The sequence below is a fragment of the Aquabacterium sp. genome (genome assembly GCF_035476535.1).
In the GTDB taxonomy this organism is placed as follows: Bacteria; Pseudomonadota; Gammaproteobacteria; order Burkholderiales; family Burkholderiaceae_C; genus Pseudaquabacterium.
This window is the reverse complement of record NZ_DATILJ010000014.1, coordinates 1-57671: the sequence shown is the minus strand read 5'-3', so window position 1 is coordinate 57671 and position 57671 is coordinate 1. Positions and strand designations below refer to the sequence as shown.

General features: G+C 68.2%; 45 protein-coding genes and 1 pseudogene (1 of these 46 running past the window's edge). 26 read left to right on the top strand and 20 right to left on the bottom strand.

Features of this window, described 5'->3' with window-relative positions; translation table 11 throughout:
- On the bottom strand, nt 1-1512 hold the 5' portion of the coding sequence (locus tag VLK61_RS01480; protein WP_325417551.1) for a chemotaxis protein CheW. 1029 nt of this gene lie to the left of the window's left edge; the window shows 1512 of its 2541 coding nt (coding positions 1-1512); its start codon is at nt 1510-1512; the stop codon falls past the left edge of the window.
- 229 nt (nt 1513-1741) lie between these two features.
- On the opposite strand from VLK61_RS01480, the gene VLK61_RS01475 reads away from it, so the two are divergent.
- Entirely contained in the window at nt 1742-2512 is a 771-nt protein-coding gene (locus VLK61_RS01475) for a UPF0149 family protein (protein WP_325417549.1), read from the top strand.
- 76 nt (nt 2513-2588) lie between these two features.
- Complete coding sequence (gene lepB / locus VLK61_RS01470; RefSeq protein ID WP_325417547.1) at nt 2589-3371, top strand: signal peptidase I; 783 nt, start codon at nt 2589-2591, stop codon at nt 3369-3371.
- A 6-nt stretch (nt 3372-3377) separates the two neighbouring features.
- Here the strand turns inward: lepB and VLK61_RS01465 are convergent, their stop codons facing one another.
- From VLK61_RS01465 to VLK61_RS01455, 3 genes are read right to left on the bottom strand one after another with little or no spacing between them, the layout of a single operon-like run.
- Complete coding sequence (locus tag VLK61_RS01465; RefSeq protein WP_325417545.1) at nt 3378-4391, bottom strand: cytochrome d ubiquinol oxidase subunit II; 1014 nt, start codon at nt 4389-4391, stop codon at nt 3378-3380.
- An 11-nt stretch (nt 4392-4402) separates the two neighbouring features.
- Complete coding sequence (locus VLK61_RS01460) at nt 4403-5755, bottom strand: cytochrome ubiquinol oxidase subunit I (protein WP_325417543.1); 1353 nt, start codon at nt 5753-5755, stop codon at nt 4403-4405.
- 9 nt (nt 5756-5764) lie between these two features.
- On the bottom strand, nt 5765-6319 hold the full coding sequence (locus VLK61_RS01455) for a GbsR/MarR family transcriptional regulator (protein ID WP_325417541.1): 555 nt from the start codon (nt 6317-6319) through the stop codon (nt 5765-5767).
- Nucleotides 6320-6486: 167 nt separating this feature from the next.
- Between VLK61_RS01455 and coaBC the strand changes: the two genes are divergently transcribed.
- Together coaBC and dut are read left to right on the top strand one after the other, a co-directional pair.
- Nucleotides 6487-7701: a bifunctional phosphopantothenoylcysteine decarboxylase/phosphopantothenate--cysteine ligase CoaBC gene (gene coaBC / locus VLK61_RS01450; RefSeq protein ID WP_325417539.1), complete on the top strand. Its 1215-nt coding sequence runs from the start codon at nt 6487-6489 to the stop codon at nt 7699-7701.
- Complete coding sequence (gene dut, locus VLK61_RS01445) at nt 7698-8147, top strand: dUTP diphosphatase (RefSeq protein WP_325417537.1); 450 nt, start codon at nt 7698-7700, stop codon at nt 8145-8147. Before coaBC ends, dut begins: the two co-directional genes overlap by 4 nt.
- Here the strand turns inward: dut and VLK61_RS01440 are convergent, their stop codons facing one another.
- Nucleotides 8148-8669, bottom strand: coding sequence for an FKBP-type peptidyl-prolyl cis-trans isomerase (locus VLK61_RS01440; protein ID WP_325417536.1), 522 nt, complete (start codon nt 8667-8669; stop codon nt 8148-8150).
- Between the two features lie 38 nt (nt 8670-8707).
- Here VLK61_RS01440 and VLK61_RS01435 point away from each other — a divergent pair, with 38 nt between their 5' ends.
- Together VLK61_RS01435 and VLK61_RS01430 are read left to right on the top strand one after the other, a co-directional pair.
- Nucleotides 8708-9844, top strand: coding sequence for a JmjC domain-containing protein (locus tag VLK61_RS01435; RefSeq protein ID WP_325417534.1), 1137 nt, complete (start codon nt 8708-8710; stop codon nt 9842-9844).
- Entirely contained in the window at nt 9837-10325 is a 489-nt protein-coding gene (locus tag VLK61_RS01430; RefSeq protein ID WP_325417532.1) for a hypothetical protein, read from the top strand. The genes VLK61_RS01435 and VLK61_RS01430 overlap by 8 nt, the downstream gene beginning before the upstream one ends.
- A 441-nt stretch (nt 10326-10766) precedes the next feature.
- On the opposite strand, the gene bamC is transcribed toward VLK61_RS01430, so the two are convergent.
- The 5 genes from bamC to VLK61_RS01405 form a co-directional block, all read right to left on the bottom strand.
- Entirely contained in the window at nt 10767-11852 is a 1086-nt protein-coding gene (gene bamC, locus VLK61_RS01425; protein WP_325417530.1) for an outer membrane protein assembly factor BamC, read from the bottom strand.
- Between the two features lie 177 nt (nt 11853-12029).
- Entirely contained in the window at nt 12030-12911 is an 882-nt protein-coding gene (dapA, locus tag VLK61_RS01420) for a 4-hydroxy-tetrahydrodipicolinate synthase (protein WP_325417528.1), read from the bottom strand.
- 25 nt (nt 12912-12936) lie between these two features.
- The gene (locus VLK61_RS01415; RefSeq protein ID WP_325417526.1) at nt 12937-13500 is read right to left on the bottom strand and encodes a class I SAM-dependent methyltransferase; all 564 of its coding nucleotides are present in this window, start codon (nt 13498-13500) and stop codon (nt 12937-12939) included.
- Entirely contained in the window at nt 13500-13634 is a 135-nt protein-coding gene (locus VLK61_RS01410) for a hypothetical protein (protein ID WP_325417524.1), read from the bottom strand. The genes VLK61_RS01415 and VLK61_RS01410 overlap by 1 nt, the downstream gene beginning before the upstream one ends.
- A complete protein-coding gene (locus tag VLK61_RS01405) occupies nt 13634-14857 on the bottom strand; it encodes an MFS transporter (RefSeq protein WP_325417522.1) in 1224 nt (407 codons plus the stop codon). The genes VLK61_RS01410 and VLK61_RS01405 overlap by 1 nt, the downstream gene beginning before the upstream one ends.
- A gap of 64 nt (nt 14858-14921) precedes the next feature.
- On the opposite strand from VLK61_RS01405, the gene VLK61_RS01400 reads away from it, so the two are divergent.
- From VLK61_RS01400 to VLK61_RS01355, 10 genes are all read left to right on the top strand, one after another.
- Nucleotides 14922-16901 carry a DNA topoisomerase IV subunit B gene (locus tag VLK61_RS01400; RefSeq protein ID WP_325417520.1) on the top strand — a complete coding sequence of 660 codons (1980 nt, stop codon included), beginning with the start codon at nt 14922-14924 and terminating at the stop codon, nt 16899-16901.
- Nucleotides 16902-17080: 179 nt separating this feature from the next.
- Nucleotides 17081-18595, top strand: coding sequence for a S8 family serine peptidase (locus VLK61_RS01395; protein ID WP_325417518.1), 1515 nt, complete (start codon nt 17081-17083; stop codon nt 18593-18595).
- A gap of 84 nt (nt 18596-18679) precedes the next feature.
- Nucleotides 18680-19255 (top strand): GNAT family N-acetyltransferase, encoded by a 576-nt coding sequence (locus tag VLK61_RS01390; protein ID WP_325417516.1) that lies wholly within the window; start codon nt 18680-18682, stop codon nt 19253-19255.
- Between the two features lie 78 nt (nt 19256-19333).
- Nucleotides 19334-20071 (top strand): hypothetical protein, encoded by a 738-nt coding sequence (locus VLK61_RS01385; protein WP_325417514.1) that lies wholly within the window; start codon nt 19334-19336, stop codon nt 20069-20071.
- A 103-nt stretch (nt 20072-20174) separates the two neighbouring features.
- Nucleotides 20175-22505 carry a DNA topoisomerase IV subunit A gene (parC, locus tag VLK61_RS01380; RefSeq protein ID WP_325417512.1) on the top strand — a complete coding sequence of 777 codons (2331 nt, stop codon included), beginning with the start codon at nt 20175-20177 and terminating at the stop codon, nt 22503-22505.
- A complete protein-coding gene (locus VLK61_RS01375; RefSeq protein WP_325417509.1) occupies nt 22502-23737 on the top strand; it encodes an MFS transporter in 1236 nt (411 codons plus the stop codon). Before parC ends, VLK61_RS01375 begins: the two co-directional genes overlap by 4 nt.
- Nucleotides 23738-24053: 316 nt before the next feature.
- Entirely contained in the window at nt 24054-25904 is a 1851-nt protein-coding gene (locus tag VLK61_RS01370; RefSeq protein ID WP_325417507.1) for a calcium-binding protein, read from the top strand.
- A 165-nt stretch (nt 25905-26069) separates the two neighbouring features.
- Complete coding sequence (locus VLK61_RS01365) at nt 26070-27908, top strand: FAD-dependent oxidoreductase (RefSeq protein ID WP_325417505.1); 1839 nt, start codon at nt 26070-26072, stop codon at nt 27906-27908.
- Complete coding sequence (locus VLK61_RS01360) at nt 27905-29755, top strand: 2-oxoacid:acceptor oxidoreductase subunit alpha (RefSeq protein WP_325417503.1); 1851 nt, start codon at nt 27905-27907, stop codon at nt 29753-29755. The genes VLK61_RS01365 and VLK61_RS01360 overlap by 4 nt, the downstream gene beginning before the upstream one ends.
- Nucleotides 29752-30807 carry a 2-oxoacid:ferredoxin oxidoreductase subunit beta gene (locus tag VLK61_RS01355; RefSeq protein ID WP_325417501.1) on the top strand — a complete coding sequence of 352 codons (1056 nt, stop codon included), beginning with the start codon at nt 29752-29754 and terminating at the stop codon, nt 30805-30807. The genes VLK61_RS01360 and VLK61_RS01355 overlap by 4 nt, the downstream gene beginning before the upstream one ends.
- Here the strand turns inward: VLK61_RS01355 and VLK61_RS01350 are convergent.
- From VLK61_RS01350 to VLK61_RS01340, 3 genes are read right to left on the bottom strand one after another with little or no spacing between them, the layout of a single operon-like run.
- Nucleotides 30788-31309 carry a disulfide bond formation protein B gene (locus tag VLK61_RS01350; RefSeq protein WP_325417499.1) on the bottom strand — a complete coding sequence of 174 codons (522 nt, stop codon included), beginning with the start codon at nt 31307-31309 and terminating at the stop codon, nt 30788-30790. The genes VLK61_RS01355 and VLK61_RS01350 overlap by 20 nt on opposite strands.
- A complete protein-coding gene (locus VLK61_RS01345) occupies nt 31306-31761 on the bottom strand; it encodes a RidA family protein (RefSeq protein ID WP_325417497.1) in 456 nt (151 codons plus the stop codon). Before VLK61_RS01345 ends, VLK61_RS01350 begins: the two co-directional genes overlap by 4 nt.
- Nucleotides 31762-31804: 43 nt before the next feature.
- Nucleotides 31805-33151, bottom strand: coding sequence for a PQQ-dependent sugar dehydrogenase (locus VLK61_RS01340; protein ID WP_325417495.1), 1347 nt, complete (start codon nt 33149-33151; stop codon nt 31805-31807).
- A 127-nt stretch (nt 33152-33278) separates the two neighbouring features.
- On the opposite strand from VLK61_RS01340, the gene VLK61_RS01335 reads away from it, so the two are divergent.
- Nucleotides 33279-34031 carry an aldolase gene (locus VLK61_RS01335; RefSeq protein ID WP_325417493.1) on the top strand — a complete coding sequence of 251 codons (753 nt, stop codon included), beginning with the start codon at nt 33279-33281 and terminating at the stop codon, nt 34029-34031.
- Nucleotides 34032-34068: 37 nt separating this feature from the next.
- Here VLK61_RS01335 and VLK61_RS01330 read toward each other — a convergent pair whose 3' ends face one another.
- The 3 genes from VLK61_RS01330 to VLK61_RS01320 form a co-directional block, all read right to left on the bottom strand.
- Nucleotides 34069-34566, bottom strand: coding sequence for a ribosomal protein L7/L12 (locus tag VLK61_RS01330; protein ID WP_325417491.1), 498 nt, complete (start codon nt 34564-34566; stop codon nt 34069-34071).
- 130 nt (nt 34567-34696) lie between these two features.
- Nucleotides 34697-35962: a sensor histidine kinase gene (locus tag VLK61_RS01325; RefSeq protein WP_325417489.1), complete on the bottom strand. Its 1266-nt coding sequence runs from the start codon at nt 35960-35962 to the stop codon at nt 34697-34699.
- A gap of 50 nt (nt 35963-36012) precedes the next feature.
- A complete protein-coding gene (locus VLK61_RS01320; RefSeq protein ID WP_325417487.1) occupies nt 36013-36720 on the bottom strand; it encodes a response regulator transcription factor in 708 nt (235 codons plus the stop codon).
- A 235-nt stretch (nt 36721-36955) separates the two neighbouring features.
- On the opposite strand from VLK61_RS01320, the gene VLK61_RS01315 reads away from it, so the two are divergent.
- The 9 genes from VLK61_RS01315 (at nt 36956) to VLK61_RS01275 (ending at nt 51831) form a co-directional block, all read left to right on the top strand.
- A complete protein-coding gene (locus VLK61_RS01315) occupies nt 36956-37849 on the top strand; it encodes a DMT family transporter (RefSeq protein ID WP_325417485.1) in 894 nt (297 codons plus the stop codon).
- Between the two features lie 22 nt (nt 37850-37871).
- Nucleotides 37872-40313, top strand: a complete 2442-nt coding sequence (locus VLK61_RS01310; RefSeq protein WP_325417483.1) for a DNA internalization-related competence protein ComEC/Rec2 — start codon at nt 37872-37874, stop codon at nt 40311-40313.
- Nucleotides 40310-41821 carry a circularly permuted type 2 ATP-grasp protein gene (locus tag VLK61_RS01305; RefSeq protein ID WP_325417481.1) on the top strand — a complete coding sequence of 504 codons (1512 nt, stop codon included), beginning with the start codon at nt 40310-40312 and terminating at the stop codon, nt 41819-41821. Before VLK61_RS01310 ends, VLK61_RS01305 begins: the two co-directional genes overlap by 4 nt.
- A 17-nt stretch (nt 41822-41838) precedes the next feature.
- The gene (locus VLK61_RS01300; protein ID WP_325417479.1) at nt 41839-42795 is read left to right on the top strand and encodes an alpha-E domain-containing protein; all 957 of its coding nucleotides are present in this window, start codon (nt 41839-41841) and stop codon (nt 42793-42795) included.
- A gap of 17 nt (nt 42796-42812) precedes the next feature.
- Nucleotides 42813-46388, top strand: a complete 3576-nt coding sequence (locus VLK61_RS01295) for a DUF2126 domain-containing protein (protein ID WP_325417477.1) — start codon at nt 42813-42815, stop codon at nt 46386-46388.
- A 154-nt stretch (nt 46389-46542) separates the two neighbouring features.
- Nucleotides 46543-49113: a circularly permuted type 2 ATP-grasp protein gene (locus tag VLK61_RS01290; protein WP_325417475.1), complete on the top strand. Its 2571-nt coding sequence runs from the start codon at nt 46543-46545 to the stop codon at nt 49111-49113.
- Between the two features lie 77 nt (nt 49114-49190).
- Complete coding sequence (locus tag VLK61_RS01285; protein WP_325417473.1) at nt 49191-50090, top strand: transglutaminase family protein; 900 nt, start codon at nt 49191-49193, stop codon at nt 50088-50090.
- A gap of 98 nt (nt 50091-50188) precedes the next feature.
- Complete coding sequence (locus tag VLK61_RS01280; RefSeq protein WP_325417471.1) at nt 50189-51106, top strand: DUF808 domain-containing protein; 918 nt, start codon at nt 50189-50191, stop codon at nt 51104-51106.
- Between the two features lie 164 nt (nt 51107-51270).
- Nucleotides 51271-51831: a Uma2 family endonuclease gene (locus VLK61_RS01275; RefSeq protein ID WP_325417469.1), complete on the top strand. Its 561-nt coding sequence runs from the start codon at nt 51271-51273 to the stop codon at nt 51829-51831.
- A gap of 23 nt (nt 51832-51854) precedes the next feature.
- Here the strand turns inward: VLK61_RS01275 and VLK61_RS01270 are convergent, their stop codons facing one another.
- The 4 genes and pseudogenes from VLK61_RS01270 to VLK61_RS01255 form a co-directional block, all read right to left on the bottom strand.
- Nucleotides 51855-53009: an amylo-alpha-1,6-glucosidase gene (locus tag VLK61_RS01270; RefSeq protein WP_325417467.1), complete on the bottom strand. Its 1155-nt coding sequence runs from the start codon at nt 53007-53009 to the stop codon at nt 51855-51857.
- Nucleotides 53006-53707: a mechanosensitive ion channel family protein gene (locus tag VLK61_RS01265; RefSeq protein WP_325417465.1), complete on the bottom strand. Its 702-nt coding sequence runs from the start codon at nt 53705-53707 to the stop codon at nt 53006-53008. The genes VLK61_RS01270 and VLK61_RS01265 overlap by 4 nt, the downstream gene beginning before the upstream one ends.
- Before the next feature lie 63 nt (nt 53708-53770).
- Entirely contained in the window at nt 53771-57106 is a 3336-nt protein-coding gene (treS, locus tag VLK61_RS01260) for a maltose alpha-D-glucosyltransferase (RefSeq protein ID WP_325417463.1), read from the bottom strand.
- 34 nt (nt 57107-57140) lie between these two features.
- Nucleotides 57141-57671 (bottom strand): annotated as a pseudogene (locus VLK61_RS01255) (alpha-1,4-glucan--maltose-1-phosphate maltosyltransferase); the annotation flags it as partial.

The window sequence follows — 57671 nt, the reverse complement described above, 5'->3', positions numbered from 1 at the left end:
CTGCGACACCGCCACGACCTGGCCCTGTGCATCGAACAGCAGCAGCAGCGAATACACCGTGTACAGCCGGTTGATGTTCTGCAGCACGGCGGCCGCGCGGCCGGCATCGCGCTGATCGGGCGGCAGCGCCAGCTGCTGGCGCAGATCGCCGTTCAGCGCCCACCAGCGGCAATCGTTGGCGCGCTCGTAGAGGTTGCGGTCCATGATGTCGACGGCCAGCCGCGCGCGGGCGCGGGCGATGTCGAACACCGCGCCCAGGGCTGAGCGGTGCAGGTTGCCGGTGGCCTGCGCGAACAGCAGGCGGATCTGCTCGCCGGTGTTGCCCACTTCGCGCAGCAGCGTGCCGGCGAAGTCGTTGCCACCGCCGTTGCCGGCGCCCTGGGCCGCCGGACGCAGCCGGCCGTTCCACAGCACGCGCGACAGGTCACGCTGGATGCGTGCGGCATGGCGCGGGATGCGGTGCAGCTCCTCGGCGAACAACTCGTGCGTGTCCAGCGCGCCGACCAGGCCGTCGATCGCCTGGTCGCGCTGGCCGGGCTCGCTGTCGTGCGCCCCTTCGAAGGCCAGCTCGGTGGACACCAGCACGCAGGCGCGCCAGCCCGGGCCGAGATAACCCTCATAACCGGTGGCCGCGGTGTTCACGCTGAGGTAGTCGCGGCCGGCAAAGCGCAGGCGCTGGTGCTCAGCCCCGCCCGGCTTGCCAGGCAGTTGCGCGCCCAGCGGCAGTTGCCAGGGGTCGGAGCTGGCGACCACGCGACGATCGGCGTCGATCAAGGTGATCACGCTGCGGCCGGCCGGATCGCGCAGCTGCGAGAAGATGCCGTGCATCTCGTCGTCGAAGCGGAACGACAGGCACAGCACGCCGGCCACGCCGCGTTCGTTGCGGATGGCCTGCGCAAACAGCAGCGCGGTGCGGCCATCCATCAGCGTGCTGGGACCGAAGCGTTCGACATAACTGCTGGCCTGTGCGGCCTGGGCCAGCCAGGGCTCGTGGCAGGTCGTGGCCTGCACCTGGCGGTCCAGTCGCGCCAGCACCTGGCCCTGCGGGTTCAGCACCACGATGTCGTCGTAGACCGAGTACTTGGCCACGTAGTCGCGAAAGCGGGATTCGATGGCCTCGCGGCCGGTCGCGCTGCCGTCGGCCGCGGCGGTGAAGCCCACCAGATCGCTGTCCGACGACAGGAAGCCGACGTCGGCCGTGCGCTCGAACAGGTTGCGCACCAGGATGTCGATGGCCACCTGGGCCTGGCCGCGCATCTGCTGCACGGCGTTGGCCAGCAGGCTGCGCGCCAGGCTGTCGAGCAGGGTTTCGGTCAGTGACTGGAATTCGCTGCGCGTGCCGCCGATGTCGGGCACGGTGCCGCTCATCTGGCCCAGCATGGCCAGGCTGTCCCACAGGCCCTGCAGCCGCAGCATCGATTCGCGGTACTCATCGACGGCCGGCATGCGGCTGACCAGATCAGCCACTTCGGGTGAAAACGGTACTCCGCGGCGCGTGATCTTGGTTTTCAAGGCGTCCTCGTTCCCTGTTGAGCAAGCCCATGGGTCGGGCTCGCCGAGCACGGTAGGCGCAGCACGCGGCCGCAAAGGGCCGATAAGCAGGTGTTTGCCTCGCCAGTCCCGCTCCAGGTGCGTCCGTGCCGTAAACGGGTGCGTGATTGCGCTGCGGTGGTGCGCATTTCGGCGCCCGGCGAGGGCGGCGACAATGCGGCCTGCCTTGGCCACCCGAAGAGATCCCCGCATGAGTTCCGTCGTCAAACACAGCAGCGAAGCCGACATCGAGAACCTGGAAAAACTGTGCGAACGCCTGGCCGGCTTTGGTGTCGATGTCTCGCTGGAATGGGTCGACGGCTTCATGACCGCGCTGCTGGCCAGCCGCCGCGCGATTGCCGAGCATGAATGGCTGCCGGCGATGTTCGGCGATGCTTTCGGGCGTGCCTTTGCCGACCCCGACGATGTGCAGCAGGCCATGGCCACGCTGAGCGCACGCTGGGCCGTGCTGGCGAACCAGCTGGATCCGGAAGCCTTGCTCGAGGCGCCGGACGAGCTGCGCATATCGCCGATGATGATTGCCTACGACGAGGAGGCGCGGCGCGAAGTGGTGGCGGGCGGCCACATGACGGCCGAGGAGGCCGATGAACTGCTGCAGACCGGCGCGCTGTGGGCCGAAGGCTTCCGTGCCGCCACCGAGGCCTTTGCTGCCGACTGGGTGGAACCCGACATGGACAGCGAAGAGGGCCGCTGGTACGACGACTGCCTGATGCGCGTGATGGCGCTGATGCTGCCGCCCACCGACCTGGCGGCCTACACCAGCGAGGCCTATCCCGGCGAAACGATCAGCCGCGAAGAGTTGATCGACGATGCCTGCTTCGGCGTGCAGGACCTGCGGGTGTACTGGCTGGACCACGCGCCGAAACCCGAGACGCGCCGCGTCGAGCCGACGCCCGGGCGCAACGACATCTGCCCTTGCGGCAGCGGCAAGAAATACAAGAAGTGCCACGGGGCCGCATGAACGGTCGATCCGGCTGTCTGAAGGGCGGCGCGGCGCGCCGACAATTTCGCATCGCTGCCCATGGATTCACACCGCCATGAAGATCGGATTTGCGTTCAACGAAGTGCTGGCCCTGCTGCTGCTGGCCACTGGCGCCTTGAGCCTGGCCTGGGCGCTGCTGCGGCGGCGTGGCCGGCAGCACAAGCCTTGGTGGGTGCATTGGGGCGCGGATTTCTTTGCCGTCATCGCGCTGGTCTTCACCTGCCGCGTGGCGCTGGCCGACTGGCAGCGTGTGCCCAGCGGTTCGATGGAGCCGACGCTGCGGGTCGGCGACATGCTGCTGATCAACCACCTGGCCTACGGGCCGCGGCTGCCCTTCACCAACACGGCCATTCCGATGGGCGCGCCGCAGCGCGGCGACATTGCGGTATTCCGCTTCCCGCCGGATGTGTCGGTGTTCTATGTCAAGCGCATCGTCGCGCTGCCCGGCGACACGGTGGTGTTCCGCGACGGCGTGGTGGCCGTGAACGGCCAGGCCTTGCAGGCGCAGGACCAGGGCTGGGGCCAGCGGCCGGATGACAAGGGCGAGCGCCTGCTGACCGAGACGCTGGCCGGCCGCGAACACCCGATCAAGCTGAACCCCTTCGTGCAGGGCCGCATGCCGATGAGCATCAGTGCGCCTGACTGCCAAAATGAGCGGCCAGGTTCCTGGAGTTGCACCGTGCCCGCCGGTCACCTGCTGGCGCTGGGCGACAACCGCGACAACTCCTCCGATTCACGTGCCTGGGGCTTCGTGCCTGAGGGCGAGATCTATGGCCGCGTCGACCGCGTGCTGTTCAACTACCTCGAAGCGTCCCGTTTCTGGCACAAACCCATCTGATGCTGCTCAGGCATACGAGGGCACGGTGGCCTTGCCGCGGAACACGCGGTACGAGTAGATCGTGTAGCCGCCGATCGCCGGCACGGTGACCGCGCAGCCGAACAGGATCACGGCCAGCGATTCGGGCGAACTGGCGGCCTGCCAGATCGTCATGCGGTCCATCACGACAAAGGGGTAGAGGCTGTAGGCCAGGCCCAGCGCGCCGAACAGGAACACGCCGAGCATCAAGGTGAACGGCAGCCAGCACAGCTTGCCGAGCACGCGCTGCGAGTTCAGCAGCGCACGCAGACCCAGCAGCGCGGCGGCGGTGGACAGCGGAATCGGCAGCAGTGCGATGAAGGCCGGCAATGTGAACCAGCGGTCCCGCACCGTGGCACTGACCACCGGCGTGGCAACCGACACCAGCGCCAGGCCCAGCACCATCGCCGGCCAGGCCAGCTTGGCCCAGTGGACCGCGCGGCGCTGCAGTTCCCCTTCGGTCTTCAGGATCAGCCAGCAGGCGCCCAGCAGCACGTAGGTCGCGGGCAAGGTGACGGCAATGGCCGCTGCGAACAGCGTGTAGCCCCAGCCTTCGGCAAAGCCGGTGATGTAGCGGCCGAGCATCCAGCCCTGGGCCAGCGACGCCAACGTCGAGCCGGCGAAGAACAGCTGGTTCCACAAGGCCTTGTGGCCGGTCGGCGCCTTGACGCGGAAGTCGAAGGCCACGCCGCGCACGATCAGCCCGATCAGCATGAAGGCCACCGGCAGGTACAGCGCGCCCATCACCACGCCATGGGCCTTGGGGAAGGCGATCAGCAGGATGCCCACCCCCAGCACCAGCCAGGTCTCGTTGGCGTCCCAGAAGGGGCCCAGGCTGCCGATCATCAGGTCCTTGTCGGCCTCGTCGGCGCGGTGCAGCAACATGCCCACGCCCAGGTCGTAGCCGTCCAGCGCCACGTAGACCAGCATGGACAGGCCCATCAGGCCCATGAAGGCGATCGGCAACCAGCCGGCGGCGTTCGAAACATCGGTGGCGTTCACGGTCTGCTCCTTCAAACGAACGCACGGCTCTGCACTGGCGCATGCGGGTCGAGCAGCACGCTCTCTGGCTTCTCGGCCAGGTAGCGCAGCACGCCGACATAGGCCAGCAGCAGCAGCGAGTAGACGGTGAGGTACATCGCCAGCGTCAGGCCGATCATCGGCGAGGGCACGGCGGCGACGACGTCGACGGTGCGCAGCAGGCCGTGAACGATCCAGGGTTGGCGGCCGATTTCGGTGACGTACCAGCCGGCCAGCGTGGCCACCCAGCCCGAGAAGCTCATCGCTGCCAGCGGCCACAGCAGCCAACGCGGCAGGCGATCGGCCACCCAGCCGCGGCGCCAGAGCAGCCACACGCCCAGCCAGCTGAAACCCAGCATCAGCACGCCGGTGCCGACCATCACGCGGAAGCCGAAGAACAGCGGCTTCACCGGTGGATGGGCATTCGGGAATTCATCGAGGCCGCGGATCGTGGCGTTCGCATCGTGTTTCAGGATCAGGCTGGCGCCCTTGGGGATGCCGATCGCGAAGTCGTTGCGGCGCTTCTGCTCGTCCGGCCAGGCGAACAGCAGCAGCGGCGCGCCGGCCTCGGTCTGCCACACGCCTTCCATCGCGGCGATCTTCTGCGGCTGGTGCTGCAGTGTGTTCAGGCCATGCAGGTCGCCGACGAAGATCTGCAGCGGCACCAGCAGCGCGGCCAGCGTCAGGCCAGTGCGCAAGGCCTTGCCCGTTGATCGATTGGTGGTGTGGCGCAGCAGCTGCCAGGCCGACAGGCCGGCCAGCAGGAAGCTCACCGTCAGCGCTGAGGCCAGCAGCATGTGCGTCAGCCGGTAGGGGAAGGAGGGGTTGAAGATCACCGCCAGCCAGGAGCGCACATGGAACTGGCCGTCGATGATCTCGTGGCCGCTGGGCGTCTGCATCCAGGAGTTGAGGCTGAGGATCCAGAACGCGCTCAAGGTGGTGCCGAAGGCCACCAGGAAGGTCGCGATCAGGTGCATGCGTTCGCCAACACGTTCGTGGCCGAACAGCATCACGCCCAGGAAGGTGGCCTCGAGGAAGAAGGCCGTCAGCACCTCGTAGCCCAGCAGCGGCCCGGCGATGTTGCCGGCCTTTTCCATGAAGCCCGGCCAGTTGGTGCCGAACTGGAAGCTCATCGTCAGCCCGCTGACGACACCCAGTGCGAAGGTCAGCGCAAACACCTTGGTCCAGAAGCGGTAGGCCAGCAGCCAGGGCGTCTGGTGCGTCGTCAACCAGCGCCAGCGGAAGAACAGCAGCACCCAGCCGAGCGCGATGCTGATGGTCGGGAACAGGATGTGGAAACTGATGTTGGCGGCGAACTGCAGCCGGGCCAGCAGGAAGGCGTCCATGGGGTGCTTTCAGGTGCGGGGGGTGCCGCGGGCTTTTCCGGTGAATTCGAGAAAGCGCTGGACCTTGGAGCCCATGCGCATCAACTGCGACAGCGTCTGCGCGTCCATGCGCCGCACGTCGTCGAACCAGGTGGTCAGCATCTCGATCAGGTCGTGCATGCCGCGCATGCGTTCCTGCGCGATGCGGTCTTCTTCGCTGGTCGGTGTGTCGAGCAGCGCGTTGCGCAGCATCGACAGCGTCGGTTCGATCTCGCGGCGGCGGCGCTCTTCGGCTAGCGTCAGGAAGATCTCCCAGGCGTCGTGCGGCGCCTCGAAGTATTCGCGCCGGTCGCCGGGCAGATGGCGCAGTTGCACCAGGCGCCAGGCCTGCAGCTCTTTCAGCCCCATGCTGACGTTGGAGCGGCTGAACTCCAGGTGCATCGCGATGTCGTCGGCATTCACCGGCTGCGGTGCAACGAAGATCAGCGCGTAGATCTGGCCGACCGTGCGGTTGATGCCCCAGCGGCTGCCCATCTCGCCGAAATGGCCGATGAAGCTGCGCACGAGCGGTGTCAGGGCGTTCATGGGGTGAGCGCGGGCCTGCGGGCGCTGCGCTTCCAGGTGTCTTGATCTGTGTCAGAGTTTGCCTGAATTTCAGTAAATACTGAAAACTCAGAATGTATTGACCGAGCCGGACGCACGGGCATCCCTGTCGGCCGTGGGCGGCCGGGGCGTGCGCTACATTGCGCGCCATGTCGAAACCTGATGAAGGCTTGGCCGGGCGCCACATCGTGCTCGGTCTGTCCGGTGGCATTGCCTGCTACAAGTCCGCCGAACTGGTGCGTGAACTCGGCCGCGCCGGTGCTACCGTGCAGGTGGTGATGACCGAGGCCGCTCAGGCCTTCATCACGCCGGTCACGATGCAGGCCTTGTCCGGCCGGCCGGTGCTGAGCAGCCAGTGGGACGCGCGCGAGCCGAACAGCATGGCGCACATCAACCTGTCGCGCGAAGCCGACGCGATCCTGGTGGCGCCGGCCTCGGCCGATTTCATCGCGAAGATCGCGCAGGGCCGGGCGGACGAGTTGCTGTCGCTGCTGTGTGTGGCACGACCGATCGACAAATGCCCGCTGCTGCTGGCACCGGCGATGAACCGCGAGATGTGGCTGCACCCGGCAACGCAGCGCAACGTGGCGCAGGCGGTGGCCGATGGCGCGACGGTGCTCGGGCCCGGCGAGGGCGACCAGGCCTGCGGCGAGATCGGCGACGGCCGCATGCTCGAGGCCACTGAGCTGTGCGACGAGTTGATCGCCTTCTTCCAGCCCAAGCTGCTGGCCGGCCAGCGCGTGCTGATCACCGCCGGGCCGACCTTCGAAGCCATCGATCCGGTGCGCGGCATCACCAATCTGTCCAGCGGCAAGATGGGCTTTGCCATCGCGCGGGCCGCGCAGGAGGCGGGCGCCGAGGTCACGCTGGTTGCCGGGCCGGTGCACCTGCCGACGCCGCGCCATGTGCGCCGCATCGATGTGCGCAGCGCGCAGCAGATGCATGACGCGGTGCTGCCGCTGGCACCGTCGCAGCAGGTGTTCGTCGCCACTGCGGCGGTGGCCGATTGGCGCCCGGCCAGCCTGGCCGAACACAAGATCAAGAAGGACGGCACGCACCGCGTGCCGAGCTTCGAGCTGAGCGAGAACCCCGACATCCTGGCGGCGGTGGCGCGCTTGCCGGTGCGGCCCTACTGCGTCGGCTTCGCGGCCGAGAGCCAGGACGTCGCCCACCATGCCCGCGAAAAGCTGCTGCGCAAGAACGTGCCGCTGATCGTCGGCAATCTCGGGCCGGCCACCTTCGGTCGCGACGACAACACGCTGGTGCTGGTGGATGCCGCCGGTGATCGCGAGATTCCCACTGCCGACAAACTGAGCCTCGCCCGCACGCTGGTGCGCGAGATCGCCGACCGACTTCCCACATGACAACGATAGACGTGAAAGTGCTCGATGCCCGCATGGCCGAGCAGTTGCCGGGTTATGCCACGCCCGGCAGCGCCGGCCTGGATCTGCGCGCTTGCCTCGATGCGGCGCTGGTGCTGGAACCCGGCCAATCGGCGCTGATTCCGACCGGCTTGTCCATCCACATCGGCGACCCCGGCCTGGCCGCGATGATCCTGCCGCGCTCGGGCCTGGGCCACAAGCACGGCATCGTGCTCGGCAACCTGGTCGGGCTGATCGACAGCGATTACCAGGGGCCGCTGATGGTCAGCTGCTGGAACCGCGGCAGCACCACGTTCACGGTCCAGCCGATGGAGCGCATTGCGCAGATGATCATCGTGCCGGTGGTGCAGGCGACCTTCCGCCGTGTCGACGACTTCGAGACCTCGGCGCGCGGCGAAGGCGGCTTCGGCTCGACCGGAAAAGCCTGATCAGTGCAGGTGCGGTGAGGGCGGCGCGGCGGCCAGCAGGCTGACCGCACCTTCGGCGACCGAGCGCGCTTCGACCTCTTCTTCGCTGGCCTCGCGCACCGCGATCACCTTGACCTGCAGCTGCAGCGCCACGCCGGCCAGCGGGTGGTTGCCGTCCAGCACCACATGCGAGGGGTAGATCTCGGTCAGCGTGTAGATCAGCTCCGGCGGCATGCCGGTGGTCTGCGCGCCTTCGGGCAGGCCGTCGAACTGCATGCCTTCTTCGATGCCTTCGGGGAACAGCGAGCGGTCCTCGAAGCACACCAGCTCGGCGCGGTAGTCGCCGAAGGCATGCTCGGGCTCGAGGTACAGATCGGTTTCGAAGCCGGCTTCCTGGCCGGCAATCGCTTCTTCCAGCTTGGGCAACAGATCGTCGCCGCCGAAGAAGAATTCGAGCGGTTCGGTCAGCTCGTCAATGGCCTGGCCTTGGCCATCGGCCAGGGTCCAGGTGAGGCTGACGACGCAGGGGTCGGTGATCAACATCGGGGCATGATCGCATATCCGCAAGCGACAATTCGGCGATGGATATCGATGCTCCGTTGGTCTTGCTGGGTGGTTTGTCGCCGGCCACGTTCATGCGCCGGCACTGGCAGAAGAAGCCCTTGCTGGTGCGCCAGGCCATCGCGCCGGCACAGCCCCCGATCACACGCTCGGCGCTGTTCGAGTTGGCCGGGCAGCAAGGCGTCGAAGCCCGGCTGCTGACGCGGACCGACGGGCGCTGGAAGCTGCGCCACGGCCCGTTCACGCGCCGCGCGCTGCCGCCCTTGAACCGGCCGGACTGGACGCTGCTGGTGCAGGGGCTGGACTTGCATGTGCCGGCCGCGCATGAACTGTTGTCGCAATTCCGCTTCGTGCCCGAGGCGCGGTTGGACGATCTGATGGTTTCCTATGCCACGCCTGGCGGCGGTGTCGGCCCGCACCTGGATTCCTACGATGTGTTCCTGCTGCAGGTGCAAGGGCATCGGCGCTGGCGCATCGGGCCGGTGGCCGACCGCTCGCTGGTCGATGGCCTGCCGGTGAAGATCCTGCGTCACTTCGAGCCGAGCGAAGAATGGCTGCTGGCGCCCGGCGACATGCTCTACCTGCCGCCGCTGTGGGGCCACGATGGCGTGGCGCTGGACGAATGCATGACCTGCTCGATCGGCTTTCGTGCGTCCACCGCGAGCGAGCTCGCGCAGCAGTTGTTGCCGCGCCTGGCCGAGGACATCGAGCCGCCATCGCGTGACGCGTTGTACCGCGATGCCACGCAGCCGGCCACGGCCGAACCGGGCCGCGTGCCGGAGGCCTTGCGCGGCTTTGCGCTGGCGGCCTTGATGCGTGTGCTCGACGACCCGCGTGCACTGGACCGGGCGTTGGGCTCACTGATCAGCGAGCCCAAGCCGCAGGTCTGGTTCGACGCCGGCGAGGCCTTGCCGCAAGCCCCCGCGGCGCTGGTGCTGGACCGCCGCACACGCATGGTCTACGACGATCATCATGTGTTCATCAATGGCGAGGCTTTTGCGGCATCCGGCCGCGATGCGCGGCTGATGCGCCAGTTGGCCGATCAGCGCCGGCTGCCGGCCACGGCGCTGCGGCAATTGGGCGAAGGCGCACGCGACTTGCTGGATGATTGGGCCCAGGCCGGTTGGCTGCATGCCGAGGAGACGCTGAATGTCTGATGCTGCGAATTTCCTGATCGAAGGCCGTGGCGACGTGATCGATGTGCTGCGCCAATTGCTGGTCGCGAGTGCCAATGCGGGCGTGCGCGAGCTGCGCTGCGTCGATGCGAACTTCGTTGATTGGCCGCTCGACGACTCGTCGGTGCTGGATGCGCTGGTGCGCTGGGCCCGCCCGCCCGGGCGCATGCTGTGCTTCATTGCGCAGGACTTCGACGCGCTGGCGCGCAAGCATCCGCGCTTCACCGCCTGGCGGCGCGATTGGGCTCATCGCTTCGAGGCCTTGCAGCCAATCGACCTGGCCGGCGCAGAACTGCCCACGCTGCTGTGGGCCGGCATGCAGGGTGTCGAGTTGCTTGATCGCGAACGCTGGCGCGCGCGCTGGCTGCGTGATCCGGCCGAATTGCGAGCCCGAAAGGAAGAATTTGAGGCGATTGCGCAACGCTGCGAACCGGCTTGGCCCTCTACGACCCTCGGACTCTAGGGATCATCCCTAGGCTTGCTACAATCGCAGGCTGGGCTTGGAAAGGCTCGAGCTTTTTAAGCCTGGTTTCTCGACAGAGTCTGCATTGCATGACAAGTCAGATTCATTACCGGTAATTCGTCGACACTTTTCACTGAGGACACAAATGAACAAGTCGCTCCTGTTGGCTTCCCTGGTTGCTACCGTTGCGCTGAGCGCTTGCGGCAAGAAAGAAGAAGCCCCGGTTGCTCCGCCGCCCGCTCCGGTGGCCGCTCCGGCCCCCGCGCCGGCTCCGGCTCCAGATGCGATGGCCTCGGCTCCGGCCGCTGACGCTGCCGCCGCTGCTGCTGCCTCTGCTGCTGCCAGCAAGTAATCGGCAACAGCGCGCAAGCGACAAGAAAAAACCGCCCCTCGGGGCGGTTTTTTTGTGGCCCGCGTCGAGTCGCGGGCCGATAAGCGGTCTTACTTCAGCTCGTCGATCAAGCGTGCGACGATCAGCTTCGCGGCTTCGCCGTTGTCGGCCGTGCCCTGGCTGTTCAGCACCGACACCTGGGTCTTGGCACCGACGGCTTTCACTGACAGACGATAACGTTGCAGTGCCGCGGCCGCTGCCTTGTCGCCACCACCGAAGAGCTTGCTGAAGAAGCCCGGCTCTTCCTTGCCGGCCAGCTTCGGGTCGACATAACGCACGTAGTACAGGCCGGCGCTGCGGTCGCGGTCTTCGACGGTGAAGCCGCCGCGGTCCAGCGCCAGGCCCACGCGGCGCCAGGCGCGGTCGAACGCCTCGTCCACTTCCATCGCGGCACCCGGCTGGTCGCTGACCAGGCGTGCGCGAACCGGCTGGTCCGGCGCGTTGGCCACCGTCGCGCGGGCCACTTCTTCCTTGGCACCAAGGCGCACCATCAGGCGCGACAGGAACTCCGCTTCCAGCTGCGGGTCGTTGGGCCGCGATTGCCAGCTGGTGTTGTCCCGCCTTTCGTTGGTGTAGATCTCCGACAGCCCGCGGTGGGTGATGAAGATCTCGCTGCCGGTGCCGGAGCGGTCGATGCGGGTGCGGAAGCGGTCGCGTTCGGAGGTTGAGAACAGGCTGTCGAAAACCTTGCCGATGGTGTTGCGGATGAAGTCCTGCGGCAGCTTGGCGCGGTTCTCGGCCCAATCGGTTTCCATCACGCCGATTTCGGCGTTGTCCAATGTCAGCGTGAAGCCGCGTTCGATCCAGAAGCTGCGCACCTGCGGCCACAGTTTTTCCGGCGGCAGCGTGCTGACCAGCCAGCGCTGGTTGCCCTGGCGTTCGATGCGCATCTCGCCGATCGACGCCGGCGCCACCGCCGGACCCGTGGGCGCGGCACTGGTCTGCTGCGTGCCTTGCTGCATCGCGGTGGCGCTGACGACGCCAGCTTGCGGCTGGTAGCGCGCATCGCGGGCCAGCTGGGTCAGATCGGGGGGCACTTCCAGCGGCGTGGTCTTGCCGGCCTGTGAGCGGTAATCCACCTTGTCGCCCGACAGCGTGGTGTCGAAGGACGAGCAGCCGGCCAGGGCCAGGGCCATGGCCAGCGCAGCTGCGCCAGTCGGGGTAACGACAAACACACGATTCACAGTGCGGATCTCCAGATCAGGCCCCGGCCGCTATGGCCATGCGTGGGCGCTTGGGGGCTAAGGGCGGGGCGAAGGAAGGACGGTCAGGCGACGAACGACAGGGACAGCGAGGTCGGCGCGCGGGCCCGATTACAGCAGATCGGCGTCGCGCAACGCACGGTCGACCAGGCCGCGGCCGATCTCCGTCAGCGGCACGATGGGCAGGCGCACATCCGGCCGGCACAGGCCCAGCCGGGACATCGCCCACTTGGTCGGTGCCGGGCTGGGTTCGCAGAACAGCTGCTTGTGCAGCGACAGCAGGCGCAGGTGGATCGAGCGAGCGACCTGCACCTGGCCGTCGATCGCCGCGATGCACAGCTCGTGCATCAGGCGCGGTGCGACGTTGGCGGTGACGCTGACATTGCCGTGGCCGCCCAGCAGCATCAGCGCGATCGCGGTGCCGTCGTCGCCCGAGTAGATCGAAAAGTGCTCGGGTGCGCCCTTGATCAGCGTGGCCGCGCGTTCGATGTTGCCGGTGGCTTCCTTGATGCCGACGATGCCGGGCACCTCGGCCAGCCGCAGCGTGGTTTCGGGCAGCATATCGGCCACCGTGCGGCCGGGCACGTTGTACAGCACCACCGGCAGGTCCACGGCCTCGGCGATGGCCTTGAAATGCTGGTAGATGCCTTCCTGCGAGGGCTTGTTGTAGTAGGGCACGACCTGCAGCGTGCAGTCGGCGCCAACGGACTTGGAGAAGCGTGTCAGCTCGATCGCTTCCCGCGTGGAATTGGCGCCGGCGCCGGCCATGATCGGCACGCGGCCCGCGGCATGCTCGACGGCGACGCGGATGATGTCGCAATGCTCCTGCACCGAGATGGTGGGGGACTCGCCGGTCGTGCCGACCACGCCGATGCAATCGGTGCCTTCGGCGATATGCCAATCGATCAGGCGGCGCAGGCCGTCGAAATCGACGCTGCCGTCTTCTTGCATCGGCGTCACCAACGCGACGATGCTGCCAACAATGGGTTTCATGCGCTTTCCTTGCAAGCCGGCGATTTTAGCCGGGCGGAGCAGGCGGGCTGGACAGCGGGTAGCGCGGCGGTGCCGAGGCGCCGGCTTCTTCGCGCACCGCCACCACGCGCTGCACGAAGCGCTCGGGTGCGGGCAGGAAGCCGTCTTCATAGGCGACGATGCGCAGGCCCTGGCAGACGCGCAGCAGTTCACCGGCTTCCAGCAGAAAGGCCGGGCGCGCCGGCCGGCCGACGGTTTGATGGCCGTGTGCAAAGGTTTCGTAAAGCAGCCAGCCGCCGGGCGCCACCGCATCCAGCAGCAGCGGCCACAGCGGGCGCCACAGGTAGTTGGTGACGAGCACGGCGTCGAAGGTCCGGCCGGCGCAGGGCCAGGGCCCGGCCTCGATGTCGGCGGTGATCAGCTCGGCCACACCCTGCAGGCCGCTCAGCGCATCCGCATCACGGTCGATTGCCGTCACGGCGCAGCCCCGTGCGGCCAGCCAGCGCACGTGGCGCCCGCGGCCGCAGGCCACGTCGAGTACGCGCGCACCGGCGGGCAGCAGATGGGCCCAGCGCTGCACCCAGGGTGAAGGCGCTTCGTCGCCGTGCATCAGAAGCAGGCCCAGACGCGGGTGGCCAGGTCCACCGCCAGGTGCGGGTTCAGGTAGGCGGCGAACACCAGGGTCAATGCTGCGGCGATGGTCGCGCCGAGCAGCAGCCGAGACACGCGGCGCAAGGCAGGCATCAGGCCCCCGCCGCGGCCGGCCGCACGATGGCTGTCTCCCGCACCGGTAAATTGATCAGCGCTGCCGCAACACCCAGCACCACCGCCATCCACCAGACCACCGTGTAGCCGCCGGTCAGGTCGTAGAGCTTGCCGCCCAACCACACGCCGAGGAAGGAGCCCACCTGGTGGCTGAGGAACACGAAGCCGCTCAGCATCGACATGTAGCGCACGCCGAAGATCTGCGCGACCACGGCATTCGTCGGCGGCACGGTGGACAGCCACAGCAGCCCGATCGTCGCCGAGAACAGGTAGACGCTGATCGGCGTCAGCGGCGCCAGGATGAAACAGACGATCGCCACCGAGCGCAGCGCATAGATGGCCGCGAGGATGTTCTTCTTCTGCATGCGCTGGCCCAGCATGCCCGCCCCGTAGGTGCCGAAGACATTGCACAAGCCGATCAAGGCCAGCGCGGTAGTGGCCACTTCGGGCCCGAGGCCCTGGTCCTTCAGGTAGCTGGGCATGTGCACGCCGATGAAAACCACCTGGAAACCGCAGACGAAATAGCCCGCCATCAGCAACTGGAAGCTGCGGTAGCCGAAGGCCTCGCGCAGCGCCTGGGCAATGCTTTGCTGCTGGCCGGTGTGGGCGGCCATCGGCGGTTCCTTCAGGCCGAAGGCCAGCGGCAGGATGGCCAGTGCCGCGCAGCCCAGGATGAACAAGGCCTGCTGCCAGCCCCACTGGCCGATCAGCCAGCTTTCCACCGGCACCATCAGGAACTGGCCGAAGGAGCCGGCCGCGGCCGTCACGCCCATCGCCCAGGAGCGCTTCTCGGGCGCGATGTTGCGACCGATCACGCCGTAGATCACGGCGTAGGTGGTGCCCGATTGCGCCATGCCCAGCAGCAGCCCGGCGCTGCCCATGAAGGCCAGGCCGGTGTTCGACAATCCCATCAGCACCAGCCCGGCCGCGTACAGCACGCCACCGACCAGCAGCACGCGGAAGGCGCCGAAACGGTCGGCCACCATGCCGGCGAACGGCCCGGCCAGGCCCCAGGCCAGGTTCTGGATCGCGATGGCGAACGCAAAGGTTTCGCGGGTCCAGCCACGGTCGGTGGTGATGGGCCCGAGCCACAGCCCGAAGCCGTGGCGAATGCCCATCGACAGCGTGACGACCGCGGCACCGCAAATCAGCACCTGGGTCATCGACAGGGGGACCCGCGGCGCGCTGTTGTTGCTTGTCATCCGGGCACTGTAGCGAATCGAACAGCCCGGGTTTCATCGAGGGGCATCTCTAGAATCCGCCGCCATGGCAAGCAGCAAACAACAACCCGGCAGCTACGGCGAAGCCTCGATCCGCGTTCTCAAGGGCCTGGAGCCGGTCAAGCAGCGGCCGGGCATGTACACCCGCACCGACAACCCCTTGCACGTGATCCAGGAGGTCATCGACAACGCAGCCGATGAGGCGCTGGCCGGCTTCGGCAAGCGCATCGGCGTGACGGTGCATGCCGACGGCTCGGTCAGCGTCGACGACGACGGGCGCGGCATCCCCTTCGGCCTGCATCCCGAAGAAAAGGTGCCGGTGGTCGAGATCGTCTTCACCCGCCTGCATGCCGGCGGCAAGTTCGACAAGGGCGCCGGCGGCGCCTACAGCTTCTCCGGCGGCCTGCATGGCGTCGGTGTCAGCGTGACGAATGCGCTGGCCAAGCGACTGCAGGTGACGGTGTGGCGCGAGGGCCAGGCGGCGGCGCTGGCGTTTTCCGGCGGGGACGTGATCGAGCCGCTGGTGCTGCGCAAGTCAGTCGCCGGCGAGCGCAAGCAGGGCACCAGCGTGCGGGTGTGGCCGGATGCCAAGTACTTCGAGAGCACCGAGTTCCCGAAAAATGAACTGATGCACCTGTTGCGCAGCAAGGCCGTGCTGATGCCGGGTGTCACGGTCACGTTGACCCATGAGAAGAGCGGCGAGACGCAGACCTGGCTGTACAAGGGCGGCCTGCGCGACTACCTGATGCAGGGGCTGCCCGCGGATCCGCTGATCCCGCTGTTCGAAGGCGAGAACTACGCGTCCGGCAACGAGACCGAGAACTTTGCCGAAGGTGAGGGCGCCGCCTGGGTGCTGGCCTTTACCGAAGAAGGCAGCGTGCTGCGCGAGAGTTATGTCAACCTGATTCCGACCTCGGCGGGCGGTACCCATGAGTCCGGCCTGAAGGACGGGCTGTTCGGCGCCGTGAAGGCCTTCGTCGAGCTGCACTCGATGTTGCCCAAGGGCGTGAAGCTGATGCCCGAAGACGTGTTCTCGCGCGCCAGTTTCGTGCTCTCGGCCAAGGTACTGGACCCGCAGTTCCAGGGTCAGATCAAGGAACGGCTGAACAGCCGCGACGCGTTGCGGCTGGTCTCGGCCTACTTGCGTCCGCCGCTGGAGCTGTGGCTGAACCAGCACGTGGCCGACGGCAAGAAGCTGGCCGAGTTGGTGATCAAGCAGGCGCAGACCCGCCAGCGCGCCAGCCAGAAGGTGGAAAAACGCAAGGGCTCGGGCGTCGCCGTGCTGCCCGGCAAGCTGACCGATTGCGAGAGCCGCGACCTGACGCTGAATGAAGTGTTCCTGGTCGAGGGGGACTCGGCCGGTGGCTCGGCCAAGATGGGCCGCGACAAGGAAACCCAGGCCGTGCTGCCGCTGCGCGGCAAGGTGCTGAACGCCTGGGAAGTGGAACGCGACCGGCTGTTCGCGAACAACGAGATCCACGACATCGCGGTGGCCATCGGGGTTGACCCGCATGGCCCGAACGACACACCCGACCTGGGCGGTCTGCGCTACGGCAAGGTCTGCATCCTGAGCGATGCCGACGTCGATGGCTCGCACATCCAGGTGCTGCTGCTGACCCTCTTCTTCCGCCACTTCCCCAAATTGGTGGAGGCTGGCCATGTGTACGTGGCCAAGCCGCCGCTGTTCCGCGTCGACGCACCGGCGCGCGGCAAGAAGCCGGCGGCCAAGCTGTATGCACTGGACGAGGGCGAACTCGAAGCATCGCTGGACAAGCTACGCAAGGAAGGTGCCCGCGAAGGCTCCTGGAGCATCAGCCGCTTCAAGGGCCTGGGTGAAATGAACGCCGAGCAACTGTGGGAGACCACGCTGAACCCGGAAACGCGCCGCCTGCTGCCGGTGGCCTACGGCGCGATCAGCTTCGATGAGACCGTGCAGGCGATGACGCGTTTGATGGGCAAGGGCGAGGCCGCGGCGCGCCGCGAACTGATGGAGCTGCATGGCGATGCCATCGACATTGACGTCTAGGTTTGAACTTCAGCCATCGGACTAGGCGTTTCCCCGTCCCACATGTTCAGGGGGATTGACGTGCCGTCGGCGGATGCTAACCATGCCTGCTTTCAACCATCCCGTCGGAGCATATGCACATGCGCAAAGCCAAGATCACGATTGCCGCCACCTGTGCGGCAATTGGAATGGCAGTCTCAATGCTGGCCATGCCCCTGGCAGCGCAGGCTCAGGCCACAAGCCAGAACGTCCGCGTCGCCATTGCGTACAAGAGCGGTACCGGCCTGCAGGTTCGCGCCGCGGTCCTGAAAGCCGGCGGCACCGTGTCCCACGACATGGGCGAAGCCGATTCGATGATCGCCGACCTGCCGCGCGCCAAGCTGGCCACGCTGCGGGCGATGGCGCAGGTCGAATTCGTCGATGCCGGCGTCCAGCGCAGCATCCAGGGCCAACCCGGCAAACGGGTTCGCGCCGCCGTGACATCCAGCCAGACCGTGCCCTACGGCATCACGATGGTCCAGGCGGACCAGGTGTCGGACGCCAGTGCCGGCAACCGCAAGGTGTGCATCGTCGACTCCGGCATCGATACCACCCACGAAGACCTGGCTGCGATCCCCAAGACCGGCGAGAACTTCACCTCGTCCGGCACCTGGGACTCCGACGAAAACTCCCACGGCACCCACGTCGCCGGCACCATCGCGGCGATCAACAACTCGGTGGGCGTGATCGGCGTGGCGCCGAGCGGCAACCTCAAGCTGCACATCGCCAAGGTGTTCGACGTCACCGGCAGCGCCAGCAGCCTGGTCATTGCGAAGGCCATGCTCAGCTGCGTGCGTGCCCGCGCCAACGTCGTCAGCATGTCGCTGGGCGGCTCCTCCCCCAGCCCGATCGAGCAGAGGGTCGCCACCTTGATGAGCAAGCGTGGCATGCTGGTCATCGCAGCCGCCGGCAATGCTGGCGACACGTCCACCTCCTACCCGGCAGGCTTCGTCGAAGTGATGTCGGTGGCCGCGATCGACGAGAACATGGCCAAGGCCGGCTTCTCGCAATCGAACGCCGATGTTGAAATCGCCGCGCCGGGCGTGGCCGTGCTCTCCACGATCCCGCCTGGCATCGCATCGGATGGCACGCTGACGGTCGGCGCCTCGCCCTACGCGGTGATCCCGATGACCGGTTCGCCGCGAACCACGGCGACCGGCCCACTGGCTGATTTCGGTCTGGGGGACACGCCTGTTGCCGGCTCGATGAGCGGCAGTGTCTGCCTGATCTCGCGCGGCAGCATCGCGTTCTCCGACAAGGTGCTGAACTGCCAGAACAGCGGTGGCATCGGCGCGGTGATCTACAACAACGCCGCGGGCGAGTTGCTCGGCACCCTGGGTGACGTGGCGACGACCATCCCGTCGGTCGGCGCCCTGCAGTCCGATGGCGCGACGATGCTGACCCAGCTGGGCCAGTCGACCACGGTCACCGTGGTGGCGGGCACCGCGCTGTACGCCAACTTCAACGGCACCTCGATGGCCACGCCGCATGTCTCCGCCGTTGCCGCGCTGGTGTGGAGCCTGCATACCGGCTGCACGGCCGAGCAGATCCGCAGCACGCTGAACAAGAGTGCGGTGGACCTCGGCGCCGTAGGTCGCGACAACGACTTCGGCTTCGGTCTGGTCCAGGCCAAGGTCGCGCACGACCGCATCACGTCGATGGGTTGCACCAACTGAGCACGAGCTCGCTCGACTGTTGACTGATCACCGGGGCCGCGAAAGCGGCCCCGTTTCGTTGGCGGGCGGCACAATCGATCGCTCATGAATCCTGCTCCGACCACCCGCCTGCGGCTGCGGCCGACGATGCTCAGCGACCTGGACTTCGTCGTCTCGGTCGAAACCGATGCGCGCAACCTGCCGTTCATCTCGCCCTGGGAGCGCACGCAGCACGAAGGCGCCTTGCGCTTTCCCGACCTGCGGCACTTCATCGTCGAAGCCGGGCCGGACTATGAGCGCACCGGCTTCGTCATCCTGCAGGGCTGCCGCAACCAACACCGCAGCGTCGAGTTGAAGCGCATCGTGTTGCAGGTCAAGGGCCAGGGCCTGGGCCGCGCCTGCGTGCGCCTGTTGAAGCTGATGGCCTTTCGCGACCTGCATGCCCACCGCTTCTGGCTCGACGTGAAAGGCCTGAACCAGCGCGCGCTGGCACTGTATGCCAGCGAAGGGTTTGTCGAGGAAGGCCGGTTGCGCGAAAGCGTGCGCGTCAACATCGACGGTGCCGACGGCTACGACTCGCTGATCGTCATGAGCATGCTCGACCGCGAGTTCCAGGCCCGCATCGCCCTCGGGCATGAGGGCGCTGCCCAGGCCTCCGGGCGGCCGCCGTCGGGGGCCTGACCCAGGCCGACCGGGCGCCAGCCGCTGCCGCCCGGCTGCGTGGTTCAATTCAGGAACTTCAACCCCCAGCGAACAGCCATGAAACGCCATTTTTCCTGGGCCCTGAGCGGCCTGCTGGTCTTGTCGGCCGTGCCCACCGCGGCGCTGGCGCAGAGCGATTGGGCGCCTTGCGCCAACGAAGGCGAAGCCTGCCGCTTCAAGGGCGAGGCGCTGGTGCGCTTCGGCATCGACGGCCGCTACAGCTTCCGCGTGGTGCGCAACCAGGTGGCCTGCGACACCGAGGAGTTCGGCGATCCGGCGCCCAACCGGACCAAGCAGTGCCAGGTCTCGCTGAACTGGCGCCAGGACATCCGCTACCGCGGCTGGCGCGAAGACGGCCGTGACAGCGCCGGCTGGGTGCTGTGCGCCAGCGAAGGTGAACGCTGCCGCGTGCCCGGCCCGGGCCGCGTGCGCTACGGCGCCGGTGGCCAGTACGCCTACCGCGATGTCGCCAACACGGTGCGCTGCAACAACGAGGTGTTCGGCGACCCGGCGCCTGACGTTGCCAAGCAGTGCGAGTACCTGCTGGGCGTCGGCGCCGGCGGCACCAGCGACCCGCGTCCGCCGGCACCCGGCGTCGGCCTGCCCTGGACGGCCTGCGCGAACGAGAACGGCCAGTGCAGTTTCAGGGGCCCCGGCATGCTTCGCTACGGCGCCAACGGCCGCTACGCCTACCGTGAAGCGCTGAACGGCCTGGTCTGCAGCAACGACAGCTTCGGCGTCGACCCGGCGCCCGGCCAGGTCAAGCGCTGCGAAATGCTGCGCCTGGGCCGCTGAGGCCAGCGTGCCGGCGCCTGGGCGCCGGCACGGCACAATGCCCGCTCCGGGGCCCCAGGGCCCCGTCTGTCTTGCTGCCCCGCCTGTCTTGCGTGCCCCCTGAATGCCTGAACAACTCTCCTTGATGCCGCCCGCGGAACCACCGGCAGGCGGCGACTCGATCACGCTGGCCCACTACGCCGAACGGGCCTACCTCGAATACGCGCTGAGCGTCGTCAAGGGCCGCGCGCTGCCCGATGTCTGCGACGGCGCCAAGCCGGTGCAGCGCCGCATCCTGTATGCGATGCAGCGCATGGGCCTGAGCTTCGGTGCCAGCGGTGCGCCCAAGCCGGTGAAAAGCGCCCGCGTCGTCGGCGACGTGCTCGGCAAGTTCCACCCGCACAGCGACCAGGCGGCCTACGACGCGCTGGTGCGCATGGCGCAGGACTTTTCGCAGCGCTACCCGCTGATCGATGGCCAGGGCAACTTCGGCAGCCGCGACGGCGATGGCGCCGCGGCGATGCGCTACACCGAAGCGCGGCTGAGCCCGATCGCCCGGCTGCTGCTCGACGAACTCGACGAAGGCACGGTCGACTTCATCCCGAACTACGACGGCTCGACCGAAGAGCCCAAGCTGCTGCCGGCGCGCCTGCCCTTCGTGCTGCTCAATGGGGCCAGCGGCATTGCCGTCGGCCTGGCCACCGAGATCCCCAGCCACAACCTGCGCGAAGTGGCGGCTGCCGCAGTGGCGCTGATCCGCGACGACAAGCTCAGCGACGACGCGCTGTACACCCTGCTGCCTGGCCCCGATTTCCCCGGCGGCGGTCAGCTGATCTCGGCCGACGCCGACATCCGCGAGGCCTACGCCAGCGGCCGCGGCAGCCTGAAGCTGCGCGCGCGCTGGAAGATCGAGGATCTGGCACGTGGCCAGTGGCAGCTGGTCGTCACCGAGTTGCCGGCCGGCACCAGTGCGAAGAAGGTGCTCGAGGAGGTCGAGGAACTCACCAACCCCAAGGTCAAGACCGGCAAGAAGGCGCTGTCCAGCGAGCAGGTGCAGCTGAAGGCGGCCGTGCTGGCGGTGCTGGACACCGTGCGCGACGAGTCCGGCAAGGAAGCCGCGGTGCGCCTGGTGTTCGAGCCCAAGAGCCGCACCATCGAACAGCAAGAGCTGATCACCACCTTGCTGGCCCACACCAGCCTCGAGACCAGCGTCTCGGTGAACCTGACGATGGTCGGCCGCGACGGCCGGCCGACGCAGAAGAGCCTGCGCCAGATGCTGGTGGAGTGGATCGACTTCCGCCAGCAGACGGTGCAGCGCCGCACCCAGCACCGGCTGGACAAGGTGCGCGACCGCATCCACATCCTCGAAGGCCGGCAGCTGGTGCTGCTGAACATCGACGAGGTGATCCACATCATCCGCACGGCCGACGAGCCCAAGCCGGCGCTGATCACGCGTTTCAAGCTGAGCGATCGCCAGGCCGAGGACATTCTCGACATCCGGCTGCGTCAGCTGGCGCGGCTGGAAGCGATCAAGATCGAGCAGGAGCTGAAGAGCCTGCGCGAAGATCAGGCCAAGCTGGAAGAGATCCTCGGCAGCCCGGCGGCCCTGAAGCGCACGGTGATCCGCGAGATCGAGACCGATGCGAAGACGCATGGCGACGATCGCCGCACCTTGATCCAGGCCGAGAAGCGCGTGGTCGCCGAGATCAAGGTGGTCGACGAGCCGGTGACCGTGGTCGTCAGCCTGAAGGGCTGGGTGCGGGCGCTGAAGGGCCATGAGATCGATGCCGCGACGCTGCAGTTCAAGGCCGGCGATGCGTTGTACGGCACCTTCCCGAGCCGCAGCGTCGACACCTTGCTGGTCTTCGGCTCGGCTGCCAACGGCAACGGCCGGGTGTACTCGGTGGCCATCAGCAGCTTGCCCGGCGGGCGCGGCGACGGCGTGCCGATCACCAGCCTGATCGACCTGGAAGCCGGCACGCAGCCGCAGCACTACTTCGCCGGTGCGGCCGAGACGAGGCTGCTGCTGGCCAACACCGGCGGCTTCGGCCTGCTGGCCAAGGCTGGCGACATGCAGGGCCGCAACAAGGCCGGCAAGAGCTTCCTGACCTTGGCCGACACCGACCGTGTCCTGCCGCCGGTGATCGTGGCCGCCGCGCACACGCAGGTCGCCTGCCTGTCGCTGGACGGCCGGCTGCTGGTGTTCCCGCTGGACGAGCTGAAGCTGCAGCCCAATGGCGGCAAGGGGTTGACGCTGATGGACGTCGACGACCAGGAGCCGCTGATCTCGGTGGCGACTTGTGCCGACAACTTGAAGGTGCTGGGCAGCGGTCGCGGCGGCAAGCCCAAGGAAGAAGACCTGAAGTACGCAGGCCTGGCGGCGCACACCGGCAAGCGGGCGCGCAAGGGCCGCAAGGTCGAGGGGCTGGTGAAGGTGATGCGCGTGGTGGTGTGAGCGCTGCGCACCCGCCGCTGTGGCGGCAGCGTGAATACATGCTGCTGTGGACGGCGCAGATCGTCTCCACCACCGGTTCGTATGCGGCCGGCGTGATCTACCCGCTGCTGGTCCTGGCGATCACGCACAGCCCGGCGACAGTGGGCCTGGTGTCGGCGCTGCGCATCACGCCCTACCTGATGCTGAGCCTGCCGGTCGGCGCCTTGATCGACCGCTGGAACCGCCGCCGCGTGATGCTGGTGTGCGATGTCGGGCGCGTCATCGTCGTCGGCAGCCTGGCTGTGGCCTGGCTGTTCGATGCGCTGGCGATGCCGCAGATCTATGTCGTCGCCATCGTCGAAGGCACGCTGATGGTGTTCTTCAACATCGCCGAGACGGCCGCGTTGCCGCGGGTGGTGGCCCATGCGCAACTGCCACAAGCCGCGGCGCAGAACCAGGTCGGTTTTGCCGGTGCCGCCATCGCCGGCCCGGCGCTGGGCACCTGGCTGTTCGGCAGCCTGGGCCGCGGTTTGCCGTTTGCGCTGAATGCGATCGGCTTCGCGGTGTCGGCACTGCTGATCTGGCGCTTGCGCACGCCCTTCGATCCAGCGCCGGCCCGCTCGGCGCTGAACATGCGCGCCGACATCGCCGAAGGCCTGCGCTGGCTGTGGCGAGAACGGCTGGTGCGCGACATGTCGATGCTGACCGGCGTCGCCAACTGCATTGCGTCGGCGATGCCCCTGCTCTTGATCGTGCTGGCGCAGCGCCAGGGCGCCAGCGAAGCACAGATCGGGCTCATCTTCAGCGCCGCCGGTGTCGGTGGTGTGCTCGGTGCGCTGGTCGGCGGCCAAGTACGGCAGTACCTCAGCTTCGGCCAGGTGATCATCGGCACGCTGGTACTGCAGGCGGTGCTGTTCCCGCTGCTGGGCGTGGCCGGCAGTGCGCTGGGCATTGGCCTGGTCTACGGGCTGATGCAGTTCTTCGCGCCGATCTACAACGTGGTGCAGTTCAGCCACCGCATCGCGATGATCCCGGACGGGCTGCAGGGACGCGTCAATAGCAGCTTCCGGCTCATCGCCCACGGGCTCAACCCGGTCGGCTCGGCCTTGTGCGGCTACACCATCGAACATGCCGGGCTGTTCTGGGCGCTGGCGCTGTTCGTGTTGATGCAGGCCGGCATCGCGCTGGCCGCGGCGCTGGACCCGGCGGTGCGGCAGGCGCAGCCGCTGCGCCACGCGCCGACGTCAGGTTAGCGGTCATCGAGGCGGTTCACGGCAACTCAAGGCAGCCGCGGTACCGCAGCAGGGCGCACGCGCCGCGCCCGGGTTGCTGCCCCCCAGCTGCGGGGGTGTTGACGCCGTTTGTTTCAGAAGTTCGGTGGCGACGCAACGCGCCAGCAACGCTGGCCGCGTGCCCTTGCCATGCCACGACTGCCGCGACAACAAAGTCGACCTGCCGTGATGCGGCAGTGAAACAGCCCGCCGCGACCATCTCGTCATCCCGCCGTTGGGCATCCGAGAAGGTCTCGGGTGAGACGCGCAGGTCAACATCATCAGAAGCGAGAACAGCATGGCAACGATCAAAGGCACCAACGTCACCGACAACCTCAAGGGTGGCAACGACAGCGACAAGATCTACGGCTACGACGGTGCCGACACGCTCGGCGGCGGCGACGGCGACGACTGGATCTGGGGCGGCAGCCACAACGACACCATTTACGGCGACGACGGCAACGACAAGCTGTACGGCGAATCCGGCAACGACAAGCTCGACGGCGGCTACGGTGACGACCAGCTCAACGGCGGCGACGGCGACGACGTGCTCTCGTGCGGCGGCGGCAGCAACCTGATGTATGGCGGCGCCGGCAACGACGTGCTGTCCACCAGCGGCGCAGGCGCCTGGCTGTCCACCACCAAGATGTACGGCGGCACCGGCAACGATGTCTACTCGATCACCCGCGTGTCCGATTCGACGCTGGTCGACGACGCGGTGCCGCAGGTGTTCGAGAACGCCGGCGAAGGCCTGGACACCGTCCACCTCGGCACCTCGTTCTTCAACGAGATGACCGAGTACCTGCTGCCCGCCAACGTCGAGAACCTGAACGTGTTCCGCATCCCGGCGGCGGCGCTGGCCGGCGATCCCGACGAGTACGCGAAGGTCAAGGGCAACAGCCTGGCCAACGTGATGGTCGGCAGCAACGAGGACGACGCGCTGTATGGCGGCGACGGCAACGACACCCTCTATTCGCGCAACCAGTCCGATGTCAACGTCGCTCGTCGCGACAATGGCCTCGGCGAGGACTACCTGAACGGTGGCAACGGCGACGACAAGCTGGTGGCCGTCGGCAACGACCGGCCGACGATGGAAGGCGGTTCGGGCAACGACACCTACGAGATCCAGAGCGGCAACTACGTCGGCACCGACATCGGCTTCTTCGCCGGCTGGGGCGTGCGTGAATGGTCGGGCCAGGGCGTGGACCACGTGCTGACCAAGGCCACCAGCACCTTCCTGCACAGCAACGTCGAGGACATGACCTACACCGGCACCGCGGCGGCCACCCGCCTGTGGGGCAACGCGCTGGCCAACGACATCGCCGGCGGCGGCGCCAGCGCCGACGAGATCAAGGGCTACGAAGGCGACGACGACCTGTACGGCGGCTTGGGCACCGGCGCCGACACGATCCTCGGCGGCAGCGGCAACGACATCGTGCGTGGCGATGGTGGCAATGACAAGCTGTACGGCGAGAGCGGCAACGACAAGGTCTACGGCGGCACGGGCGACGACGAAGCCTGGGGCGGCGACGGCAACGACTGGATCAGCGGCGAAGGCGGCAATGACAAGCTGTCGGGTGACGGTGGCAACGACGACCTGTACGGCTCCGGCGGCGACGACGTGCTGTGGGGTGGCGCCGGCATCGACAACCTGTCCGGCGGCGACAACAACGACACGCTGATGGGGGGTGACGACAACGACTACGCCCATGGCGGCAGCGGCAACGACTGGCTGTTCGGCGACAAGGGCAACGACACGCTGAGCGGCTTCCACGGCAACGACGTGCTGGTGGGCGGCTGGGGCATCGACAAACTGACCGGCGGCACCGGCAGCGACAAGTTTCGCTTCGACAGCATCCTCGACAGCGGCAGCACCACCGGCATCGACGTGCTGGCCGACTTCGAGCATGGCGTGGACAAGATCGACCTGTCGGCCATCGACGCCAACTACTGGTCGTCGGGCAACCAGGCCTTCAGCTTCCGCGGCACGCTGGGCTTCACGCCCGGCTTCCACCCGGGCGAGGTGACGGTCAGCTACCAGGGCGGCAACACCATCGTGCGAGCCGACTACGACGGCAACGCCAGCGCCGATTTCCAGCTCACGCTGACCGGCATCATCACGCTGGATGCGGGCGACTTCGTCTTGTGACGTAACGGGAAACGGGGGCGGGATGGGCGCGTCGTCGGTTCGATGCACAACCCTGGGGTGTCCCTGCATATCAGTGGTGCATGGACCGGGCGTAGACTGGCCTTCGCAGGCTCGAGAGTGGCCAACAAGGCTGCCCGGCCCGCAATCCTTGACCAGGAGACACGCTTGCAGCCCACCAACGTGGCCGACCCGGCCTACTTCCACAAGGTCGTCGATTGCCAATGGGCGTGCCCCGCGCACACCCCCGTGCCCGAGTACATCCGACTGATCGCGCAGGGTCGTTACGACGACGCCTACATGGTCAACTGGGAGTCCAACGTCTTCCCCGGCGTGCTCGGCCGCACCTGCGACCGGCCGTGTGAGCCGGCCTGCCGGCGAGGCCGTGTCGAGGAGAAAAACGCGGAGAAACCCGAGCCGGTGGCGATCTGCCGGCTGAAGCGCGTGGCCGCGGACTTCAAGAGCGAGGACATCCGCGCCCGCATTCCGCGGCCGCTGGCCCGCAACGGCAAGCGCGTGGCCTGCGTCGGCGCCGGCCCAGCCTCGCTGACGGTGGCGCGCGACCTGGCCAGCCAGGGCTACGCCGTCACGGTGTTCGACGGTGAAAAGAAGGCCGGCGGCTTCATGCGCACGCAGGTGCCGCGCTTCCGCCTGCCCGAGGAGGTGATCGACGAAGAGTGCGGCTACATCCTGAACCTCGGTGTCGAGTTCCGCTCCGGCCGCTACGTCGAGTCGATGAACGCGCTGCTGAAGGAGGACTTCGACGCGGTGTTCGTCGGCTGCGGCGCGCCGCGTGGCCGCAACCTCGAACTGCCCGGCCGCGATGAAGCCGCGGCAGACATCCACATCGGCATCGACTGGCTGGCCTCGGTGTCCTTCGGCCATGTCACCAGCGTCAAGAAGCGCGTGATCGTGCTCGGCGGCGGCAACACCGCGATGGACTGCTGCCGCTCGGCGCGCCGCCTGGGCGCCGACAGCGTCAAGGTCGTCGTGCGCTCGGGCTTCGACGAGATGAAGGCCTCGCCCTGGGAGAAGGAAGACGCGATGCATGAAGGCATCCCGATCATCAACTTCCATGTGCCCAAGGCCTTCGTGCATGACGCCGGCAGATTGGTCGGCATGCGCTTCGAGATCGTGCACGCGGTCTACGACGACAAGGGCCGCCGCAGCCTCAAGCCCAGCGGCGAGCCCGAGGTCGAGATCGCCTGCGACGAGGTACTGATCGCCGTCGGCCAGGAAAATTCGTTCCCGTGGATCGAGCGTGACAGCGGCATCAACTTCGACGAATGGGGCATGCCCACGATCGATGCGCAGACCTTCCAGTCATCTCTACCCACTGTGTTCTTTGGCGGCGACGCGGCCTTCGGCCCGAAGAACATCATCACCGCGGTGGCGCACGGCCATGAAGCTGCTGTATCGATCGACCGCTTGCTGCACGGCGAATCGGCCACGCGGCGCCCGCCGCCGCACCTGAACCTGATGTCGCAGAAGATGGGCATCCACGAGTGGAGCTACGACAACGCGATCTCGAATGAGCTGCGCTTCAAGGTGCCCTGGGCCAAGGCCGAGAAGGCGCTGGCCAGCATCAAGGTGGAGGTGGAACTCGGCTTCGACCTGGCCACCGCATTCAAGGAAGCCGAACGCTGCCTGAACTGCGATGTGCAGACGGTGTTCACCGACAAGCTGTGCATCGAGTGCGACGCCTGCGTCGACATCTGCCCGATGGACTGCATCAGCTTCACCGGCAACGGCGACGAGGCCGACCTGCGGGGCCGCCTGAATGCGCCGGCGCTGCATGCCGACCAGGCGCTGTATGTCAGCGGCGCGCTGAAGACGCAGCGCGTGATGGTCAAGGACGAGGATGTCTGCCTGCACTGCGGGCTGTGCGCAGAGCGCTGCCCGACAGGGGCCTGGGACATGCAGAAGTTCCTGCTGCTCACCACCAAGGCAGGCGATGCCTGCCGGGATACGACGATGGGCGCGGTGCGCGGGGAGTCCATTGCATGAAACGCATCGAAGCGGTCAACGATTTCGTCGTCAAGTTCGCCAACGTCAACGGCTCGGGCTCGGCCTCGGCCAACGAGTTGTTTGCGAAGGCCATCCTGCGCATGGGCGTGCCGGTGAGCCCGCGCAACATCTTTCCGAGCAACATCCAGGGCCTGCCCACCTGGTACGAGGTGCGGGTGAGCGAACGCGGCTGGCTGGGCCGGCGCGGCGGCATCGACATGATGGTCGCGATGAACCCGCAGACCTGGGCGCAGGACATCAAGGAGGTGGAGTCCGGCGGCTACCTGTTCTACGACAGCACCAAGCCGCTGCCGCCGAGTGCCTTCCGCGACGACATCACGGTGATCGGCATGCCGGTCACGGCGATCTGCAATGCCACCTACGAAGACTCGCGCCAGCGCCAGCTGTTCAAGAACATCATGGTGCTGGGCGCGCTGTCGATGCTGATGGACATCGATGGCGGCGTGATCGAGAAACTCTTCGGCGAGCAGTACAAGGGCAAGGAGCGGCTGCTCGAATCGAATGTGCGCGCGCTGCAGTCGGGCCGCGGTTTTGCACGCGACCACCTGAACCCACCGAATGGCCGCGCGGTAGACCTGCGCGTGAAGGCGTCGGACCAGGTCGGCGAGCGCATCTTCGTCGACGGCAACACCGCCGCCGCGCTGGGCTGCGTGTACGGCGGCGCCACGGTATGCGCGTGGTACCCGATCACGCCTTCATCGTCGGTGGCCGAGGCCTTCGAGAAGTATTGCCGCAAGTACCGGGTCGACCCCGACACCGGCGAGAACCGCTTCGCGATCGTGCAGGCCGAGGACGAGATCGCCTCGATCGGCATCGTCACCGGCGCCGGCTGGAACGGCGCGCGGGCCTTCACTGCCACCTCGGGGCCGGGCGTGTCGCTGATGACCGAATTCATCGGCCTGGCCTACTTCGCCGAGATCCCGATGACCATCATCGACGTGCAGCGTGGCGGCCCGTCCACCGGCATGCCCACGCGCACGCAGCAGGCCGACCTGCTGAGCAGCGCCTATGCCTCGCACGGCGACACCAAGCATGTGCTGCTGCTGCCGCAGGACCCCACCGAGTGCTTCGAATTCAGCGCCGCCGCACTTGACCTGGCCGACCGGCTGCAGACGCCGGTGTTCGTGATGACCGACCTGGACATCGGCATGAACCAGCGCCTGTGCGAACCGCTGGCCTGGACCGATGAACGCCGCTACGACCGCGGCAAGGTGATGAGCGCGGCCGAGCTGGAAGCCGGCAAGGAATTCGGCCGCTACAAGGACGTGGACGGCGACGGCATCCCGTGGCGCACTTTGCCCGGCACGCACCCGACGCGGGGCGCGTATTTCACGCGCGGCACCACCCGCGATGAGTACGCGCGCTACTCGGAAGCCGGCCACGACTACATGCTGAACGTGCAGCGCCTGCTGAAGAAGTTCAACACGGCTGCCGCGCTGGTGCCGCAGCCGGTGGTGCGCGCCGCGGCGAAGAAGACGCGGCTGGGCGTGCTGTACTTCGGCTCCACCGCGCCGGCGATGGACGAGGCGCTGGAAGCGCTGGCCGACAGCCTGATCCACCTGGACGCGATGCGCCTGCGCGCCTTCCCGTTCACGGCCAGCGTGCGCGAGTTCATCGCGATGCACGACCATGTCTTCGTCGTCGAACAGAACCGCGACGCGCAGATGCGCATGATGCTGATCAACGAACTCGAGATCGACCCCGCCTGGCTGAGCCCGGTGCTGCACTACGACGGCACGCCGATCACCGCGCGCTACATCACGCAGGCCATCACCAGCCATGTGCATGCGCTGGCGGTGTCACCCCGTCGCGAAAGAATCCTATGACCTACATCACCAAGCCCAGGCTGCACCACCCGACGCTGGCCAAGAACAAGGTCGGCTACACGCGGCGGGATTACGAAGGCAAGATCTCGACGCTGTGCGCAGGCTGTGGCCATGACTCGATCTCGGCGGCCATCATCCAGGCCTGCTGGGAGCTGGACATCCAGCCGCACCGCGTGGCCAAGCTCTCGGGCATCGGCTGCAGCTCAAAGACGCCGGACTACTTCCTCGGCGCCAGCCACGGCTTCAACACCGTGCATGGCCGCATGCCCAGCGTGCTGACCGGCGCGAACCTGGCCAACCGCGAGCTGCTGTATTTGGGCGTCTCGGGCGACGGTGATTCAGCGTCGATCGGCCTCGGCCAGTTCGCACATGCCATGCGGCGCGGCGTGCGCATGGTCTACATCGTCGAGAACAACGGCGTCTACGGCCTGACCAAGGGCCAGTTCTCGGCCACCGCCGACCGCGGCAGCAAGAGCAAGAAGGGCGTGCTCAACCCCGACGCGCCGGTGGACCTGATCGGCATGGCGCTGCAGCTAGGCGCCACCTACGTCGGCCGCGGTTTTTCGGGCGACAAGGCGCAGCTGGTGCCGCTGATCCAAGGCGCCATCGCCCACGGTGGCGCGGCCTTCATCGATGTCATCAGCCCCTGCGTGGCGTTCAACAACCATGCCGGCAGCACACGCAGCTACGACCATGTGCGCGAGCACAACGAAGCGGTGAGCTTCATCGACTTCATCGACCTGGCGCCCGAGCTGCATGCCGAGCCCGCGCCCGGCGAAGTGATCATGCTGCCGCAGCCCGATGGTTCGCTGATGCGGCTGCGCAGGCTGCACGCCGGCTACGACCCGACCGACCGCGTCAGCGCAATGGCCCAGGTCCAGGCGCTGCAGGCCCGGGGCGAGGTGGTGACCGGGCTGCTCTATGTCGACCCGCAGGCGGGCGACATGCACGTCGGCCTGAACACCGTGGCCAAGCCGCTGAACACACTGACCGAAGCCGAACTGTGCCCCGGCACCGCGGCGCTGGACAAGCTCAACGCGTCCTTGCGATGAGCACGCGCACGGCGGCCAGCGCGATCAGCAGGAACAGCGCCAGGCTCCAGAACTCGTAGGGCACGCCGAACAGGTTCACCTTGGCGTCGGCGCAGTTGGCATAGGCCGCGAACACCTCGGGCAGCAGGCTGTCCAACTGCAGTGCACCGACGATGCGGTCGGCCAGCGTCTGATTGCAAGAGGCCGATGCGGCGGCGACGAAGTGCTGCCACAGCGCCGCGGCGATGCCGCTGCCGGCCAGCAGCAGCGCCAGGCCGGCGACGATGCGCTGGCCCCCGCCCGATCGCCACGCCAGCCCGAGCAGGGCCGCCAGGCCGATGGCCACGAAGATCACCCGTTGCAGCACGCACCAGGGGCAGGGCATCATGTCGAAGTGATGCTGCGTGACCAGCGCGGCGCCGACGGCGCCGAACGACACCAGCGCCATGGCGGCCAGCAAGCTGCCGACCCGCGCCGGCCGGGCACCGGCGCGGTCGCCGGACCGCTCCCTCGCGTGGGTCACTGCACTTCGACGATCATGTCGATCTCGACGCAGGCGCCACGCGGCACCTGGGCCACGCCGAAGGCACTGCGCGCATGCGTGCCGGCCTCGCCGAACACCTCGCCGAACAATTCCGAAGCGCCGTTGGTCACCAGGTGCTGCTCGATGAAGGTGGGCGTGGAATTCACCAGGCTCATCAGCTTGACGATGCGGGTGACCTTGTTCAGGTCGCCGATCGCCGCGTGCAAGGTGCCCAGCAGGTCGATGGCCACGGCCCGCGCCGCGGCCTGGCCTTCTTCGGTGCCCATGGTCAGGCCCAGCTGGCCGACCCAGGGCTGGTCGTTCTTCTTCGCGATGTGGCCCGAGAGGAACACCAGATTGCCGCTGCGCACGAAGGGCACATAAGCGGCCACCGGCACGGCCAGCGGGGGCAGGGTGATACCGAGTGTCGAGAGTTTGTCGTAGACGGACATGGGGGCCACGCGCAGGCAGTCTGAGAGGGACGGAATCCTACACTCAGGGCGGTGCGCTGACGCGCCAGACGGTGTTGCCCACGTCGTCGGCCACCAGCAGGCCGCCGCGCTTGTCGATCGCCACACCCACCGGCCGGCCCATCGCCTTGTCATCGTCGGCGTCGACGAAGCCGGTCAGCACATCCATCGGCTTGCCGTTCGGCCGCCCGTTGGCGAAGGGCACGAAGACCACCTTGTAGCCGCTGCGCGGCTCGCGGTTCCACGAGCCGTGCAGGCCGATGAACATGCCGTTGAGGAAGGCGCCCGAGATGCTCTTGCCCTCGGCCAGCGCCAGGCCCAGCGGCGCCACGTGCGAGCCCAGCGCATAGTCGGGCTTGATCGCCTTGGCCACCAGGTCGGGGCGCGGCGGCTCGACGCGCGCATCGACATGCTGGCCGTAGTAGCTGTAGGGCCAGCCGTAGAAGCCGCCGTCCTTCACCGAAGTGAGGTAGTCGGGCACCAGGTCATTGCCCAGTTCGTCGCGCTCGTTCACCACCGTCCACAGCGCACCGGTGTTCGGCTCCCAGACCATGCCGTTGGGGTTGCGCAGCCCGGTCGCGAACAGGCGGTGCTTGCCGGTGCTGCGCTCGATCTCCCAGATCGCGGCGCGGCCGGCTTCGATGTCCAGGCCGTTCTCGCCGATGTTGCTGTTGGAGCCGACCGTTGCGTAGAGCTTGCTGCCGTCGCGGCTGGCGACGAGGTTCTTGGTCCAGTGGTGGTTCAGCGGACCGCCCGGCAGGTCGACCAGCTTGCTGCCCGTCTCGGTGAGCGACGCGGCGCCTTCGGTGTAGGCGAAGCGCAGCACGGCATCCGCATTGGCGACATAGAAGTCGTTGCCGACCAGCACCATGCCGAAGGGGGAATGCAGATTCGCGATGAACACCGAGCGGGATTCGGCGACACCGTCGCCATCGGCATCGCGAAGCAGCGTGATGCGATTGGCGCTGGACACGGCGGCGCCGGCCTTGGCCATCATCTTGCCCGTGATCCAGGACCTGACACCGCCGCCTGTTTTTTCGCCCTTGGGCGGCGCATTCGACTCGGCCACCAGCACGTCGCCGTTGGGCAGCACGTAGAGCCAGCGCGGGTGCTGCAGGCCGCTGGCAAAGGCACTCACCTGGGTGCCCGGAATCGGCGCCGGCTTGCGCCCGGCGGGCCAGCCCTTGGCCTCGGCGATGTTGACCGTGGGCAGCAAGCGCTGCTGCGGTGCCGGCAGCTCGGGATTCGCACCGGTGCCTGCGCCGTCGGGCAGCTTGGAAGCTTCGCCGCAGGCCGTCAGCACGAGGAGGGCGGCGCCGAGCGTGGCGACCAGGGTGGTGTAGCGGTACAAGGCGGCAGAAAGGTCGGGCATGGCGGGGTCACCTCGCCTTGCAGTCTGCGCAGCGCGCCGTGCCGTGGCTGCAAGCGGGCAGGCCTTTCGGGTGTCGGCGGCGTCCGACACGCTGCTGCGGGTGAACCGGCTCGGCCAGAATCGGCGCATGAGCGCCACCACCACCCATCCCCCAACCAGTGCGGACAGCGCGGACTTCGCCTCGGCCGCCGTGCGCCGCCTGCGCGAAGACCTGGCACTGGCGCTGCGCGCCGCGGCTCACCACGGCCTGGGCGAGGGCGTCTGCAACCACTTCAGCGTGGAGTTGCCCGATGGCTCGTCGCGCTTCCTGCTGAACCCGCGCGGCCTGCTGTGGAGCGAAATCCAGGCGGACGACATCGTGATGGTCGCGGCCGACGGTCGGCAACTGGCCGGCCGTCACGCGGTGGAGCCGACGGCGATGTTCATCCATGCCGCCGTGCACCGCATTGCCGGCAAGGCCTGCGTGATGCACACCCACATGCCGCAGGCCACCGCGCTGACGCTGACCCGGCACCGCAGGCTGGACACCACCAGCTCGCAGACGGCCATGCGCTTCCATGGCCGCATCGCCGTGGACGCGCAGTACAACGGCCTGGCGCTCGACGTGCACGAAGGCGAGCGCATTGCCCATGCGATGAACAGCGCCGACATCGCCTTCCTCGGCAACCACGGCGTCATCGTCTGCGGCGAGCAGCTGGCCCATGCTTACGACGACCTGTACTACCTGGAGCGGGCCTGCGAGCTGATGGTCATCGCACTGTCCACCGGCCTGCCGCTGGCGCCGGTGGACGAGGCGCTGACCGCGCGCGTGGCCGCGCAGATCCAGGGCGAGCGCCTGCAGTCCACGCTGTTCTTCGAGGCGTTGCGCCGCACGCTCTAGCGCCTTAACGACGCGTCGTCGGCGCGCCGGGCCGACGTCAGACCGAACCGCGAAGAAAGTAGTGGTAGACCGCCGCGCCGCCGATCACCGCGATGATGACCAGCCACCAGACGACGCTGCTCGTGCGCGGCACTTCACCGGGCGACAACCCATCGCGGGGTGACAGGCCTTCCACGGTGGGCACCATCGTTTGGGCATGGGCCTCGACGGCATCCTTGGCTTCCTTCAGCCCGAGGCCGCTGTGTTCACGCAGCAGGCGGATGGCCTCGATCTTGTGGCCGCGGCGCAGCGCCTCGGTTGCGGCCGGCGGCCAGGCGCCGGGAGCCCGCTGCGGCGACGAAGCCGATGGCGCGGCGGCGTGTGCGGACGTTGACTTCCTGGCGTTGATGCGGCGGGCCTCGGCCTCGAGCAAGGCCTTGGCTTCGGCCAGGTTGGCCACGCCGGACTTGCGCAGCAGCTTGATCGCATCGAACAGGCTGCCGCGCTGCAGTGCGGTGAGCACTTCCTCGGGCAAAGGACGGTTGGGTTGGGCCATGTCGGGGTTCCAGGGTGCGCGCTGCGGCCTGCGATCTTGATCGTTCAGTCGGCGGCCTGCAAGCGCAGCACGAGGGGCTTGCTCATCCACGCCGGCCGCGCGTCCGAATGGTCGACCGGCCGGCCCGTGTTCAGCGCCGCGGCAGCACCAGCTCGGCGCGCAGGCCACCCGCGGCAAGGTTCACCAGGCTCAGCCGGCCGCCTTGCCGGGCGGTCATCTCGCGCGCGATGTACAGGCCCAGACCGGTTCCGCCGGTGCTGCGATGGCGGGAGGCCTCGACCCGGTAGAACGGCTGGAAGACCGCCTCCAGCTCTGCCGGTGGAATGCCCGGGCCGCTGTCGTCGACGGTGATGCGCACCTCGCGGGCGTTCGCGCTCAGCCTGACCTCGGCGCGCTCGCCATAGCGGATCGCATTGCTCACCAGGTTGGACACCACGCGGCGCAGCGGCTCGGGCTGCGCCAGCGTCACCACCGAGTCGCCTTCGAACGTGGCCGGCGAGCCCTGCTCCGCCAGGTTGTCGACGACGGCCTGCACCAGGGCGCCGATGTCGGTGGGTTGCAGCGGATCCTGGCCGCTGGCCGCCTCCAGCCGGAAGACTTCCATGACGTTGTCGATCAGCGCATTCATCTCCTGGATGTCGTCCACCGAGCGTTGTTGCAGTTGCTGATCGCCGCCCATGGCCTCCAGGCGCATGCGCATGCGCGTCAAGGGCGTTCGCAGGTCGTGCGAGATGGCGGCCACCATCAGACCGCGGGCCTGGAACTGCTCGCGCAACTGCCGCGCCATCGCATTGAACACATGGGCCGCTTCCCGGACCTCGACCGTGCCGCTGGTTTCGTCCAGTGTCGGCAGGCTGGCGCTGCCGCCGAGCGAGCCGCTCAGCGCGCGTGAGGCGACGGCCAGCCGCCGCATCGGGCGCGCCAGCCAGCGTGAGCCCAGCCACGCGGCCAGCGCAATGACCCCGAAGCGCACGCCATAGTCCAGCGCGAGGGCGTCCCACGGCATGCGCGGCCCGCCACCCGCGGCGATGCCCGGGCCCGCGCCGCGAGGGCTCTCGTCGGCCGGGCCGCGACCCGGCCCTGCCGGGCCGTCGAAGCCTGGCCCGCCGAAGCCCGGGCCGCGCCGGCCAGGCGGCGGGGGCGGCGGGCGATCCTCCGGCGGCCTGTCGCGCGGCGCGGTGGTGTCCGGCAGCCCGGGTGTCGGTGGCAGCGACGGGAAGGTCGGCAAGTCGGCGAGCGATGTGGCCTGGCTTGGCCCCGGCATCGCGTGAACCAGCCGCACGGTCAGGAAGGCCGCAACATGGCTGCCCACCAGCGCCAGCCACATCAGGATCAACAGCCGCTTGGACAGGGTGTCGGTGAACCAGGTGCGCTCAAGGACATGTGGCTCTGCCACCTTCCTTGATCCCCTCGGGGGGCGGTCGGCTTGAGCCGGCCTGGGGGCCCTCATGACTCCACCTTGCAGTCGAAGAGGTAGCCCTCTCCGCGCAGCGTGCGAATGAGGCGAGGTTCCCTCGGGGAGTCCCCCAGCTTCTGGCGCAGGCGGGATACACAGAGGTCGACGCTGCGGTCGTTGACGTCCACGCCCGGCGCACGGGTGTAGTCCACCAACTGGTCCCGCGTCAGGACCCGCCCCGGGTGCTCGACGAAGGCGACCAGCAGCCTGAATTCGGCGTTCGACAGCAGCACCACGACGCCGGTGGGCGAGACCAGCTGCCGCAGCACCCGATCGAACTGCCAGCCTTCGAACTGCAGCAGGCGGCCCTGGGATTCCTCCGACGCGCGCCGGCCCTTTTCCAGGCGACGCAGCACGGCGTTGATGCGGGCCACCAGTTCGCGCGGCTCGAAGGGCTTGCCGATGTAGTCGTCCGCGCCCATCTCGAGGCCGACGACCCGGCTGATCGCATCGCCATGGGCCGTCAGCATGATCACCGGCACACCGGAGGTGGCCTGCACCCACTTGCACAGCGACAGGCCGTCTTCATCGGGCAGCCGCAGGTCGAGCACGACGACATCGAACTTGTTCGAGGCCATGATGCGGCGCATTTCCGCGCCGTTGGCCGCGGTGCTTACCGTCATGCCGAAGCGCTGCAGGAAGTCCTGGACCGAGGCCCGGATCTCGAGGTCGTCGTCTACCACCAGGCAAGTCGTCATGCGCTACTCCACTGCTTTCAGGCACCTTCGCCGCGCGGTGGCCGTTCAGGGCCGGCTGCGCGCGACGAAACGGTACACCCAGTTGGGCGCTCGTCGCCCTGGCCCTGGTGGCGAGCCGGCAAGGCGCGATGCTGCCGTCCGGGCTTTGCAGGCAGATAGCCTGTTTGTGTCGGCATCGACACAGGCGGCGCCGGGCGGCGGCCCTACACTGCCAGCCCCCCGCCAACGCCAGACGATGCCTGCTTCCGATTCCCTCTCCAAGGCCGCGCTGTGGATGGCCGGCTGGCTGCTGCTGATGGTGGTGATCGCCGTGGCCGGGCGCCAGGCGATGCGCGAACTCGCGGTGTTCCAGGTGATGGAACTGCGCTCGCTGATCGGCCTGCTGATGCTCTACCCGCTGGTGCGTGCCCATGGCGGTTTCGCAACGATGAAGAGCGGCCGCCTGCTGCAGCATGCCGGCCGCAACGCCATCCACTACGCGTCGCAGTACGGCTGGTTTGCCGCGCTGACGATGATTCCGCTGGCGCAGGTCGTCGCCATCGAGTTCACGAATCCCTTGTGGACGGCGCTGCTGGCAGTGGCCTTCCTCGGCGAGCGCCTGAACCGCTGGAAGGTGGCGGCGGTGCTGCTCGGGCTGATCGGCGTGGCGCTCATCGTGCGGCCGGCCACCAGCGGCATCAGCGCCGGCCAGGCCATCGCGCTGGCGGCGGCGCTGGGCTTCGCGGTGTCGCTGATCATGGTCAAGTCATTGACGCGCACCGACGACGCGGTGGTCATCATCTTCTGGATGCTGATCGTGCAATCGCTGATCGGGCTGCTGCCGGCGCTGGCGGTGTGGCGCTGGCCATCGGCCACCGTGTGGGGCTGGGTGGGGGTGATTGCCTTCTGCGGCACCTTCTCGCACTACTGCATGACCCGCGCGATGCAACATGCCGAGGCCACCGTGGTGGTGCCGATGGACTTCCTGCGCGTGCCGATGACGGCGCTGGCCGGCTGGCTGATCTATGCCGAACGCATCGATGCGTTCACCGTGCTGGGCACGCTGCTGATCCTGTCGGGCAACCTGCTGAACCTGCGGCGGGTGGGGGTGGCTGCGGCGGTGGTAGCGGCGCCCAAGTCAGCGGCCTGATCGCGCCTCCTACACTGGCACGATGACGACACCCGAGGTCAACCCGGGATGGCGCATCGCCTGGGGAGGGCTGGCCTGGCTGGCGGGCGTTGCGCTGCAGATGCAGCAGGCCGCGCTGTGGCCGGCTGGGCACTATGGCGGGCTGCTGGGCGGCGCGGTGCTGCTGGTGGCGCTGTGCTGGCGACGGCGGCCGCGCTGGCAGCTGCTGGGCCTGTCGCTGGCGATTGCGCTGGCGGGTTTCGCAAGCACCGGCCTGCGCGCCGGCGTCAGGCTGGCCGAGCGGCTGGATCCGGCGCTCGAAGGCCAGGACCTGCTGCTGACCGGCGTGGTGGCGGCGATGCCGCAATCCGGCGCCTCGGGCACGCGCTTTCGCTTCGAGGTCGAATCGGCCACGCACACGGGCAAGACCGTCGGCGTGCCGCCGCTGATCGCATTGGGCTGGTACCGCGGCCACGGCGATGAGGTGCAGCTGGACGAGCCACGCACCGAGCTGCGCGCCGGCCAGCGCTGGCGCCTGCCGGTGCGGCTGAAGCAGCCGCATGGCGCAATGAACCCGCAGGGCTTCGACAGCGAACTGTGGCTCTGGGAGCAGGGCCTGCGCGCCACCGGCTACGTGCGCGTGGTGCAGCGCGGCCCGGCGGCCGAGCGTCTGCAGGACGCGGTGGCGCATCCGGTCGAGCGAGCGCGGCAATCGCTGCGCGACGCGATAACGCGCGAGGTGAGCGACCCGCGCCTGGCAGGCGTGCTGGCCGCGCTGGTGGTGGGCGACCAGGCGGCCATCGAGCGCGAGGACTGGGACCTGTTCCGCAACACCGGCATCGCGCACCTGATGTCGATCAGCGGCCTGCATGTGACGATGTTCGCCTGGCTGGCCGGCGGCCTCGTCGGCTGGGCCTGGCGACGCAGCACCCGCCTGCTGCTGTGGCTGCCGGCGATGCAGGCCGGACGCTGGGGCGGCTTGATCGTCGCCACAGGCTATGCGCTGCTGGCCGGCTGGGGCGTTCCTGCCGTGCGCACACTGCTGATGCTGGCGGTGAGCGTGCTGCTGCGCAGCGCCGGCCTGCGCTGGCCCTGGCTGCTGGTGCTGCTGGTGGCTGGCGTGGTGGTGACGCTGCAGGATCCCTGGGCCTTGCTGCAGGCGGGCTTCTGGCTGTCGTTCGCGGCGGTCGGCCTGTTGATGATGTCGGAGCCGGCGCGGGTCCGCGCGGCCGGCCGGGGCTGGGCGGCCGTGCTGCATGGCGCGCTGCGCTCGCAAGTCGTCGCCACGCTGGGGCTGGCGCCCTTGTCGCTGGTGTTTTTCCAGCAGCTGTCGCTGGTGGGATTTGTCGCCAACCTGCTGGCCATTCCGCTGGTCACTTTGCTGATCACGCCGCTGGCCATGCTGGGCGTGCTGGCGGCACCGCTGTGGGGCCTTGCCGCTGTGGTCGTGAAGGCCTTGGTGGCCGGCCTGGCCTGGCTGGCTTCGTGGCCAGGCGCGGTGTGGCAGGCGCCGGCCGCGCCGCCGTGGGCGGTGGCCAGTGGCTTGGCCGCTGCGGTGGTCGGCCTGCTGCCCTGGCCCCGGCGCGTGCGCTGGCTGGCTCTGCCGCTGGTGTTGCCGCTGTTGCTACCGGCCGTCGAACGCCCGGCGGCAGGGCAGTTCGAGCTGCTGGCGGCCGATGTGGGGCAGGGCACGGCCGTGCTGGTACGCACGCAATCGCACCTGCTGCTGTACGACACCGGCCCGCAGTACTCACGCGAGAGTGACGCCGGCCAGCGGGTGCTGGTGCCGCTGCTGCGCGCCCGCGGCGAAACGCGCATTGACCGCCTGATGCTGAGCCACCGCGACATCGACCATGTCGGCGGCGCCGCCTCGGTGCTGGCCGCGCTGCCGGCCGGCGATGTCTGGAGCTCACTGGAGCCCGGGCATGCGCTGTTGCAGGGCGGCCGGCCGCACACGCGCTGCGAGGACGGCCAGTCCTGGCACTGGGATGGCGTGCACTTCCAGCTGCTGCACCCGAGCGCGGCCGACTACCCGTTGCAGCGCAAGCCCAACGAGGTGTCCTGCGTGCTGCGCATCGTCGATGCCCGTGGCCGCAGCGCTTTGCTGGCCGGCGACATCGAAGCCGCGCAGGAGGCGGCGCTGCTGCGGCGCCACGCCGCCGAATTGCGCAGCGACGTGCTGCTGGTGCCGCATCACGGCAGCCGCACCTCGTCCACCGCCGCCTGGCTGGCGGCAGTGCAACCGCAGGTGGCCGTGGTGCAGGCCGGCTACCGCAGCCGCTTCGGCCATCCGGCGCCCGATGTGATGGCGCGCTATGCCGAGCGAGGCATCCTGATGGTTCGCACCGACCAATGCGGTGCGTGGCTGTGGCAGGATGGGGCGATGACATGCACTCGGCAAGTGCGGCGGCGTTACTGGCACTGGGCGCCGCCCGAGGCTGGTGCGGATGTTGCTAATCCCAACGCAGGAGCAGGCACCCCATGACCCCGAGTTTTGACGAAATGCAATCCAGCGCCACCTCCGTGCGCGCCCACTACAGCGGCTTCGATCGCTGGTTGAGCCAGCAACCCGGCGAGCTGATGGCCGCCCGGCGTGAAGAGGCGGAGATGATCTTCCGCCGCGTCGGCATCACCTTCGCGGTGTACGGCGCGAAAGATGAAGACGGCTCCGGCACCGAGCGGCTGATCCCCTTCGACCTGATTCCGCGCATCATCCCGGCCGACGAATGGCAGCGCATGCAGGCCGGTCTGGCGCAGCGGGTGAATGCGCTGAACCGCTTCCTGCACGACGTCTACCACGACCAGGAGATCCTGAAAGCCGGCGTCGTACCGGCCGAGCAGGTGCTGAAGAACGCGCAGTTCCGGCCCGAGATGATGGGCGTGGACGTGCCGGGCAACATCTACTCGCACATCGCCGGCATCGACATCGTGCGCGCCGCGCAGCCCGATGGCAGCGGCACCTACTACGTGCTGGAAGACAACCTGCGCGTGCCCTCGGGCGTGAGCTACATGCTCGAGAACCGCAAGATGATGATGCGGCTGTTCCCCGAGCTGTTCTCGCAGCACCGCATCGCGCCGGTCGACCACTACCCCGACCTGCTGCTCGAAACGCTGCGCGGCGTCGCGCCGGCCTCGGTGAACGAGCCCACCTGCGTGGTGCTGACGCCCGGCATGTACAACAGCGCCTACTTCGAGCACGCCTTCCTGGCGCAGCAGATGGGCATCGAGCTGGTCGAGGGCCAGGACCTGTTCGTCAAGGACGGCTTCTGCTACATGCGCACCACGCAGGGCCCGAAGCGGGTGGATGTGGTCTACCGCCGCGTCGACGACGACTTCCTCGACCCGCACGCCTTCCGCTCCGATTCGACGCTAGGCTGTGCCGGCCTGCTGGATGTCTACCGCCGCGGCAACATCACGCTGTGCAATGCCATCGGCACCGGCGTGGCCGACGACAAGTCGATCTACCCCTACGTGCCGAAGATGGTCGAGTTCTACCTCGGCGAAAAGCCGATCCTCGAGAACGTGCCGACCCATCTGTGCCGCGACAAGGACGACCTGAAGTACGTGCTCGATCACCTGAGCGAGCTGGTGGTCAAGGAAGTGCATGGTGCCGGCGGCTACGGCATGCTGGTCGGCCCGGCGGCGAGCAAGGACGAGATCGCCGAGTTCCGCGCCCAGCTGCTGGCCAACCCGACCAACTACATCGCGCAGCCGACCTTGGCGCTGTCCACCTGCCCGACCTTCGTCGAGCGCGGCATCGCGCCGCGCCACATCGACCTGCGGCCCTTCGTGCTGTCCGGCCGCAGCGTGCAGATGGTGCCGGGCGGGCTGACGCGCGTGGCGCTGAAGGAGGGCTCACTGGTCGTCAATTCGTCGCAGGGCGGCGGTACAAAAGACACCTGGGTGCTGGAAGGCGATCCGGGGCGTGACACCGTGCCAGGCGATCTGGGCTTGCCGATGGAGCACGGTGGTCAGTCTCAACGCCAAGCTTGATGCGAGGAACAAACAACATGCTTTCGCGAACTGCCGACCACCTGTTTTGGATGTCCCGCTACATGGAGCGGGCGGAGAATACCGCGCGCATGCTCGATGTGAATTACCAGACCTCGCTGCTGCCGCAGTCGGCCGACCGGGCGGAGCAGGGCTGGGCCGGCGTGCTGGGCATCTCCGAGCTGACGCAGGCCTTCCAGAAGAAGCACGATGCGGTGACGCCGGCCAATGTCATCCAGTTCATGGTGCGCGACGCCGGCAACCCGTCGAGCATCGTTTCGTGCCTGGCCGCGGCCCGCGAGAACGCCCGTGCCGTGCGCGGCACGCTGACCACCGAGCTGTGGGAAACCACCAACCAGACCTGGCTCGAATTCAACCGCCAACTGCGCGAAGGTAGCTTCGACCGCGACCCGGCCGCGCTGTTCGAATGGGTGAAGTTCCGCTCGCACCTGTCGCGTGGGGTCTCGGTGGGCACCATGCTGCAGGATGAAGCGCTGCACTTCATCCGCATCGGCACTTTCCTCGAGCGCGCCGACAACACCGCGCGGCTGCTGGACGTGAAGTTCCACGCGCTCGCCGGCGACTACTTCGGCTCCTGGGGCCATGACGACGCGCCCGAGGTCGACTTCTACCACTGGTCGGCGATCCTGCGCTCGGTGTCCGGTTTCGAGATCTACCGCAAGGTCTACCGCAACGTGATCCGGCCCGACAAGGTGGCCGAGTTGCTGATGCTGCGCCCCGACATGCCGCGTTCTTTGGCTGCTTGCATGAACGAGGTGGTGGCCAACCTCGACCATGTCGCCAACGAGCAGAGCAGCGAAACCCAGCGCCGCGCCGGCCGCTTGCGCAGCGACCTGCAGTTCGGCCGCATCGACGAGATCCTGGCCACCGGCCTGCATGCCTTCCTGACGCAGTTCCTCGACCGCGTCAACGACATCGGCGCGGGCATCAGCCGCGATTTCCTGGTCCCTGCATAAAACAAAGAAGGCTTCCCGTGTCGATCCATGTCGCGCTGAACCACGTCACGCACTACAAGTACGACCGCCGTGTGGCCATGTCGCCGCACATCGTGCGCCTGCGCCCGGCGCCGCACTGCCGTACCAACATCCTGTCGTACTCGCTGAAGATCGAGCCCGAGGGCCACTTCATCAACTGGCAGCAGGACCCGTTCGCGAACTACCTGGCGCGGCTGGTGTTCCCGGAGCCGACCACCGAGTTCCGCGTCACCGTCGACCTGGTGGCCGAGATGTCGGTCTACAACCCGTTCGACTTTTTCCTCGAACCCGAAGGCGAGCACTTTCCGTTCAAATACGACGAGGAAGTGAAGAAGGAACTGGCGCCTTACCTGGTGGTCGAGCCGGCGACGCCCAAGCTGAAGGCCTTCGTCGACAGCCTCGACTACACGCCGCGGCGCACCATCGATTTCCTGGTCGAACTGAACCAGCGCCTGCAGCACGAGATCCGCTACCTGATCCGCATGGAGCCCGGTGTGCAGACGCCGGAGCAGACGCTGACCAACGCCTCCGGCTCCTGCCGCGACACCGGCTGGCTGATGGTGCAGGCGCTGCGCCATGTGGGGCTGGCCGCGCGTTTTGTTTCCGGCTACCTGATCCAGCTCAAGCCCGACGTCAAGGCGCTCGACGGGCCGAGTGGCACCGAGATCGATTTCACCGATCTGCACGCCTGGTGCGAGGTGTACCTGCCCGGCGGCGGCTGGATCGGCTTCGACCCCACCTCGGGCCTGCTGGCCGGCGAGGGCCACATCCCGCTGGCCTGCACGCCGCAGCCTTCGAGCGCCGCGCCGGTGAGTGGGGCGGTCGACGAGTGCGAGGTCGAGTTCGGCCATTCGATGTCGATCAGCCGCATCTGGGAATCGCCGCGCGTGACCCAGCCCTACACCGACGCGCAGTGGGCCGACATGCTGGCGCTGGGCACTGCGGTCGACGAACAGCTGGTGGCCGGCGACGTGCGGCTGACCATGGGCGGCGAGCCGACCTTCGTCTCGGTCAGCGACCGCGATGGCGCCGAATGGAATACCGACGCCTTGGGCCCGACCAAGCGCATGGTGGCGCAAGACCTGGTGCAGCGCCTGCGTGCGCATTACGGCAAGGGCGGCTTCCTGCACTTCGGCCAGGGCAAGTGGTACCCGGGCGAGCAGCTGCCGCGCTGGGCGCTGAGCATCTGCTGGCGCGCTGACGGCGAGCCCTGCTGGCACGACCCGGCGCTGTTCGCCGATGAGCGGGACCACCACGCCTACACCACCGCCGACGCCAAGGCCTTCATGACGGCGCTGACGCAGCGCCTGGGCATCACCGACACCCATGTGCAGACCGGCTACGAGGACACCTGGTACTACCTGTGGCGCGAGCGCCGGCTGCCGGTGAATGTCGATCCCTTCGATGCCAAGCTCGACGACGAGCAGGAACGCATCCGCCTGCGCCGCGTGTTCACGCAGGGGCTGGAGTACGCGGTGGGCTATGCGCTGCCGATCAAGCCGGCGCATCACCAAAGTGAGGGCCAAAATGAGGGCCAAAGCCCGAACCTGAGCGGGCCGAAGTGGATCACCGGCCCGTGGTTCTTCCGCGACGAGCGCATGTACCTGTACCCCGGTGATTCGCCGATGGGCTACCGCCTGCCGCTGGATTCGCTGCCCTGGGTCAAGAGCACCGACTACCCGTTTCACATCGAGACCGACCCCTTCGCACCGCGCGGTGCCTTGCCGGCCGCGGCGACGCTGAAGTCGCAGTACGCCGCGCATGTCATCGGCGGCGGTTTTGCCGAAGGCGGCATGGTCGCGGTGCAGCGGCCCTTGGCGGAGCCGGGCGCGGGCGCTGCCGGCGCCGATGGCGGTCCGGCACTGGGTGGTGGCACACCTGGCGTCGGCCTGCGCGGCGCAGGCAGCGGCAAGGGCCTCGCGGCCAACGATGCCAGCGGCGATGCCGGTGCCACGGCAGCCGACCTGCAGCGCGCGCCGCAGCAGGATGAATCGGCACACTGGATCACCCGCACCGCCTTGATCGTCGAGGTGCGTGACCCGCGCCGCGCCAACGGCCCGAAGGCCGAGGCCCAGGGCACGGCCAGCGGCGTGCTGTATGTCTTCATGCCGCCGTTGGAGCGGCTGGAAGACTACCTGGCGCTGCTGGCTGCGATCGAGGCCACGGCGGCGGCGCAAGGCGTCAAGCTTGTCATCGAAGGCTACCCGCCGCCGCGCGACCCGCGCCTGAAGCTGCTGCAGGTGACGCCCGATCCCGGCGTCATCGAAGTCAACATCCACCCGGCGCACGACTGGAACGAACTGGTCGAGCACACCGAGTTCCTGTACGACGCGGCCTGGCAGTCGCGCCTGTCGACCGAGAAGTTCATGCTCGATGGCCGCCACACCGGCACCGGCGGCGGCAACCACTTCGTGATGGGCGGGGCACGTCCTGCAGATTCACCGTTCCTGCGCCGGCCGGACCTGCTGGCCTCGCTGCTGGCGTATTGGCACAACCACCCGGCGCTGAGCTACCTGTTCTCGGGCCTGTTCATCGGCCCGACCAGCCAGGCGCCGCGCGTCGACGAGGCGCGCAACGACCAGCTGTATGAGCTGGAACTGGCGATGGGCGAGATCGAGCGCGCCAAGTCGGTGTACGGCCAGCAGATGCCGCCGTGGCTGGTCGACCGCACGCTGCGCAACATCCTGATCGACGTCACCGGCAACACCCACCGCAGCGAGTTCTGCATCGACAAGCTGTATTCGCCCGATTCGGCCACCGGCCGGCTGGGCCTGCTGGAGCTGCGTGCCTTCGAGATGCCGCCGCATGCGCGCATGAGCATCGTGCAGCAGCTGCTGCTGCGCGCGCTGGTGGCGCGTTTCTGGAACGAGCCTTACCGCGGCGAACTGGTGCGCTGGGGCACCGAACTGCACGACCGCTTCCTGCTGCCCACCTTCGTGTGGATGGACATGGAGGACGTGATCGAGGAAATGGGCTTGGCCGGCTACGACTTCAAGTCCGAATGGTTCGCGCCGCATTTCGAGTTCCGCTTCCCGAAGGTCGGCGAACTGACGGCGCGTGGCGTGCACATGAGCCTGCGCAATGCGCTGGAGCCCTGGCACGTGATGGGCGAGGAGGGCGCGCAGGGCACGACGGTGCGCTATGTCGATTCATCGCTGGAGCGGCTGGAGCTCAAGCTCAGCGGGCTGGTCGATCCGCGCCACATCGTCACCGTCAACGGCCAGGCCGTGCCGCTGCAGCCCACCGGCCGCGTCGGCGAATTCGTCTGCGGCGTGCGCTACCGTGCATGGCAGGCGCCGTCGTCGCTGCACCCGACGATCCCGTCGCACGCGCCGCTGGTCATCGACCTGGTCGACCGCTGGATGCAGCGCTCGCTGGGCGGCTGCCAGTACCACGTGGCCCATCCGGGCGGCCTGAGCTATGCCACCTTCCCGATCAATGCCTTCGAGGCCGAGAGCCGGCGCCTGGCGCGCTTTTTCACCATCGGCCACACGCCCGGGCAGATGCAGGTCAAGCCGGCGGTACGCAGCCTGGAGTTCCCGTTCACGCTGGACTTGCGTACGGCTGGCCGCTGATGAATGTGGCCCCCTACATGCCTTCGGCATGGTCCCCCCGAGGGGGATCAGGCGCCTTGGGGCGGCCCTGCGCCGCCTGAATCGGGGGCGGAAATTCGGGTCAAGCGGGGAGGGCCCGATGCGGCAAGCGTCCGGCAACGGGCATGATCGGGGCATGCAAAGCAGCCTGCTCGCCGAAGACGACGGACCGGATGCCGCCGCGCTGGCCGCGGCGGTGGCCCACCGTGGCACGGTGAATCAATACGACGAACTGCGCGCGGGCCTGACGCGGCCCGGCGCTCCCGCCGAACTGGCGCCGCTGTGGCGCCAGTTCTTCGACAGCCTGGGCGCCGAGGGCTGGGCCGATCTGCGCGCGCGCCAGCTGCGTGTGCAGCAGCGTGTGCGCGAAGACGGCGCCACCTACAACGTCTATGCCGAGCAGGCCGAGGCCAGCCGGCCCTGGCCGCTGGAGCTGCTGCCCTTTCTCGTCAGCGCCGAAGACTGGGCCGTGATCGAGCAGGGCGTGCAACAGCGCGCCAAGCTGCTGGAGCTGACGCTGGCCGACATCTACGGTCCGCAGACCCTGTTGCGCGATGCACTGCTGCCGCCGCCGCTGGTGTTTGCGCACCCGCAGTACCTGCGGCCGGTGCACGGCCTGTGGCCGCGCGGCAACACGCATCTGCACATCGCTGCCTTCGACCTGGCGCGCACGCCCGACGGCGGTTTCACCGTGCTGGCGCAGCGGCTGCAGGCACCCTCGGGGCTGGGCTACCTGCTCGAGAACCGGCTGATCATCGGCCCGCAGCTGCACGACGAATTCTTTGCACTGCGCGTGCAGCGCCTGGCCTCGACCTTCCGCTCGCTGCTCGATGGGCTGATGCAGGCCAGCCCGGCCGGCGAACGCTCGCGCATCGTGCTGCTGACGCCCGGTCCGCTGAACGAAACCTATTTCGAGCAGGTGTTCCTGGCGCGCTACCTGGGCGTCACGCTGGTCGAAGGCTCGGACCTCACGGTGCGCGGCAACCGCCTGTACCTGAAGACGCTGCACGGCCTGGAGCGCGTGCACGTGCTGCTGCGCCGCGTCGACGACGAGTTCCTCGACCCGCTGGAGCTGCGCCCCGATTCCGCGCTCGGCGTGCCCGGCCTGCTGCAGGCCTTGCGGGCGGGTGAACTGGTGATGGCCAACGCGCCGGGCGCCGGCTTCCTGGAAAGCCTGGGCCTGTCGGCCTTCTGGCCGGCAGTGGCCGAGCGCCTGCTGGGCCAGGAACTGCTGCTGCCGGCGCCCACCACCTGGTGGTGCGGCGAAGCGGCGGTGTGGGCCGCGCAGCGTGAGCACCTGGACGAGTTCATCGTCGTGCCGACCTTCCCGAGCAGCGGCATCGCGGCCCAGGTGGTGGCGCGGCTCGACGACAAGGCACGCGCCGACCTGATCGCCCGCATCGACGCCGACCCGGCCGCCTACACGCTGCTGGTGCCGCAGCGCCCCAGCGAAACCCCGGTCTGGGCCGAGGGCCAGCTGTGGCCGCGCGCCGCGGTGATGCGCGTCTACGCGCTGGCCGACGGCAGCGGCGGCTGGCGCGTGCTGCCCGGCGCGCTGACCCGCGTGGCCGGCCGCGACGAGGCGATGCACGACCCGCTGCTGTCGATGCAAAGCGGCAGCGCCAGCGTCGACACCTGGGTCATCGCCAGCGGCGCGGTCGACCGCACGTCCTTGCTGCCCAAGGCACTGTCGGCGGCCGAACTGGAGGGCTGGCACCGCACGGTGTCCAGCCGTGCCGCGGAGAACCTGTTCTGGCTCGGCCGCTACACCGAACGCGCGGAGAACTCCGCGCGCCTGGCGCGGGTGATGCTGGAGGCGCTGCCCGAGGCCAGCGAGCCGGTGTTGCGCCTGCTGGACGCGCTGGCGCGCCACCACGGCCTGGTCGATTCGGCGGTGCCGGCGCCATGGCAATCGATGCGCCTGTTCGAGCGGGCGCTGGTGCATGGCCTGGGGCTGGACAGCGAGCTCACCAGCGTCAGCTACAACCTGCGCGCCTTGCGCGACTGTGCGCAGGCGCTGCGCGAACGTCTGTCGCCCGAACACTGGAAGCTGATCCACGAGGTCGGTGACCATTTCGAGCACCACCTGGGCGCGGTGCTCGAAGAAGGCGAAGGCCATGTCACCGCGCCCGATGTGCTGGGCGTGCTGGCGCGTGCCGCCACCCACCTGGCCGCCATCACCGGCGCGCAGACCGACCGCATGACGCGTGACGACGGCTGGCGCCTGCTCTCGGTGGGCCGGCAGATCGAGCGGCTGGACATGCTCTCGCATGCGCTGGCGCTGGGCTTCGAGCACGGCGTGCACGAGGCCGACGACGGCTTCGCGGTGCTGCTGGGCCTGTTCGACAGCATCATCACCTACCGCGCGCAGTTCCAGGCCCGGCGCGAGGTGCTGCCGCTGCTGCACCTGCTGGTCTTCGACACCGACAACCCGCGCTCGCTGGCCTGGGTGGCGCGCACGATGCGCGAGCGCCTGCGCAAGCTGGCGCGGCAGGATGCGGCGTGGGTGGCGCAGATCACCGCCGCGCTGCCGGCGCCTGAAACTTGGTCGCTCGAAAAGATGGCCACGCCCGATGCCGGGCAGCGCCTGTCCGACCTGATCGAAGCGCTGAACGGCTGCAGCCAGGCGGCGCGCACGCTGTCCGATGAGATCGGCCGCCATCTCTTCGTGCACGTGGTGTCCGAAGAACGCTCGGTGTGGCAATGACGGCGAGCCAGGAGCAGTCGCAGGGACCCGGTTCGGGCCAGCGTCAAAGCCAGGGTCAAGCTCAGGGTGCCCGGCCGGTGACCGGCCCGCGCATGCTGGCCGTGCGCCACGAGACCTGCTACGACTACGACACGCCGGTGGAAGTGGCGCACCACAGTGCCCACCTGCGCCCGCGCGAGACCGAACTGCAGCGTGTGCAGGGCTGGGAGCTGCGCATTGACCCGGCGCCCGAAGGCGGCCGGGACGCGGTGCAGGAAAGCCGCGATGCCTTCGGCAACTGGCGCCATGGTTTCAGCCACGCGCGGGTCCATGAGCGCCTGACGGTGGTGTCGCGCTTTCGCGTGCAACTGCTGCCGCCGCCGCTGCTGGATGTCGACAACAGCCCGCCCTGGCAGCAGGTGGCGCAGTCGCTGCGCTACCGGGCCGGCGCGCAGCAGCCCGATGCCGTGGAGTTCGTGCTCGGCTCGCCGTTTGCGGCCCACCATGCGCTGCTGGCCGAATTCGGCAACGGCTTGTTCGAGCCCGAGCGCCCGCTGCTGGGCCTGGCCTGGGCGCTGATGGACCGGGTGCACGAGCGCATCCGCTACCAGCCGCACAGCACCGATGTCGCCACCGATGCGCTGCAGGCCCTGAAGCAGGGCCGCGGCGTGTGCCAGGACTTCGCGCACCTGATGATCGGCACGCTGCGCTCACACGGCCTGGCGGCCCGCTACATCAGCGGTTATCTGCTGACGCAGCCGCCGCCCGGCCAGCCGCGGCTGGTGGGGGCCGATGCCTCGCATGCCTGGGTGGCGGTGTGGTGCCCGCTGAACGGCTGGGTGGCGCTGGACCCGACCAACAACGTGGCGGTGGCGCAAGACCACGTCACGCTGGCCCATGGCCGCGACTATGCCGACGTGGCGCCGCTGCGCGGCGTGATCCGCGGTGGCGGCAGCACGCCGCCGCATGTCGGCGTCACTGTCGAGCCGTTAACATGAGACCCCGGCGGTCTGGCTCCGTTCACGATCGCGCTCCCCTGGTCGCTGCGCGGCCTGTCCCCGCCGGGGACGCATATCACCACTAACTGCTGAAACCGATGGCCGCTGCCAGCCTGCTTGCCCTGCTCGACGACATTGCCCTGGTGCTCGACGATGTCGCGCTGCTGACCAAGGTGGCCGCCAAGAAGACCTCCGGCGTGCTGGGCGACGACCTGGCGCTCAATGCCCAGCAGGTGGCCGGCATCCGCGCCGAGCGTGAACTGCCGGTGGTCTGGGCGGTGGCGCGTGGCTCCTTCGTCAACAAGCTGATCCTGGTGCCCGCGGCGCTGCTGATCAGCGTGTTTGCGCCCTGGGCCATCCTGCCGCTGCTGATGATCGGCGGCGTCTACCTGTGTTTCGAAGGCGTCGAGAAGCTCGCGCACAAGTTCCTGCACAGCCCGGCCGAGGATGCGCAGCACGAGAAGGATGTGGTCAAGGTGCTGATCGATCCGCAGGCCGACCTGGTGGCCTTCGAGCGCGACAAGATCCGCGGCGCGGTGCGCACCGACTTCATCCTGTCGGCCGAGATCATCGTGATCACGCTGGGCACGGTGGCCGACAAGCCGCTGGCGGTGAAGGCCATGGTGCTGGCCGGCATCGCGGTGATCATGACCATCGGCGTCTACGGCCTGGTGGCCGGCATCGTCAAGCTCGACGACGCCGGCCTGTGGCTCAGCCAGCGCGCCGGCGCGCTGCAGCAGGCCATCGGCCGCGTGCTGCTGGTCGCGGCGCCGTGGTTGATGAAGTTCCTGTCGGTTGCCGGCACCGCGGCGATGTTCCTCGTCGGCGGCGGCATCCTGGTGCACGGCTGGCCGGCGCTGCATCACTTCGTCGACAGCCTGACGCACGGCCCGGTGGGGCCGGTGGCGACGCTGCTGGCTATGGCCGCCGAGGCGCTGGCCGGTATCGTCGCCGGCGCGCTGGCGCTGGTGATCGCGACCTTGGGGCAGAAGCTGCTGCGGCGATCGGCGGCCTGACGCGACGGCTCCCAGCTTCGACGCGTCGTGCGATAGCGGCCGGAACAACTTGTCGAGGTCCTGCCGCTTCCTGGCCGCGGTCAGAACGTCGATGGTGGTTTTGTATGATGGTACGCATTGCGTCCTATCAGCAGGTACCGCCCGTGGGACTCCCCATCTCGACAATGTCCCTGGCCGACTTCATGGCCTGGGAGAGTCAGCAGGACACGCGCCACGAGTTCTTTCGTGGCGAGGTGTTTGCGATGACCGGCGGCTCGGCTCGACACAACCGCGTGATCCTCAACCTGGCGTCGCGCCTGGCTCAGCATCTGGACGGCACACCCTGCCAAGTCTTTGCCGAGTCGATGAAGGTCCAGCTTGCCAACGAGGCCATCCTCTACCCCGATGTCATGGTGACCTGCGGCAAGGCCCAGGCCGGCGACGAGCAGACCGTCACTGACCCCAAGCTCATCATCGAGGTCCTGTCGCCGTCCACCCAGGGCTATGACAGGCGCAACAAGTTCATCCTCTACCGCAGTCTGCAGGCGCTGCGCGAGTACGCGCTGATCGATCCGGCGTCGCGTGAGGTCGAGGTGTTCACGCTGACAGCCGGAGGATGGCTGCTATCGGATCAAACCCGGGCGGCTGAGTTGGTCCTGGCCAGCATCGATTGCCGACTGCCGATGGACGCCGTTTTCAAGGGCGTCGAGAGCGCGCAGCCCGGCGTCGACGAATCCGCAGCGTGAGCGTCCGGGCCGCTGCAGCCCGATCACCAGGCCGCGCCGCTCCCCGTCAACGCCCGGTGCGCCAGCACGAAGGTCGCGGCATTCCAGCTCTGGCCGGCCATGCCCATCGGGGCCAGCGTGCGGCCGTGGAACCACTCGGTGAAGCGCCAGTCGTCCAGGCTGTTGACGCGGGCCAGTTCGCCCAGCTGCTGCCAAGCCAGATCCTGCAGGCCCAGCCGGGCCAGCGCCATGACCCAGAAGCCGCCGACGAAGGGCCAGATGCCGCCGTTGTGGTACTGGTGCACGAGGTTCTGCTGGTGGCGCACCATGTAGGCCTGCCACAGCGCGTGCTGGCGCGACAGCGGATGCAGCACCACGCGGATGGGATACGGGTGCGCGGCGCCGGCGGTGCCGAGCGTCTGCACGATGCCATGGCCCTTGGATTCGCTGGCCGCACCGCACAGGATGGCCAGCAGGTTGCCGAACACGTCGCCCTCGTTGCCAGCGAAGGCCAGGTTGACGAAGCTCAGGTACAGCCCGGGGTCGCGCCGGCCGCGGCGCGCGTAGTGCTGCAGCAGGCGCGCGCGGTGGTACTCGGGCAGGTCGCGCTGAAAGGGGTCGAACAGGTGGTTGAAGTGCTGGTGCGTGGCCTGCGCGTCAGGCAGCGCGAAGCGGCGCTTGACCTCGACCCACAGCGCGTTGGTGTAGAGCACGTAGCCCGAGCGCGGCATGATGTCGGCCCAGTCGCTGGCCTCGTTCTGCTGCAGCAGCCGGAAGCGCTGGTGCTCCTGCGCCTGCAGCCAGCGGATGGCCCGCGCCACGCCGTCCTGCCAGTGCGTAGCGCCCACCGTGCCGTGGCGCCGCACATGGTCCACCGCGATCAGCCACCACAGCGTGGCGTCGATGCAGCCCAGGTACCAGAAGTCGGCATCGGCGCCGTCCGGGTCCACGTACTTCGGGATCTGGCCGTTGGCGGCCTGCTCCTTGGCCAGCGCCTCCAGGCTGGCGACTGCCGCCTGCTCCAGCAGCGAGTCACCGCTGCCGCACATCGCCAGCACGCAGATCGCGGCGTCGCGGCCGAAGATGCGGGTGTAGCGGCGGGCTTCGGCGGCTTCGGTGCGGCTGGCCGCCAGGATGCCGTGCGGGCTGAGGTTGCGCCGCAGCAGCGCCAGCGATGCGTGCAGGCCGGCGGCTATCAAGCGCGCCGGTCCCGGCTGTCCTTGCCGTCCCGGGTGTCACGCGGAAACCAGCGTTCGATCAAGGCCGCGGCCCGGTCGCGGCCGCCGAGGCCGAAGGACAGCGCCAGCGCCACCACCACGCCGGACAGCAGGATCAGGAAGGTCTGCTGGATCAGGCCACCGCCGATGTCCAGGTGGTCGACCGCGAGCAGCACCACGAAGGCCATCACGCCGTACTGCATCAGGCGGCCGAGCAGTTCGCCGTCGCTGATCTCGGCGCCGCGGCAGTAGCTTTGCACGGCATTGCCGGCGAAGCGCGCGAAATAACTGCCGAACACCACGACCAGCAGCGCCACCAGCAGGCGCGGCCCGAACAGCAGCACGCGGCCGAGCAGATCGGTGACCTGGGTCAGGCCCAGGCTGTTGAAGGCGATGATCAGCGAGGCCAGGATCACCAGCGCATAGGCGATCCAGCCGAACAGCTCGACCGTGTCCTTCTGCGTGCCGCCTTGCTGCAGGAAGTTGTCGATGCCGGCCCGTTCGGTCAGCACATGGAAGTTCAGCGCACGCAAGGCCTTGACGACGCTGAAGCGGAAGGCCTTGGCCACCAGCCAGCCCAGGATCAGCACGCCCACGGCCAGCACCAGGCGGGGCATGAAGGCGCCCACCTGCTGCAGCAGCGCGCGCAGCGGCTCGAGCACGACATCGATGTTCTGCATGGTCCGTCCTGTTGTGTCTTGCGTCTTGGGTCTTGCGTGTCGTTGGCGTCCGCTTGCGGGGGCTCAATCGGCAACGCCGGCCAGTGCCGCGATGCCGGCCAGTGGCACCGCAACCCAATCGGGCCGATTGTCGATTTCGTAGCGCAGCTCGTACAGCGCCTTCTCCAGCTCGAACAGGTCGAGCAGCGGCTGGGCCGCATCGAATCCGGCGCCGGCGCCGTACAGGCCGCCGGCCTGCATCGCGCTTCGGTAGGTGGCGAGGAAGGCGGCCCGCACGCGCCGTTCCCAGTCGCGCGCTACGTGCGCCAGGCGCTCCGGCTCGCCGGCGCCCGGCGCCACGTGGCGCAAGGCGGTGTGCCGCGCATAGTTGAACGAGCGCAGCATGCCGGCCACGTCGCGCAGCGCGCTCTGCTTGGTGCGCCGCTCGTCGAAGCCGCGCTGCGGCTCGCCTTCGAAATCGATGATGTAGAAGTCGTCGCGGCAGACCAGCACCTGGGCCAGGTGCAGGTCGCCGTGGATGCGCGTCTTCAGGCCCACCGGCGCGGCGAGCGCGGCGCTGTCGATGCGGGCCAGTAAGCTGTCCCGGGCCTGGCTCACCCGCAGCGCCAGTTCGTCGACGGCGATGGCCCAGCTGCTGCGGCGCTCCTCGATCAGCGCCAGGCTGCGTTGGCATTCCTCGCGCACCAGCGCGCACCAGTGTTGCAGGTCCGCGGCCTGCACCGGCTCGGGGTCGAAAGCCGGGCGGCCGGTGCGCCGGGCCAGTGCCAGGTGCAGCTCGGCCACGCGCTGGGCCAGCACCTGGATGCGCTCGACCGAGGCCTCGGCGCCGCTGTCGTCCGGGGCGATCTCTGCCGGCGCCTCGAGCAGGCGCTTGAGCTGCTCGACGACGTAGACCCAGGCGTCGCCCTGGTTGGTCAGCTGGGCCTGCAGCAGCGCCAGGGTCCACACCGTGCCATCGGCGGCGTGGTAGTCGACACTGCCGGCCACCGGCACGCAGTTGGCGTAGGCCACCACGTCGGTCAGGTGCCGGCCCATCTCCAGCTCGGGGTTCAGGCCGGGCTGCAGGCGCCGGTAGGCTTTCAGGAACAGGCGTTCGCCAAGCAGGCTGACGGAGTTGCTGCTCAGCGTCAGGCGATGCAGCGGCGTCGCGCCGCTCAAGGTATCGCCGACCACCTCGGCGAAGGCCTCTGCCGGCGTGAAGCGCAGCGTGCCGCCCTCGGCCTTCAGCACCTTGTTGGCGCCAATGGCCTCGACCAGCGCGCGGCAGAAGGGCTCGTCGGCCATCGCGTCGGCCAGCAGCCCCATCCTGGCCTGCTGGCGCACCTTGGCCACGGCCAGCCCGGTCAGGCTGCGCGTGCGCTCTTCGTCGTCGTCGTCGAAGACCATGGTCAAGGGCATGAAATAACGTGCAGAGCCGCTGGGGCCTTGCGCGTCGGCCAGTGTCAGCAGCCATTCGTGGCGGCCCGATGTCAGCGTGACATGTTCGACCAGCGTCACGCGTTGCAGCAGGTCGCCCTTGGCCGCGAACCAGCGCTGGCGCTTCAGGAAGATCGGCAACTGCTCTTGTTCGAGTTGCGCCCGCGTGCGTTCGGCCAGGGCAATGCGCCAGGGCACGACACGGTTGCGGAACAGGCTGTTCCAGCCGTCGAACATCACCACCACCGTGAGGTCTTCGATCGGCAGTCTCTCGATGTGCCAGCGCGGCGGCGCGGCGTCGGTGGACAGCCGGAACCAGAAGAAGCCGTAGCCCGGCAGCGTCAGCAGGTAGGGTAGGTCGCCAACCGGCGGGAAGCTGTTGCGGCCCAGCATTTCCACCGGCACGCGCGACTTCCAGGCGGCCAGCTCCAACTCCACTGGCTGGGCCACGCGGCTCAGGTTGGCCACGCACAGGATCACGTCGTCGCCATGCTCGCGCACGTAGGCCAGCACCTTGCGGTTGCCCGGGTGCAGCATCGTGAACTCGCCGCGGCCGAAGGCCTGGCTGCTGCCGCGCACGGCCAGCATGCGGCGCGTCCAGGCCAGCAGCGACGAAGGCTCGCGCGATTGCGCCTCGACGTTGACGGCTTCGAAGCCGTAGATCGGATCGCGGATCGGCGGCAGGTACAGGCGCTGCGGGTCGGCGCGCGAGAAGCCGCCGTTGCGGTCGTTGGCCCACTGCATCGGCGTGCGCACGCCGTCGCGGTCGCCGAGGAAGATGTTGTCGCCCATGCCGATCTCGTCGCCGTAGTACAGCACCGGTGTGCCGGGCATCGATAGCAGCAGGCTGTTCATCAGCTTGATGCGCTCGGTGTCGTTCTCCAGCAGCGGCGCCAGGCGGCGGCGAATGCCCAGGTTGATGCGCGCCCGCGCGTCGGAGGCGTACATGCTGTACATGTAGTCGCGCTCCTTGCTGGTCACCATCTCCAGCGTCAGCTCGTCGTGGTTGCGCAGGAAGATGGCCCACTGGCAGTTGGGTGGGATGTCCGGCGTCTGCGCCAGGATCTCGACCACCGGGTGCCGGTCTTCCTGCGCGATGGCCATGTACATGCGCGGCATCAGCGGGAAGTGGTAGGCCATCTGGCATTCGTCGCCCTCGCCGAAATATTCGCGCACGTCCTCGGGCCACATATTGGCCTCGGCCAGCAGCAGGCGGCCCGGGTAGTGCTGTTCGAGGCGGTGGCGGATGGACTTGATGACGTCGTGCGTTTCGCGCAGGTTCTCGTTGTTGGTGCCGTCGCGCTCGATCAGGTAGGGGATGGCGTCGAGCCGGAAACCGTCGACGCCCATGTCGAGCCAGAAGGCCATGGTCTTGAGCACCGCCTCCAGCACCGCCGGGTTGTCAAAGTTCAGGTCGGGCTGGTGGCTGAAGAAGCGGTGCCAGAAGTATTGGCCGGCCACTTCGTCGAAGGTCCAGTTGGACTTCTCGGTGTCGGTGAAGATGATGCGCGTGCCGCTGTACAGCGTGGGGTCGTCGCTCCAGACGTAGAAGTTGCGTTCCGGCGAGCCCTTGGGCGCGCGGCGCGCAGCCTGGAACCAGGGGTGCTGGTCGGAGGTGTGGTTGACCACCAGCTCGGTGATCACGCGCAGGTTGCGACGGTGGGCTTCGGCCACGAAGGCGCGGAAGTCGTCCAGCGTGCCATACGACGGGTGCACGTTTTCGTAGTCGGCCACGTCGTAGCCGTCGTCGCGCAGTGGCGAGGGGTAGAAGGGCAGCAGCCAGATCGTGTTGACGCCCAGCGACTGCACATGGTCCAGGTGCTCGGTCAGGCCGCGAAAATCGCCGATGCCGTCGCCGTTGGCATCGGCATAGGCCTTGATGTGCAGCTCATAGATGACGGCGTCCTTGTACCAGAGGGGGTCGCTGTCGATGGCCGCCTGGGGCGCGGCAGCAGTCAGGTCGAGCTCGGTGGCGGCATCCACGGTGGGCCCTGGTTTTTGCGTGTTATTCAGTTGGCTACAGGAAGTAGTCGAAATCGTTCTCGCGCAGCAAACGCGCCCGCAGTTGCATCACCTGCGCGGGGCAGCGCTGCGGGTCGATGCTGACGTAGTTGCGCGCCCCATGCCACAGGAAGTGTGCGCCCGAGATCAACTCGTGCATCTGGTAGCTCTGCTGCGGCGCGATGCCGAAAGCCTCTGGATCCAACTCGAGCCAGCCACTCTGGGTGTGCTGCGGGTCGAGGTTGACGACGCAGACGATGATGTTGCTGCGATCGGGCGAGACCTTGGCATAGGCGATCAGCTGCTCGTTGTCGACGGCCAGGAAGCGCAGGCCGTCATCGCGTTGCAGGGCAGGGTTGTCGCGCCGTGCGCGGTTGAGCACGCCGATGAAATCGGCCAGCGAGTCCTCGCGTTCGCGCGGCCAGTGGCGCAGCTGGAACTTCTCCGAATCCAGGTATTCCTCGCCGCCCGGGCGCAGCGCGGCATGTTCCAGCAACTCGTAGGCCGGGCCGTAGAGGCCGTAGTTCGCGCCCAGCGTGGCGGCCAG

Bases quoted from the DNA above. Each gene is read 5' to 3' on its own strand.
- VLK61_RS01475 (WP_325417549.1), top strand. From the start codon at position 1,742: ATGAGTTCCGTCGTCAAACACAGCAGCGAAGCCGACATCGAGAACCTG.
- lepB (WP_325417547.1), top strand. From the start codon at position 2,589: ATGAAGATCGGATTTGCGTTCAACGAAGTGCTGGCCCTGCTGCTGCTG.
- VLK61_RS01460 (WP_325417543.1), bottom strand. From the start codon at position 5,755: ATGGACGCCTTCCTGCTGGCCCGGCTGCAGTTCGCCGCCAACATCAGT.
- VLK61_RS01455 (WP_325417541.1), bottom strand. From the start codon at position 6,319: ATGAACGCCCTGACACCGCTCGTGCGCAGCTTCATCGGCCATTTCGGC.
- coaBC (WP_325417539.1), top strand. From the start codon at position 6,487: ATGTCGAAACCTGATGAAGGCTTGGCCGGGCGCCACATCGTGCTCGGT.
- dut (WP_325417537.1), top strand. From the start codon at position 7,698: ATGACAACGATAGACGTGAAAGTGCTCGATGCCCGCATGGCCGAGCAG.
- VLK61_RS01440 (WP_325417536.1), bottom strand. From the start codon at position 8,669: ATGTTGATCACCGACCCCTGCGTCGTCAGCCTCACCTGGACCCTGGCC.
- VLK61_RS01435 (WP_325417534.1), top strand. From the start codon at position 8,708: ATGGATATCGATGCTCCGTTGGTCTTGCTGGGTGGTTTGTCGCCGGCC.
- VLK61_RS01430 (WP_325417532.1), top strand. From the start codon at position 9,837: ATGTCTGATGCTGCGAATTTCCTGATCGAAGGCCGTGGCGACGTGATC.
- bamC (WP_325417530.1), bottom strand. From the start codon at position 11,852: ATGGCCCTGGCCCTGGCCGGCTGCTCGTCCTTCGACACCACGCTGTCG.
- dapA (WP_325417528.1), bottom strand. From the start codon at position 12,911: ATGAAACCCATTGTTGGCAGCATCGTCGCGTTGGTGACGCCGATGCAA.
- VLK61_RS01415 (WP_325417526.1), bottom strand. From the start codon at position 13,500: ATGCACGGCGACGAAGCGCCTTCACCCTGGGTGCAGCGCTGGGCCCAT.
- VLK61_RS01410 (WP_325417524.1), bottom strand. From the start codon at position 13,634: ATGCCTGCCTTGCGCCGCGTGTCTCGGCTGCTGCTCGGCGCGACCATC.
- VLK61_RS01405 (WP_325417522.1), bottom strand. From the start codon at position 14,857: ATGACAAGCAACAACAGCGCGCCGCGGGTCCCCCTGTCGATGACCCAG.
- VLK61_RS01400 (WP_325417520.1), top strand. From the start codon at position 14,922: ATGGCAAGCAGCAAACAACAACCCGGCAGCTACGGCGAAGCCTCGATC.
- VLK61_RS01395 (WP_325417518.1), top strand. From the start codon at position 17,081: ATGCTGGCCATGCCCCTGGCAGCGCAGGCTCAGGCCACAAGCCAGAAC.
- VLK61_RS01390 (WP_325417516.1), top strand. From the start codon at position 18,680: ATGAATCCTGCTCCGACCACCCGCCTGCGGCTGCGGCCGACGATGCTC.
- VLK61_RS01385 (WP_325417514.1), top strand. From the start codon at position 19,334: ATGAAACGCCATTTTTCCTGGGCCCTGAGCGGCCTGCTGGTCTTGTCG.
- parC (WP_325417512.1), top strand. From the start codon at position 20,175: ATGCCTGAACAACTCTCCTTGATGCCGCCCGCGGAACCACCGGCAGGC.
- VLK61_RS01370 (WP_325417507.1), top strand. From the start codon at position 24,054: ATGGCAACGATCAAAGGCACCAACGTCACCGACAACCTCAAGGGTGGC.
- VLK61_RS01360 (WP_325417503.1), top strand. From the start codon at position 27,905: ATGAAACGCATCGAAGCGGTCAACGATTTCGTCGTCAAGTTCGCCAAC.
- VLK61_RS01355 (WP_325417501.1), top strand. From the start codon at position 29,752: ATGACCTACATCACCAAGCCCAGGCTGCACCACCCGACGCTGGCCAAG.
- VLK61_RS01345 (WP_325417497.1), bottom strand. From the start codon at position 31,761: ATGTCCGTCTACGACAAACTCTCGACACTCGGTATCACCCTGCCCCCG.
- VLK61_RS01340 (WP_325417495.1), bottom strand. From the start codon at position 33,151: ATGCCCGACCTTTCTGCCGCCTTGTACCGCTACACCACCCTGGTCGCC.
- VLK61_RS01335 (WP_325417493.1), top strand. From the start codon at position 33,279: ATGAGCGCCACCACCACCCATCCCCCAACCAGTGCGGACAGCGCGGAC.
- VLK61_RS01330 (WP_325417491.1), bottom strand. From the start codon at position 34,566: ATGGCCCAACCCAACCGTCCTTTGCCCGAGGAAGTGCTCACCGCACTG.
- VLK61_RS01320 (WP_325417487.1), bottom strand. From the start codon at position 36,720: ATGACGACTTGCCTGGTGGTAGACGACGACCTCGAGATCCGGGCCTCG.
- VLK61_RS01315 (WP_325417485.1), top strand. From the start codon at position 36,956: ATGCCTGCTTCCGATTCCCTCTCCAAGGCCGCGCTGTGGATGGCCGGC.
- VLK61_RS01310 (WP_325417483.1), top strand. From the start codon at position 37,872: ATGACGACACCCGAGGTCAACCCGGGATGGCGCATCGCCTGGGGAGGG.
- VLK61_RS01305 (WP_325417481.1), top strand. From the start codon at position 40,310: ATGACCCCGAGTTTTGACGAAATGCAATCCAGCGCCACCTCCGTGCGC.
- VLK61_RS01300 (WP_325417479.1), top strand. From the start codon at position 41,839: ATGCTTTCGCGAACTGCCGACCACCTGTTTTGGATGTCCCGCTACATG.
- VLK61_RS01290 (WP_325417475.1), top strand. From the start codon at position 46,543: ATGCAAAGCAGCCTGCTCGCCGAAGACGACGGACCGGATGCCGCCGCG.
- VLK61_RS01280 (WP_325417471.1), top strand. From the start codon at position 50,189: ATGGCCGCTGCCAGCCTGCTTGCCCTGCTCGACGACATTGCCCTGGTG.
- VLK61_RS01275 (WP_325417469.1), top strand. From the start codon at position 51,271: ATGTCCCTGGCCGACTTCATGGCCTGGGAGAGTCAGCAGGACACGCGC.
- VLK61_RS01265 (WP_325417465.1), bottom strand. From the start codon at position 53,707: ATGCAGAACATCGATGTCGTGCTCGAGCCGCTGCGCGCGCTGCTGCAG.